Genomic DNA, 57,671 nt, shown 5'->3' on the forward strand with positions numbered 1-57,671 from the left:
GTTTATCACAATCCACAGTAATGTTAAAGAATAAATCACAGATTACCTACTTTTTTAGAATTTTTATCCACTTCAAGTAAAATTTATATTGCATAAACTCTTAATATATGATAAATTATTCTAGTGTGATTAATGTACAATTGATATATACAAAGCAAAGGAGGGATATCATGGCAAAAGAATGTTATATAACTGGGCGTAAAGCAAGATCAGGAAACAACCGCTCTCACGCAATGAACGCATCTAAACGTACTTGGGGTGCTAACTTACAAAAAGTTCGTATCTTAGTAGACGGTAAGCCAAAGAAAGTTTGGGTTTCTGCTCGTGCTTTGAAATCTGGTAAAGTTGAACGCGTTTAATAAAAAAACTGATTAAAGACACTTATATCATTCAGATGATTGGGCGTCTTTTTGTTTTCTATTAAAAAAGAGTTTAAGATAAAACCTTTAAATAGGTGATATCTTAAACTCTTTTTATTTTTTATCCTTTGATTGAATCACGCACATCAAACCACTCTCAAAAGAAAAATGGCTAACATCACCTACAAATTCATTACTTGATAATGACGTAGGATATATAAAATCAACTTGATCCAATTTATATTTAGCATCATACAAGGATAGTTTAGTGATTGGTACCAAACAAACATAAGCCAGATACTTTTTATCTGCTTCCTTAAAGATTTTGTGTTTTCCTGGATTAAAGTAAGTCACACTGTTTTGATCATCAAGGATTCGAATTTTTTCAAAATAAGGCATAAAGCGTTCTTGGAGCGGTAGCCATAGATTGGATAAATAATGATCCAATCTACCACCTGTTGCTCCAATTAATGTGTAATCAGCCTTAGGATGCTTCTCAATTGCTTTTAGAATACCTAATTGCATATCCGTGTCATCTTTTTCAGCAGGACATCGTGCAATATCATCTAGTTGGGTTGTTAACCATTGCCACTCCACTTCAGAAAGGGAATCAAAGTCTCCCACTGCCGCTTCAAGTTCGAAACCAGCTTTAATACCGTAGAGCGATCCACGATCAACGCCAATAAACGCGGTCGTTTCCAGATTGTACTGCGTCATATCCGGCCAACTACTCGGATCTGCCCCACCGATAATCACCACTTCGTTAATCATTACTTCGTTACTTCACGTAATGTTTGAATTCTCTCTCCTACATCAGGTGAGTTATAAACGTAAGATCCAGCCACTAAAACATCTGCTCCCGCATCAACACATGATTTAGCTGTTTTATCATCAACGCCACCATCAATTTCAATTTCATACGTATAGCCATGTTCTTTTCTAAGTTTATCTAATTGCTCAACTTTAACTAAGCACTCAGGTAAGAAAGCTTGGCCGCCAAAACCTGGGTTGACTGTCATAATTAAAACTAAGTCTGCTAAAGCTAAAACAGGTTCAATCACTGAAACAGGTGTTCCTGGATTAATGACCACGCCCGCTTTTTTTCCCGTTGCTTTAATCATTTGCATGGCACGGTGAACATGAACCGTACTTTCAGCATGAACGGTAATAATATCGGCACCCGCTTTCGCAAAATCTTCGATAAAGCGTTCTGGTTCCACAACCATTAAATGCACGTCTAATACTAAATCTGTTACCGGACGAATCGCAGAAATAATATTAGCTCCTAAAGTAATATTCGGTACAAATTGACCATCCATCACATCAACGTGAATATAGTCCGCGCCCTTTTCATCTACCAAACGAATATCTCTTTCTAAATTTGCAAAATCTGCGCTTAAAATTGAAGGTGCTATTTTAACCATTGTTATTGCCTCACTTTTCTTTTTTATTGTATTTTGGTTTTCTTGTTTTAATCTCTTCGTAAAACTGTAAATAATTATCATACCGTGACTGTAAAATGTTGCCTTCTTCTAAACGATGTTTCACTTCACATTTTGGCTCTTTATGATGCATACACTCTCTAAACTTACAAAATTCAGAAGCCTCTAAAAATTCAGGGAAATACTTAGGTAATTCTTCCAAACTCATTTCTAAAAATTCAATTGAACTAAATCCTGGAGTATCAGCAACAAGACCTCCGTTTAATTCAATTAATTCTACATGTCTGGTTGTGTGACGTCCTCGACCTAATGCCTCAGAAATGTCTCCTACTTCCAAATCAAGACTTGGGGCAATTTTATTGAGGAGTGTCGATTTTCCTGCTCCGGATTGTCCCATAAAAACAGTTAGTTTGTCTTTGAAATAAGCGGTCAAGTTATCAGTGTTTCCTGATTCTGAATATAAAACTGGATAACCTACTGATTCGTAATATTTTTTTACATTAGCCATCTCAGCTTTGATTTCTTCTGTCGCTAAATCTAACTTAGTAATATAAATAATCGGTTGGATTTTTTTCGACTCTAAGGTCACTAAAAAGCGGTCTAATAGATTAAAAGAGAAATTAGGTTTGACACAACTAGTCACCACAACTCCTAAATCAATGTTCGCAACAGCCGGTCTAATCAATTCGTTCTCCCGCTCAAAAACATCTAACACATAACCATCTGTTAAATTACTACTTTCAAATTCCACCCAATCACCAACAAGAGGGGTAATGTTGCGATTACGAAAATTCCCACGACCCCTTGTTTGATAGGTTTCTCCCTCATGATATATATAATAAAACCCACTTAACGCTTTTCTAATTTGTCCTTTAGGCATGCTTTCCTCCTTATCAAGATAACGGTTTATTTCTATTTGTTATTGTAACATAAATCACGGTAAAAAAAGAAGAGACTGACCATTTGAGTCAATCTCTTCAATGTTTTTAACTTTTATTTTCTTTGTCTTTTTGATCATTGTTAGGATTTTCTTCTTTGCTTGATGGCTCTCCTGTATCCGTTGTTCCAGTCGTTGGTTCTTCTTTCGAACTTGAGTGTGAGGAAGAAGAACTAGGAGGTGTTGTTGATTGTGGTGGAGCTGTCGGCTCTTTTCCTGCCGAGAACATCACAACAATCTCATCACCTTTTTTCACTTGACTCTTATCACCCACTCTTGGATACGCATAGATGACACTCCCTTGTGGAACATTGTCATCGTATTGAGTTCCGCCATCAGAAAAAACTAACCCTGAACTCTCTAAATAACTTAAGGCACGACTTCTTGAATAGTTATACATATCCTCTAGAGCAAATGTTGCGGCACCTTCACTAATAATTAGCGTCACTTTAGTGTCATCCGGGTTAACCTTACGACCTGATTTTGGCGTTTGCTTAATGACTGCATCCGTTTTAACAGAAGAAGATTTTTCTTTTTTAATCGTAATATTTTCTTCTTTAAACCCTTTATTTAACAGATCATCTTTAGCATCCGTCACATCTTCATGAGCATAATCTTTCATCGTCACATCTGATTGACCAGAACTCACGTAAAGTGTGATCGAGCCAGATTTTTTCTTCACGGAAGATCCAATTGGCGGATCAGTTTTAACAACGAGTCCTTTTTCAATTTTATCGTCACTTATTTTTTCAGTTTTCTTAACGCTAATGTGCTCTTTTTCAAGCATAGCAGTGGCTTCTGCTTCTGTCTTACCACTCACATCTGGAATAGTAACATCGCCACCTTTTTTGCCTAAAACAAACAATCCACCACCAAGCAAAATCAAGACTGCCGCAATCGCTAAAAAGATTTTTAAACCACGTTTAGATTTCTTCTTAACTTCATCTAATTCTTCATCGTCATCCTCATCTAAATTTGGATTTAACTTAGGAATTGGCTTAGTCACATGACTTGGCACGTAGACATCATCGATGGGTTCTAACATGATTGTTTCATCCGTCATCGCTGAAGGCTCAAAAACAGCCTCTCTAGCACGGTCCGGACTCAATGACGTTCTAATATCAGCATACATTTCATCCACTGTCTTATAACGATCCGTCATCTCTTTAGCTGTTGCTTTTAAGACCACGTTTTCTAAAGGTTGTGGAATTTGTAGATTACTTTCTCTCACTGAAGGCATATCTTTTTGGAAATGTTTCAATGCAATCGATACGGCGGATTCTCCTTCAAAAGGAACCCCACCTGTTAAGAGTTCATACAAAATTATCCCTAAGGCATAGATATCTGATTGACGCGTCGCCATACCACCACGAGCTTGCTCTGGTGATAAGTAATGAACCGATCCTAAGAGCGTATTCGTTTGAGTAATAGATGTTTCAGATAATGCAATCGCAATCCCGAAATCGGTAATTTTAACAGTACCGTCTTCATCTACTAAAATATTTTGTGGTTTCAAGTCACGGTGAATAATTCGGTGTTGATGAGCTAAAGAGATAGCTGACAACACTTGACCCATAATATCGACCACTGTTGTTAGCGGAATATTAGGATGATTTTTAATGTACTGCTTTAAATCTGTTCCCTTAACATATTCCATCACTATATACTGCATGCCGCTTTCTTCGCCCACATCGTACACACTCACAATGTTTGGATGTACCATCTCAGTTGCAGCAAGTGCTTCTCTTTGAAAACGTCTCAAAGAATCCTGATCGTTTTGAAAGTCAAAACGAAGGACTTTAACAGCCACTTCACGATTTAAGATTAAATCTTTCGCTAAATAAACATTGGCCATACCGCCGCTACCAATGTTACCAATCGTTTCATAGCGTTCCCCTATCTTTGTGCCAATTGTTATCATTTATCAAAGGCCTCCTTACTTGGAGTTTTAAAATCAATTAATAAAGCGGTGATATTGTCTGTTCCACCTGCTTCATTGGCCTCACTAATCAATTGTTCCACACGTTTTTTCAACGAATCTGGTTGTGAAACAATGCTCTTCATATAAGTATCAGAAAGCATATTACTTAATCCGTCAGAACATAACAAAATATGATCATTTTCAGAAATTGCCACCACTGATAAATCCACTTCAACCTCACCTGGAACACCCACAGACCTGACTAACACATTCTTTTTAGGATGTTTAGCTGCCATATCTAATGTAATTTCTCCAGTTTTTACCAGTTCATTCACTAAGGAATGGTCATCTGTCAACTGCTTAATTCCGTTATTTCTGATAATGTAAGCACGGCTATCGCCTACATGTCCTAATAAAATATTTTCACCTAAAAGAGCCACCACAACAATCGTTGTTCCCATACCGTATTTATCTGGGTTACTGCTACCTTCTGTGTAAATAACCTCATTTTCTTTTTGAATCGCTGAGACAACCCATCTTGCCACGTCATTTTGTTTATACAAATTGGTTTCTTGCCATAACTCGCCAATTCCCGTTACTGCTAAGTAACTCGCCGTGTCTCCTGCTTGATGTCCGCCCATACCATCAGCCACAATACCTAAAACAATTCCTGATTTATTCTCATAAACTCCCACTGTATCCTGATTACTTTTCCTTTTGCGTCCTACATTCGTCTGGAATTCAATATGCATGATTTCACTCCTTCAATCGGTCAACTATTGCTTTTTCTTTAAGCAACAAATAAAAAATCCATCAGTTTGATAGTGATGAGGGTAAACTTGTACCATTTGATCATGATAACTCATTGGTATATTTTCTGCCCCATCAATATCAATTTTTTCAAAGTTAGGATGTTTTTCTAAAAACTTGTTAATTACCTCTTGGTTTTCCTCTGGGGCAATTGTACAAGTACTATACGTTATTATACCGCATTGCGCTACTTTTGTAACAACACTTTCTAAAATTGCTAGTTGGATTTCTTGAAGTTCCAAGATATCTTCTAGTTTTTTACTGTATTTAATATCTGGTTTGCGGCGTAATAAACCTAAGCCAGAACAAGGTGCATCTACTAAAATATGATCAAAACTTTCATCTGGGAAAGCCGTTGCCACTTCTCTAGCATCTAAAAGATGCGTTTCAACAACATTTGAAACACCTAAACGTTCTGTGTTTTCTTCGATTAATTTCAGTTTGTGTTCATGAATATCTAAAGCCGTAATTTTACCACCTTTAGCCTCATCTAAATAAATTGCCATATGAACGGTTTTACCGCCTGGTGCCGCACAAGCATCTAATATTTTAGCGTCTGGCTTAATTTGCATACTTGGTGCCACTAACATTGAGCTTTCATCTTGAACCGTTAACAATCCTTCTTTAAAAAGAGTGCTTCCTGCTAAGAAACCTTTTTTAGCAACAATCCCCACCGGAGAAACCGTACTTTCTTCTGCAAAAATCCCCTCTTCTTCAAGGCGCGTGATAGCTTCTTCACGGCTAATCAAATGAGTATTCACTCGAGCGCTCGCTTTACTCGGCATTAAAAGTGACTGACCTAGTTTTTCCGTCTCTTCAAAACCAATCGTATCAACTAATCGTTTCGTTAACCACTTAGGAATACTAATTTCTGTCGATAGACGTTTCACTTTATTTTTAATTTCCTCAGTTGGTCTTAACCCTTCACGCTGAACACTTCTTAAAACACCATTCACGTAACGACCAATTCCTGGATTACTTTTAGCTTTCGCAATTTCAACTGCTTCACTAATCACACTGTATTCTGGAACTTTATCCAAATATTCCATTTGGTATAACGACATCAATAAGAGTTGTTTTACCCAGTTATCAATTTTAGAGGTATCTTCTACAAAATTAGTTAAGCCATATTCTAAAGTTAATTTTCGACTAATCGTACCGTAGACAATCTCTGTCATCAAACGACCATCTTTTTCAGAAAGACGGTGTTTGGTGATATACTCCTTCACTAAAAGATTTGAGTACGCGTCTTCTTCTGATACTTGAACCAATAATTCAAGAGCGGCTAACCTTGGTGATTCATATACTTTTCTTGGTAATTTTCTATTTTTATTCAAATCTCGTTCCCACTTCCATTGATCTTCCTATGCCGTTTAAATATTCAACGGCCTTTAATTTCCCTTTACCAGCTGGTTGTAATTCATTAATTTGGAGCACTGTGTTTTCACCACAAGCCACCCAAAAGTTCTTTTTGTTCAATTGAATGATTGTCCCTGGTTTTTCATCTGTCACTTCTTCAAGAGCCGTCACATCCCATAATTTCATTCGCGCATCTTGATACATACCATAAGCCACTGGCCATGGACGCATACCGCGAACTTGGCAATCAATTAATTGACTCGTCTTATTCCAATCAATTTGTTCTTCCTCACGGGTAATGTTAGGTGAGTACGTCACTTGTTCTTCGTCTTGAGGAACTGGCGTGATATTTCCAGCTAAAAACTCTGGTAACATCTCAAGTAACATTGATTTTCCTAAAAGACTTAGCTTATCAAACATACTTCCAACGTCATCTGTTTTTTCAATCGGTATCGCTTGTTGGAATAATTTATCTCCTGCGTCCATTTTTTTAACCATGTTCATGATCGTTACTCCTGTTTCACTATCTCCATTAACAATTGAATAGTGAACTGGAGCTCCCCCACGGTATTTCGGTAAAAGTGACGCATGAACATTAATCGCCCCATGCTTCGGTGCTTCTAATAATTTTTCTGGTAAAAACTGACCAAAAGCTGCGGTAACGATTAAATCTGGTGCTAAATCAATAATTTCTGCCATCTCTTCTGAACCACTGATTTTTTCTGGTTGAAGAACAGGAATATTTAATTTAACCGCTGATTCCTTAACGGGTGGCGGGGTTAGGACTTTTTTTCTTCCCACTGGACGGTCTGGTTGGGTTACTACACGAATCACATCGTACCCTTTTTCTACCAAACCTTCTAAAATCGGCACTGAAAAGCCAGGTGTTCCCATAAATACTATTTTAGTCATAACCATGTTCCTCCATATACTTATCTAAATCTTCTGGTTTGATGTAATCAATAATGTTATCCGTGAATAACTCGCCTCTTAAATGTTCCATCTCGTGTTGGAAAGCTCGTGCTAAATAACCTGTTGCGTCCACTTCCATTTCATAGCCTTCACGGTCAACATAGCGCATTGTCACTTCTTCGTATCTTTCAACGGTTCCGTAGATATCTGGGAAACTTAAACACCCTTCCACATCAATCGACTTGCCTTTTTTAGCGACAATTTCTGGATTAATCATTTCGAATAGACCTGATTCTTCATCTAGTTCAATGACAATCACACTTTTTGACACACCAATTTGATTCGCTGCTAAACCAATCGCGTCTTTAGCTTTAATCACTTGATACATGTCATCTAATAACTCAATGATTTCGTCATCAATGAATGGTACTTTTTTAGTTGGTGTTGTTAACACTTTATTTGGATACATTACTATTTTTTGCATGTGTGAATCCTCTCTTATATGAAGTGTTGGGGTTCCATGTCAATGGTAATTCGCAAGCCATTGCGCATTTCTTTTTGTGATTCTTCTAAAATCACTTTCAGTCCCTTACTTAATTCTGGTTCATTTTTATATTTAATCACTGTTTGATAATAATAGCGTTTATTCATTCTGGCAACTGATTTAGGCGTTGGACCTAACATAATCGCATTTGGGGATAAAAATCCTTTTAAAAAGTGAACGATTTCAAACATTTTTTTCGCTGCTAAATGTTCCTCTTCATGACTCACCACTAATTGAGTTGTAAAATAAAAAGGTGGATAATTTCCGCGATGACGCAATTTTAATTCATGTTGGTAAAATGGTTCATACTCTTGATTTTTAGCTAGTTGAATCGCGTAATGATCTGGATTAAAGGTTTGAATCACAACTTCTCCTGATTTATCCCCACGGCCAGCACGACCACTCACTTGAGTTAACAATTGGAAGGTTTTTTCACTAGCTCTAAAATCAGGCAAGTTAAGAGCGGTATCTGCATTTAACACTCCTACTAAGGTAACATTAGGAAAATCCAATCCTTTGGCTATCATTTGCGTTCCAAGTAAAATATCCGCATCTCCTGCGCCAAATTGTTTTAATAATTTTTCATGGGCCCCTTTTTTACGAGTGGTGTCCACATCCATCCGAATCACACGAGCATCTGGTAACAATTCTTTCAGCTCTTCTTCTATCTTTTGCGTTCCTGTGCCGTAATAACGAATTTTATCTCCATCACAGATGGGACAACGATAAGGAATTCGCTCTTCATGACCACAATAATGGCACTTCATTTGCTTCGTGTCCATATGCAGCGTCAAGGAAATGTCACAATTCGGGCAAGGTAACACATACCCGCAATCCCGACACATTACAAAGGATGAGTAGCCTCGTCTATTTAGCATTAAAACGGATTGCTCTTTTTTCTCCATACGTTCTTTTAATTTTTCCAACAACTGATTAGAAAAACTGGTAGATAACGCATTTTTCATTTCTAATTTCATATCCACAATGTTAATAATTGGTAACGTTGCTTTGGAAACTGCCCGTTCATTTAAAATAAGTAAACGATACACGCCTTTTTGAGCTCGCGCGCGAGCTTCTAAAGACGGTGTGGCACTTCCTAGAAGAACTGGACAATGATGATAATTACCGCGCCAAATCGCTAAATATTTGGCATGATATCTTGGCGTTTCATCTTGTTTATAACTACCTTCATGTTCCTCATCAATCACAATTAAGCCGATATTTTCAAGTGGAGCAAATACAGCAGAACGAGCGCCAACAACAACACTGGCTTCTTTTCTTTCGATTTTTCGCCATTCATCATATTTTTCACCTTGGGATAAGCCACTATGAAGAACCGCCACATCATCACCAAAACGTTTTTTAAAACGCGTCACCGTTTGTGGTGTTAATGAAATTTCTGGAACCAACATAATCGCTGTTTGTCCTTTAGCTAGACAGTGGGCTATCGCTTGTAAGTAAACCTCTGTTTTCCCACTACCAGTCACACCTTCCAAAAGAAAGACATCTGATTTTGAAGCGTCCATGGATTCTTTCATAGTATCAAGGGCTTCTTGTTGTTCACTATTTAAAACTAAAGGTTCATCTTTTTTAAATTGATGAAGGGCATAAGGATCACGGTACACTTCTCGTTCTTCAATAGTTAACCAACCAAGTTTTTTTCCATCATTAATCGCACTGTTGGAAATATCATGAGTCTCCATAACTTCTTTAATTCCATGCTCGGCTTCATCTATCTCAAGTAAAAATGATAATAGTCGCCATTTTTGAACTGCATTTTTCCTTAGATTTTCACGTTCAGCTTGTAATTGTTCGTTAGTCATTACTTTCTTTAAAACGCGTTTTGTTTTCACCTTATTTTTAGTCGTTACTTCATAACGAATATCCACATGTCCCGTCTTTTTTAAGCGTAACAATTCGGCAAAATGAGGGGATTCCTGAGCTTGTTCCCACTCAATCTCTGCCAAACCTAAAAAGAGTTCTTCTTCAATAATTTTAGGTAGTGCCTTATCTGTTTGTGTCACGTATTTCGTATAAGAAGACTTCATAACACTTGGTAGCATGGTTTGAAGACACGTTATTTTGTATGAATACGTTGTTTCCTTCATCTCATCTGCTAAGGCTAGTAATTCATGGGTTAAAACAGGATGTAAGTCTAAAACACCGATAATTGCTTTTAACTCAACTTCTGTTTCCAAGGTCTCTCTCAACCCCACAATAAAACCTTGAATATGCCGATTCCCATTGCCAAAAGGCACCTCAACACGCAGCCCAACTTCCACCACATCGACCAAGTGATCGGGAACTTCATAACTGAAAGGCTGATCCGTCTGCATAGCGGGCACATCCACAATAATATCTGCTATCCACGTCATAATAACCCACCCTTTCCTATCTGCTTCATTGTACTAAAAAAAACCACATTTGTCTGTTTATTATAGCGTGGTGAAAAAGGCGTTTAGCTCTGAGCAACTGGAGGAATTGATAAACAGTCCACGCTTTTAGGACTTTTTATTAATTTTGAAGTTGCCGAAAGAGCTGCCTTTTGAACCCAGACTACATAGAGTGAATAAAAAATCGTTTAGCTCCAAGTAACTGGAAGAATCCATAAATAAAGGACTATGATCATGTCTTCCATCACAGTCCTCTATTCTTAATTCATCTAATTCTTCCAATCAAAAGGAAGTAATTCTCTTAAAGTATAAACATTCCCATTAGCTAATAATATTTCCATCTCACTATTTTTTTCATCTAATTGAGATAAAAATTCACGACATCTACCACAAGGAGATAGATAATTGCCATCTTTATCCAGAGCCACCATTCTTACGACTTGAGTTTCCCCATGTTTCAACATATCAGCCGCTGCAGCATGTTCTGCACAAAAGCCCATGGAGCACGCTGTATCAATACAAATGCCGGTATAAATAGCGCCAGACACCGTTTCAAGGGCAGCTGCCACTTGCCCGCCTTCTGCAAATCTTGAATATTCTTTAGGATTAATCACTTTAGATGCCTCGCTTGTTAACTTTTCAAACATCTTCATACCTCCTAATATCTTTGATAAAAAAATAAGGCTGACACAATCGCCATCCTCATTAATTGTTATTATTTACGATCCATTTGAATACGCGCTTCTAATTCTTGGTGCTCGCGACGTTTCATGGCTTTTTTCTCTTCTTCTTGACGCTTGATTAATTCTCTTTTTAATTCCGGATTAGGATCGATAACAACATCACCACTTGCGATTTCTTCTAAACCACGTCCAACATTTTTGTAAGAAACAAATTTACTTTCTTCGATCATTGGTTGTGCCCCTTCGTCAAGCTCGTGAGCACGTTTACTTGAAAGGATTACTAATGAATATTTTGAATCTACTTGTTCTAATAATTTATCAATTGATGGATTTAACATAATTTAAAACTCCTTTAGCATTTTTTCGTAGCGACCAATCACATGTTTCACACGAAAATGTTCGCTCTCGATTATTTTTTTAATACGATCGACAGCCAAATCAACTTTATCGTTAACTACAGCATAATCGTAATGACTCATCATTTCAACTTCTTCACGAGCAATTTTCATTCTCTCATCAATCACAGACATCTCATCTGTCCCGCGACCAACGATTCTTGCTTTCAACTCGTCAAAGTCAGGTGGCGTTAAAAAGATAAACACGCCATCTGGCACTTTCTCTTTTACTTTCATAGCACCTTGGACTTCAATTTCTAAAAAGACATCTTTACCTTCATCTAATGTTTGGTTCACGTAATCAAGAGGTGTACCGTAGTAATTTCCTACGTACTCCGCATGCTCTAACATTTTACCAGTTTCAATTAATTTTTCAAATTCTTCTCTTGAGCTAAAGAAGTAATCAACGCCTTCTTTTTCTCCAGTTCTCATTTGACGGGTTGTCATTGAGATTGAGTATTCAAATTCATTACCTTCACTGTCAAATATCGCTTTTCTTACTGTCCCTTTACCTACACCGGATGGACCAGATAACACTATTAATAACCCTCGTTCTGACATGATGTCTTCCTTTCACATACTTTTTTTAGTTTTATTTACTATAATGCACTGTGAAAAGACATTTTGCAAGGTTGAATTAATTAAAAATGTCAGAAAGATGACTTTATTCGATATTTTGGACTTGTTCTCTAATTTTTTCAATCACCGTTTTAAGGAAAACAACCTGCTCTTTAATGGCAATCGTTGTTGATTTAGACCCAATTGTATTGACTTCACGGTTCATTTCTTGAATCAAGAAGTCCATTTCTTTCCCGATACTTCCTTCTTTTTCAATTAAATTTACTAATTTCTCAACATGAATCGCTAAACGATCTAATTCTTCATTAATATCGCCTCGCTCAATCAGTAAAGCCACTTCCGTTAGGATACGGTTTTCATCAACTGTCTCGCCAATTAAATCTTTCATTTTTTTCGTTAATTTTTCTTGATGTTCTTTTTCGATGATTTCCGACTGCTCTTTTATTTTATTAATTGCTGCTACGATATCTTTTTGATAGGTTTCAAAATAAGCATGAATACTAGTGCCTTCTTCTGTTCGACTAATTGCTAACTGCTTAACCGCTTCTTCAAAAACAGCTAAAACATCTGCTTCCAAAACCTCATCAGTTTCTTCTTTATCCACGACTTCAAACAATGCTGGGTGCATAATCGCACCTGTCATAATCTTAGTTGTTGAAAATTTTTGGTCTTTATAACGCTCTTTTTTAGCAGTATTTAAATCGGCCATGACTTGATCAAGTAGTCCCCATTTAATCGCCATGGTTTGATAAGCATCCGCTTCTTTTCTCACCGTCACAAAACACTCAACACGACCTCTTTCTAAATGGTCTTTAACAAGCTTTTTCATTTTCATTTCTAAAGAATTAAACTCTCTAGGCATTCTAATTTGAGTATCTAAATAGCGATGATTAACTGATTTTATCTCAATAACTACTTGATAATTTTCTTTATTGATGTGACTTTTCCCAAATCCTGTCATACTTTTCATGGTTTCACCTACATCTCTTTTATTGTTTTTCTTAAAGCTTCAAATTCTTCATTGGACAAAGTAACACCTTTACCCATTTTTTCATGCTCAGGTGCCCAGTCTCTTAAATCGAATTTAGGTGGACGACCATTCCAACTCACTAAGTTTAATTCTTTTCTCCAACCCTTGGGATTTTCTGATAATACAGCAATTTCTTCAACGATTTCATATGAAAATTCTTGTGCCATTTAATTCAACTCACTTTCTAAAAATAGTAAAAATAATCCTTCTAAACCACTTTGCCACGAGACATCCATTAATAAATAATAAGCATCCCGGTACCTTTCTTCCTCTTCTTTTTTAAAGAAATGATAATAATAAAAGACTCGCTGTAAGTCTGAAATAGGTACTTTTTGCTTCACAAATTTACTTAACCATTCCGTTACTGAGTACATCATTTCTTCCGCTTCAACTTGACTACTGCCTTGTTCTTGTTTTCTTAATTCTGACACAACAAGTAAAGATAGCTCTTCTAAACTATACAGTTTTGCTGGATCTATTTCTAGTTTTTTCGCTAAAGATTCGAGTAATAAAACACTCAGAAATTCTGGTTGGAATTTTTGCGCTTGGAGCCATTCCCACTCACTTAAATTAGTCTTTTTATGGAACCAATTTTCAAAAAAATCACTTCTCTTTAAAAATTTGAAAAATTTCTGACTTAGTACTAAACTTACCTGCTTAAATCCACCCTTAGTAAAAGTATAGTCAAAGCCTTGATATTCCCCTAATATTTTCATGGTTTCAAGGTAGCCTAATTTCATATTCCAAGATGAGCGTTTACCGTCAAACAACAAAACATTCCCTAAACCCCATTGACTAGAGATTTCTAGTTCAACAATTTCACTAGGAACCTTTGTTGATTTGGTCACTCCAGGTCCCTTAACATCCACCACTATCAGTTCAGTAGCACCCGCCTCAAGTAACACATCTTTAGGAACATTATTTCGGTAGCCACCGTCCACATAGTAAGTTTCACCTATTAGACAAGCTGCCATCGCCGGAAAGAAGGAAGAAGAAGCTAACAACCATTTAGAAAAGCTCTCCTCCGTCATGTCTTTCAAAGAGACCACAGTTTCTTCCATATTCGGTGTCGCCGTTGTCACGATAAAAAATTCTTTTTCGCTATTAAAGATATCTTCTGGAGACATTAATTCTTTGATCAAACGATAAAGAGGGTCTGTGCTAACTCCTTTTGATTGGATCGCTGTTTTAGTTAATTTTTGCAATCCTGAGAGCAATTGATTCATAGAGTAACCTTCTGAATCATCTTCAATGGAATCTGGCATCAGCAGTATTTGCTGTGTCGTTACATCTTGCCACATTTCTTCAGCTAATCTGAAATTATCTTGTAAAATTAAACCGCCATTTAACGCCCCTACAGACGTTCCGCTAATCAAGCTAAACTGAACATTACATTCTCTCAAAGCACGCCAAACACCTATTTGATATGCGCCCTTAGCGCCACCTCCACCTAAAACCAAACCTGTTCGATAAGAAAGTTCTCGAACATAACTTTCACCTGACTGATGAACAAACTCTTTTTCTTGTAACTGTGAATTTAACCCTTCACCTTGAAGAGGTAATTTTAAAATAATCTTGTCTTTGAATCTTCTTTTAGCAAGATTCACCATTCCTAATTCAAAGTCAGAGACACTAGCTCCCTCAGACATCATGATGATATTATCAATCTCCATGGCTGCTTTTTTAAATGTTACAGATATAATAAAAAGAAGTTTATTTTTCTGATACCAACCATAAAAGCTGTCGTTTTCATCTAATTTCACAATTTTTTTACTCAAACTCAAGACAGCTTGTTTATTTGATTGATAAAACGGTAGTAATTCTTTACATTTTTCAAAATTTAATAATTTTAAATCTAATGGATATAACTCTTTCATAACCTTTGCACCTCACTTTTTAGTCATACCTGCTAACATTGACAATAAAACGGTTTCTTAATTAAAATTTAAAATAAATATTACCATTATTTATTTGACTAAGGGATTTTCCCTTCGTATAATGAGTGATAGGGAAGACAAGGGGGCGAAAAGATGGTTAGTAGCAATCGATCTGTGAAATCTGATTCGGACAATGGCGTTAAAAAATTTACACGCTTTATTTCTCGTTCATCTCAACGCTTTTTTTCTTCATTTATTGATGAAGAAATGGAAAAAGAGAAACGATCAAAACAACTGTTCCAACAAATTTCGCAAGCCATTACGCAGAAAAATGTTGTTGTTATACAATATAGAGATGATCTTCAAGCAAAATCTTCTAAACGATTCGAAACGTTAGTTGGTCGTATTTACCAACACGAAACAAACCCAGAAGCCATCGTCGTGAAGCTTCAAAAAAACAATCAAGTTCGAATGATTTCTGCTAAAAACATAAAAAAAATATCTATTATTAAACAATAAAAATTAAATAAAAACATTAAAAATAAGTCGCTAATCATGAAAATAACTTTTGTGATTAGCTGCTTATTTTTTTATTTTTCTAAAATAATTTGCGCCACTGCCGTCTGATCTGTGTGAGAAATTGACACATGAACATGTCCCTCAAAAGGGGAATCTACCACAACTGGTCGACCATTTCCCTCTTTTAAAATTTCCACATCTGTTAACTTAACTTTGCCAATTCCTGTGCCAAAAGCTTTTGAAAAGGCTTCTTTACACGCAAAACGCCCACCTAAAAATTCCACTTTCCGCTTCTCTCCTAATTGATCAAAAAGCTGACGTTCTTTTTCAGTCAACACTCGGTCAATAAATTTAGGATTTTTTTCAATAACTTCTTTCATACGGTCTAATTCGACAATATCAATACCTATTCCAACGATCATTTTATCACCTTTTCTCTTAACTTATTATAAGATGCTTCAATAAAAAAAGCTAATACCAAAAGTATTAGCTTAAAAAATTATTTTGAGTTGTTGCGGATAACAAAGCCACGTGATTTGTCTTTGCCACCATTGTTATTACCTTTGTTGCCTTCGTTACTGCGTTTACGGTTTTCACCTGGTTTTGAATCATCGTGACGTTTTTTGTTGTATTGCTCTTTTTTGCGGTTGTTATCGCGGTCACGATTGCCACCACGGTTTCCATCACGATCGCGATCACGGTTTCCACCACCACGATTGCCACGGTAGTTACCTCCACGATTGCCGCCACGGTTTCCACCACGGTTATTGTTTTTACCACCGCCACCACGACGATTTGGTAAAGGTCTTTCAGGTGTGATGTTTACAGGCACTTCAGATGCATCATCTTTAGCAATTTGTTTGATTAATAATGCTGCTAAATCTTCAGCAGAATATTTTTCAAGCAATTCACTTGCTGCTCCTTGATAGCTTTCTAAACCATTATCAACCATTAACTCTTGAATAGTTTCAACAGCTGAACCAATTTGACCTTCAATCGCTTCTTTTTTAGAAGGTGGACGTAGAGTTGTCATTTTTTTCTTAGTTAAGTTTTCAATAACGTGTAAGTAGCTCATTTCATTAGGCGTTACAAATGTTACTGACATACCTTCTTTACCAGCGCGTCCTGTACGACCAATACGGTGAACATAGCTTTCTGGATCTTGAGGAATATCATAGTTATATACATGTGAAACTCCTGAAATATCTAATCCACGTGCTGCAACGTCTGTCGCAACTAAGATATCAATTTCGTCATTTTTGAAAGCTTTTAAAATACTCATACGTTTATGTTGAGGTAAATCACCATGGATACCTTCAGCTTTATAGCCACGCATTTCTAATCCACGAGCTAATTCGTCAACACGACGTTTTGTACGACCAAAGACAATTGTTAAATCTGGGTTTTGAACATCGAATAAACGAGTCATAATATCAAATTTTTCAAATTCTTTACATTGTACAAAATATTGATCAATCAAGTTAGCTGTCATTTCTTTAGCTTTGATTTTAACGTGTTCTGGCTCTTTCATAAACTTAACGCCAATGCGTTTGATGCTATCTGGCATTGTTGCTGAGAATAATAAAGTTTGTCTTGTATCAGGAACTTTAGAGATAATTGATTCAATATCTTCTAAGAATCCCATGTTTAACATTTCATCGGCTTCATCTAATACTAAAGTTTCTACTTTATCTAATTTTAAGGTACGACGATTGATGTGATCTAACATTCTACCTGGCGTTCCGACAACAATGTGTGGGTTGTTTTTCAATGATTTGATTTGACGACCAATATCAGCTCCACCATATACAGCTTGAACTTTAATACGTTTATCTTTACCTAAACGATAAATTTCTTCCTGTGTTTGGATAGCTAATTCTCTGGTTGGTGCAATAACTAAACCTTGAATTGCTGATTTTTCTGTGTCGATCTTGTCTAACATTGGTAAACCAAAGGCCGCTGTTTTACCAGTTCCTGTTTGGGCTTGTCCAATAACGTCTTTTCCTTCTAATGCTAATGGGATCGTTTCACTTTGGATTGGTGTTGCTTCCTCAAATCCGATACTCTCTACTGCTTGTAATAATCTTTTGTCTAAATTTAATTCACTAAATTTCAAATGATATCCTCCTAAATTCTTTCACTCGTCCAAGCGTCTATTTTCCTTTATGAAAATAAATGAAAATAGGCATTCGTGTAATACTATCACATTCTATAAAATTTAACAACAAAACACCTTCCCGTTAATGATTATTTAATAAATAATCAACAACTTCTTTTAATCCCATACCGTTACTCGCTTTCAGAAAAACAGTATCTTGTGGGTGTAAGCTTTGATTAACGGCTTTTTTCAAATCTTCTTTTTCTTCTTTTCCAAATAGATGGATGTTCGCAGTATCAAATTTTTCTTTTAACACATCAGATAAAGTAGAAATTTCACTTCCATATAAGAAAACTTCAGCAATTTTTTCTGGATCAAGATGCTCACTCACACTACTATGCATTGCCTTTGATTCTTTACCAAGCTCTAACATATCACCTAAAACCACCACTTTTTTTCCTTTTGTTTCAATTTTAGAAAAAGAATCTAAAACTAACTTCATAGCAGTCGGATTGGCATTATACACATCACTTAAAATATCAATACCATCCTTTGTCTTCAACCATTCTGTTCTATTTTTAGTTAAATCAAAATGAGCCAGGCCTTGTTTCATTTTTTCTACCGGCACTTCAAAATGTTTCCCAATTAATAAAGCAATCAAGGCATTCGTTACATTGTATTCACCTAGAACAGGAATCGTAAAAGTTTCTAACGTCTCTTCTAATTTTACTTGGAACGTCGTCTTTTCTCTGGTTTCTTCCACGATACTTGCTGTTAGGTCACCCTTTGTGTTTAGTCCAAACATCTGTACTTCTTGTGTGACTTCTTCTAATAAAGGTTTCAATAAAGGCTCAGCTTCTGGTACAACTAAGATACCTTTCTTATTAAGACCAGAAACAATTTCCATTTTACCTGCCGCAATCCCTGCTCGTGATCCTAAATACTCAATGTGAGATTCACCAATCATTGTAATCGCCGCAATCTCAGGTTCTGCAATGGTTGATAATAATTCAATATCACCTTTGCGATCCATTCCCATTTCAAGAACTAACATTTCTGTATTTTCTGGCATACTTAAAATGGTGTACGGCAACCCTATTTCATTGTTGTAGTTCCCTTGAGTTTTGTAAGTTTTATAAGCGGTACTAAGAACGGCTGAAGTCATATCTTTAGTCGTTGTTTTACCGTTACTTCCAGTAATCCCACACACTTTAGGATTTTCTTTTTTTAGATAAAAACGAGCTAAATCTTGCAAGGCTTTTAACGTATCTTCTACTAAAACATAAGGTGTTTTTTCGCCCAATTCATGATCAGAAAGCACTAATGACGCACCATTTTCAAGTGCTTGAGGGATAAAATCGTGTCCATCTCGGTTACCTTTTAAAGGGACATATAAACTATTTAAAGAAATTTTTCTCGTATCGAATTCTACACTGGTTATTGCTAGCTCTTCTGAGACTTTGTTTGGATTTTTACCATTCACTGCTTTCATTATCTCATTCACGGTTAATCTCATTTGTTGTCCTCTTTTCAAATTGAACCAAAAAGAGGCGGATCTAAGATCTCACCTTCTTCTTGATTATTTAATTTTTAATTACCCAATTCGATTTCTTGTTTTTTATCAAAACGTAATTTAGCTAATTGAATTAATTCTTCTAATAGATCACTGTAATTAATTCCCATGTGCTCCCATAATAATGGATACATGCTAAACGGAGTAAAACCAGGCAAGGTATTCACTTCATTCAAGAAAATCTCTTGATTGGCTGTGACAAAGAAATCACAACGGCTAAGTCCACTACCATCTAAAGCAATATACGCATCTTTTGCATAACTACGCATTTTTTGATGTAATTCTTCTGAAACATTAGCTGGTACTTGAAGGGTTACTTTATTATCAATATATTTTGATTCATAATCATAGAAAGCAACATCTTTCACGATTTCACCAGCCATAGTTGTTCTAACTTCATCATTCCCTAAGATAGCAACCTCTAACTCACGGGCTTCGATGCCTTGTTCTACTAACACACGGCGATCGTATCTAAAAGCAAACTCAATGGCTTTAATTAATTCTTCTCTAGTTTCAGCTTTACTAATCCCAACACTTGAACCTAAATTAGCCGGTTTAACAAAGACTGGATAAATCAATGAGCCTTCACATTCCGCTAAGACTGATTCTGAGTCATTTAAATACTGACGCTTAATCACTGCTACATAAGGTAATTGTGGAATGCCTGCTTGTTGGAATAATTGTTTAGCGATAATTTTATCCATAGCACATGAACTTGCTAAAACACCCGCACCAACATAAGGCATGTTTAACACTTCAAATAACCCTTGAACGGTGCCGTCTTCTCCATTTGGTCCATGTAAAACTGGGAAAATGACCGTGTTTGTTTCTTTGATGTCACTAGGTAAAATAGGTTGCGCATTTTTCAATGTTAAGTGTAACTCTGACTCTGTTTCTGGTGCTTTCTTAAATAGAGGGCCTTTTAACCAGTCGCCTTCTTTTGTTATATAGACAATTTGAACTTCATAATAGTTATAGTAAATTGCTTTTAAGACTGAAAAAGCTGACAATATTGATACATCATGTTCTGCGCTTTTTCCTCCATAGATTAACGTGATTTTCATGTTAGTCCTCCTAATTTTCATAGAATTCATTATACTTTATTTTTTTATAAAAAACCATTCTCCTTTTTCTTTCATAAAAGAATAAAAACCACCAACCTTTTCATGAAAGAAAAAATTAGTGGTTTTGCTTATTGATTCATAAAAAGTGAGTCGTATTTTTCATTAATTATTTTCCAACTTTGGCTTTCTTTAGAATAAATCAGTGTGCCGATTTGAAATTCTTGTTTAAAATAATAATTATCGACTTTTCTCAAATTATCCTCGACCACATGAATAGGGATGCTATATTTCCCATCAATTAAACCCACCTGAGAAAAATTAAAGACAATGCCTTCTTGCATCACGCTTTTTAATTCAACCACTAAATCATCGGGCAACTCAGAAATAGCTTCTGATTTCTTCTTAAAAAAAGACCGATTACTATCGATTTGTTGGTACGTTAAAAAACTGATTTTTCTTGCTAACGTTTGATAAAACTCATCAATCTTTCGGTAGTAAACTTTGATTGTTTTTTGATTCAACTCAAAAAAAGCAAAGCTATTTTGAAGTTGATAAAAGAAAGGCGAACGGAGCTGATTTTTCATATGACCAAAATAAAGCAATTCGGAAATTTCATTTGGGGTTAACCGCTTTAACGTATCATATTCTTTAAAATCAATCCATTTTAACTCTCGCTGATTTTTTGCCTCCATCATCGAGAAATATCGATCGACTTCTTTAAATCCTTTAACCACACGAAATCCTGTATGACTTTCATACTCTCCTTCATTTTCGTAAGGATTGAGTAACAAAAGATTTTCAGGTCGATTAATTGTATACCGATTAAAATCTTCATGGGTCATCCCTTTGGCTAGAATCGAATTACTGATTGCATCCAAATGAATATACAAATAATCTTGCAACACCTTTCACCTCGTTCCCATCATGTTTACGTTATTATAACTATACCATTTATTAACTCTTTTGGAATGCCTATTATACATTTGTTAAATTAAGTTTATATTACATAGCGATTGTAGAAAACGGTTCCCCGAAATACTTATGTAATATTTAAGAGATCCTTTCCTTTTTACCCATTTTTTGCTCATATATGGTATTATTATCTTAAATCCTTTAAAGGAGGTTTTACTTATCAGTAAGAAAAAAAATACAACCAATTCTAATAAACGATCTAGCAAACATAGTAAAAAACAACAGAAATCTTTTGGGACCAAATTTAAAAATGGGATTATTAATCTAATCATGGTTCTCTTGTTACTTGTCGGTTTTGCGCTGATTTTTAACAACCAAATTAAAAATTATCTCGTCAAAGATACCACACAAAAACATACGATTAGTAACGTGACCCGAGAAGATGTTAAAAAGAATGAAAAAAAGGAAGCCAACTTTGATTTTAATCAAGTAGAGTCTCTTGATTTCAACTTAGTCGCCCAAGCAACTAAAGGACGTGACACAGGACTTGATACCATCGGTGGGATTGCGATCCCTAGCGTTAAAATGAATCTACCGATTTTCAAAGGTGTTTCTAACTACGTTTTAGCCGTTGGTGCTGGAACCATGAAAGAAGAACAACGCATGGGACATGGTAACTACGCGTTAGCCAGTCATTACATGTATGACCCGGCACTTCTATTTGCGCCTCTTGTTAACGTTGAATTAGGTAGTTCTATTCTTTTAACAGACCTTGATTATATTTACGAATATAAAACAATCTCAAAAAACTACGTCGAGCCTACCCGCGTCGAGGTCATCGATGATGTGAAAGATAAACAACTAGTAACACTTGTAACCTGTGATGTGAGTGGTGAAAATCGTCTCATCGTTCAAGGTGAATTGGTTAGAAAAGTCAAAGGTAAAGATGCACCTAAAGACATGCAAGAAGCCTTTGAAATGGATCAAACGAATTATTATTAAATGAAAAAGAAGTCTCCCGATTTTAAGTATCTTAAATCGGGGGACTTCTTTTTCATTTAGTTGCTTGGAGCTAAGCGATTTTTTATTCACTCTATTGTAGTCCGGGTTCAAAAGGCAGCTCCTTCGGCAACTTCGCAAATACTAATCAATTCGAAATGCGTGAATTGTTTAGTATTCACTCCAGTTGCTCAGAGCTAAGCGCCGTTTTCACCACGCTATTTAGTCTGGATTCAAAAGGCAGCTCTTTCGGTAACTTCAAAAATTAAAATTAATTCGAAAAGCGTGAATTATTTTTAATTTCCTCCAGTTACTCAGAGCTAGGCGCCGTTTTCATCACGCTATAGTTTAGGTAAGTAAAAATTTCGGTTATCTAATCCGAAGATTCTCTCTGTGTATTCTCCTGGGTCTACTTGTTTTAGAGCACCTAGCATCATTTGCATTGAGGCGTCTAAGTTATCTAAATGATGTAAAATTTCTGCTTCCATAATCTTAGGTCGGACTGGTGAACCATATTCTAATAACCCGTGATGCGCTAAAACAACATGTTTCAAGACAAGAATTTCTTCATCATCCTCAGAAATATTCAACTCCACACAGGCTTTAGTGATTTCTTCATCCACCATCACAATGTGTCCAAGTAAATTTCCTGCCAATGTATATTCCGTACCAATCGGTCCAGATAATTCTTTGACTTTAGCAATATCATGTAAAATGACGCCTGCATATAATAGGGAAGGATTCAATTCCACATATTGATTACACACACTTTTAGCAAGTTCTAACATTGTTACCGTGTGATACGCTAACCCACCCACAAAGGCATGGTGATTTCTTTTTGCTGCTGGAAATTCAAAAAATTCTTTTTGATATTTTCCTACAATGTGTCTGACAATTCGGTGCCATTTAGCTTGGGTAATTTCAAATAAAAAGGTATTAAATGTCTCTTTTAACTCTTCGACTTGAACAGGTGGTTTCTCCATATAAAGAGCCACATCATCCGGTTCACCGTCTTGAGTTAAACGTAAACTTAAAATTTTAATTTGTGGCATGTTTTGATAAACTTCTCGTTTACCTCCTAATAAAACCACTCTACCTGCTTTGAAATTCTCAATTTCTTCTTCTGATGCGCCCCAATACTTCCCATCAATTGTTCCAGAAGTATCTTGAAAAGTGAAGGCGATGAATTTTTTACCATTTCTTGCGACTCTCACATCAGCCGTTTTTAATAATGTAAATAACTCAAAGGTTTCATCTACAGCTAATTCTCGTAACTTTTTCAATTTAAACCATCCTTTCCAATTGTCACAATTGATAAATCATGTGCTTCAAAATAAGCTTTTACTGCTTGATCTGAAGATAAACAAATTACTTGGGTATGTTTACTAAAACCACTCAATAATTTAAACAATGTCACCTTACGTTTGGTATCAAAATGAAGCCAACCGTCATCAATAATCACCGGAGCTCCGTAATCTTCTGTATGTAAGTGCACGAAAGCTAGACGAAATGCCATGTATAACTGGTCTTTTGTTCCTGTAGATAATTGAATAATCGACCATCTCCGTTGCTCATTGTCTCTCACATACAGCTGACCATTATTCACTAAAACTTTCAGATAAGTACCGTCTGTTAAGATTTTGAAGTATGAAGTGACTGTCGCAAGTAGCGCTGGTAATTGTTGATCTGATAAATATTGGAAGACATCTTGCGTTAATTCTTCCGCAATTTTATAAGTCATCCATTCATCAGATAAGTCACGAATCACAGATAATTGATTTTCTCGTTGTTGATATAACGTATCAAGAGAACCATTTTTTTCCATTTGACCCAATTCATATTTCAACGCTTGGAATTCATCTTGGTAACTACTAATTGTTTCAGCCAATTCATCTTCTTTATTTTTAATTCGAATTAAATGCTGATTAATCTCAACTAACTTATAACTTTTAGCTAGATCAAAGTAACTTTCAATGGATAACTCAATTTCTGCTTTTCGAGATTGACTTGCTTTAGATAAATCTTGTTTCTTCAACCAAATCAACGCTTCATCAATCGTTGTTACTTGTGGTAAATCAATCATCGAAAGAACTTTGGTTTTACTATCCGTTAAGTTGTTTCGCAAACTATTTAACTGAGATTGGAAGCTTTGGTGTGTATTACTAGATAAAGCTTGCTCTTTTAAATAAGTTTGTTGTTCGTCCACAAAGTGTTTCATTGCTTGATAACTTTCTTTTGGTGTTCGATTTTCTAGGGGAATCCACTGTTTAGCAAATGATAATAAATCACTATAAGAGCCTAATACTCGGTCAATTTCTGCTAAATTTTTAGTCATCTCAGCTTCTTTTTCTTGAATCGTTTGGAGCTGTAGATAAATTGGAATGCGTGACAACCATAACGTCATGGTTTCTTTCATTGAAAAACCGTACGCTTCTGACCAGTCTTGTTTTTTATTTTGTAAACTAGCTAAGTTGGTTTCAATTCCTACCAATTGATTTTCAAGCTCATAAAGAGAATGTTCCACCTCATCTGATTCACTCAATTGAAGGAGATAATCTTCCTTAACTTCTTCTGGTGTTGACGTGCTTGTTTTTGTTTTACCTAATGTTAAAAAGCCAAATACACCTAAACCAACTAAAATAATGACTGGAAGATAAATCCATGTTTTACCTAAAGCTACCGCTAAGACTAAGAAAAGTAAGGCGACTGCAATCGCTAAGCCTGAAAACATTTTTTGGGTTAACGGATCAATTTTATTGCCTTGTTTAGTAGGATGTTTAACATCCGTTGATAGTTGATTTTCGACTGTTGTTAAAGCATAGTTCATGTCTTTCTGACGAATCACTAAGCGACTTTTCTCGTTAGATAAAACGACTTTCTCACGTATCAATTCCTCTTCTTCTTTGGCAAGAGACATCATCTCTTCTTCCACATCATCTGATAAATTAATCGCAACAATTTCTTTTGATAAGCGGTACTTTTTGTAGAGCGTTTCTTTACTCTCTTGATATTCTAAAAGCTGCTCTTCTAAGAGTTGACGTCTTTCTGTCATCGACTCAACAGCTAATTGATCGTCTAGTAACTCTTCAAAAATTTGCTGGTTTTCAATATAGAAATGATAAGCAGGCGATTGTGTTTCTAATTGTTCGCCTTGGCTTTCTAACAGCTCTTTTTCCTTACCTAGTAAAAAGCGATAATTCCTAACTTCTTGATTAATTTCTTCAAGTTTTGAGGCATTCTCTTGATTATTTTCAGAGAACTCTTTTGTTAAAGATTCCCATTCAATAAACATTGGAAAACGTTTCTGCTGCTCTAAAATGGTTTTCTCTAAATCTGATTGATAGTTCTTCTCTTTTTCAGCTTCTTCCACTAACCCAGTCAACGTATTCATTCGTCTGGTTTTATCTTGATAAGTTGCCTCTTGAGATTCCACTACTTCAATTTGTTGTTCAATTTTTTTAAGCTGACGCAATTTTTGATTGATTTCAGGCACACGTCCACTTGGTTTAAATAGCTTTTGACGCTCTTTCAAGAAGGTATCATTCATTTTCGTTAAACGTTCACTGCCTGTTAAGCCGACTGTTAACAAAAGATGTTGCAAGCGGACTTCGTTTAATTGATTCAATTCAGATAACTGTTCTTGTTGGAAACTAAAGACTTGATCAAAAGCTTCTTTAGTCAGTGGCGCGATAATTTTTTCAAGAAGTAAGTCATTTCCTGTTTGACCATTTTCTAAAGTCACCAACGCTTGACCTTTATTCTTCTCTTTAAAACGCTCAACGGTCACCTTTCCATAAACCTTATCTTCAAAAATCACCTTACCTCCGTAAATGGCACCATTCACAGGTGTAAAGTCACGAAGAATTTCTCGTTTTTTAGGAAAACCAAATAAAATGGTCCGAATGAATTGATAAACCGTTGATTTACCCGCTTCATTCTCTCCAAAGAACAACTGATTCTCTGAATACACATCGAATACTTGATTATTAAATTTTCCAAACCCATCAATTTTTAGTTGTTGTAATTTCATTGATCTGCCTCATTTTTAAAAATCATTTTGTCTTTAATTAACTGACTACTTTCGTTGACCAAATCAGCCATATCTTCTTGTTCCCAAGATAAATACTTCGCAATCGTGCCCTGTAACATCAAGTCACCCACTGTTTTTTCAAAGTAGTCTTCCGCTTTATATTTTCTACCTAAATCATCAATTAATGTCGTTTCAAATCCCATAATTAATTTGTCTGATGTGCTTTGATTTAGCCCTAAATCTTTCAACCATAATTTATTGCCCGACTGTCTGAGCAACTGGTCTTGTAAGTACATCATGACTTCTTCTTTTTCTTTTAAAAGTAAGCTCGCATTTTCTGCAGTTGTGATCAAACGCGCTTCTAAAACAGTTAAAAGAAAACCATTTGCTGGGGTGAACAGTTCTTTTTCTAAAGCCACTAACAAATCTTTTTTATCTAATGTCTCTAAAATAGAAACTTCCTTCTTATGCCATTTTATGTTAGAAACATCTAACCACTGATGATTAACTGATCCTTGTTTGATTTCAACCAACAACACGCCTTTGGTCTGATTTTCTTTCTTCGTATGTCCTTGTGGCGTTCCTGAGTAAGCAACTACAGGGTTCGTCGAAAGAATCTCGCTCTTATGAATATGTCCTAATGCCCAATAATCATAGCTTGCAGGCAACTCACTTGGTGTAAATGGTGCATAATTTTTCGAATTATCCCCATGATAAAAACCAATATGATAGGTTGTTTCAAAGTTTCTTTTTGGATAAAAAGGTGCCATTGACTGATTAATCCATTGGTTTTCATAAGAAAAACCACTGATTGAAACAGACTCACCATTTTTTAGTTGAATCGTTTTGGTTTGGACTTCTTCTTTTTTAAAAAGAATCACATTATCTGGCCACTCAAACCAATAACGATTTTTTGTATAATAATCATGATTCCCAAAAGAAAGAACGACTTTAATCTCTGCTTGTTCTAATCTTTCAAATTGAGTCATGATAGCTTTTTGTGTGTGGATAGACGACTGTGCTTGATGAAATGTATCTCCTACGATTAGCAAGAAATCAACTTTTTCTTCAAGACAGCGGTCCACTATTTCTGATAAAACATCTTGATTGGACGTTTTCAGTAAAGTTTGAATGTCAGTTTTATCTGAATCAATGCCTGAAAAGGGTTGGTCAATATGTAAATCAGCCGTATGAATAAATTTCATCTGTATCACTCCTTCTATACATCATACCTATTTCTTACCTTTTTTTCTATAAAAAAACAATGGGGAAGCTAAGTTTTTTACTTAACCTCCCCTATTAGTTCTATTCACCCATTTGATATAATTCTTGAACAGGTTTCATGATGATACGGTTTAAGTCGTTAACGATCATGCTGAAAGCTTGCTCTTTTTGCATTAAATCTTGAATGACTGCAGCGTCTTGAACTTTAGCTGCCATTTCTTGTGCTTTTAAAACATCTTCTTCAGATAATTCTAAGCCTTGCATTTGTTTTTGTTGTAATTCCATTTGTAACTCTTGGAAACTTTGGAACAAGTTAAAAGATTCTTCTTCTTTTTTCATTGTAGCAAAGGCTTCTTTTAAAGCGATAAATTCGTCCATTTCACGAATTTCGCGTTCGATTTGATTGGCACTATCATAAATATTAACAGTCATGAGATAAGCTCCTTTAAATTTAAATTCTTCCCGTCTATTGTAACATTGTTAAAGGTAAAAACCTACCCATTACTGTGTCACTTTATTCCAAAAACCGTTCCACATTTCACCAGCTGTATCGACACCTTTTTTAATGCCATCGCCTATGGTATTCGCACCTTCTTTAACTTTATCGCCAATGTCATTAATCGACTCACCAATACTTGAATTTTTACCACTTTCTTTTTCGGTTTGTTGTTCTTGCGTCACATCTCCCACGGTAAATGGTGTGTTCGGTGAAGCAGCTAAAATCCGTTGGGTTTCATCTTTAAAGATACTCGATAAGTTGCTACCACTACTTCCCGTTAAGAAGTGATCTGGTCCGCTCTTATCAAAACCAATCCATGTTGAAACCACCACGTCTGGGGTATATCCGATAATCCATTGATCTTTAGACATCCCATCAGCATTAATATTTTCTGTGGTTCCTGTTTTCCCAGCAATCGTGTAGCCAGCAGGTTTAGCTTCAATCCCAGTTCCTGAACTGAAAACACCTTGCAGCATGCCAGTCATCTCATCTGCAACTTCTGGGGTTGTAACACGTTTTGATTTAGCTTTTTCATTTTCGTAAATAATAACCCCATTAGCATCCTCAATTTTAGTAATAAAATGAGGCTCCATCTTTTGACCTTGATTAGCAAACACGCCGTAAGCACTAGCCATATTAAGAGGTGTCGTTCCTTTAGTTAAACCACCTAAAGCAAGTCCAGGATATTTATCTTTTTCATCTAGCTTAATACCGAACTGCTCCGTTTTCTTAAAGCCACGATCAATACCGATTTCATTTAATAACCAAACAGCAGGCGCATTTAAACTTTGGATGATTGATTGGGTCATCGTTGCTTCACCTGAGTAAGTTCTCGAATAATTCTGAACGTCATAGTAACTTTGCGCTTCATCCTTTAAAATATCATCTGGTTTATATCCTGCTTCAAGAGCGGGTGTGTAAACTGAAATTGGTTTTAAAGTTGAGCCAGGTGAAAGATAAGATTGTGTGGCACGATTCCACCCACGGTACGTATAATCACCACGTCCACCCACAATTCCCATCACACCACCTGTTTTAGGGTTTAATGCAACCGATGCTCCTTGAACAATGGCGCCATCACTAGCTGCTTGTGGGAATAGACTATCATTCGCAAAGGTTTGATCCATGCCGATTTGATACTGTTGATCTAAGGTTGTAAAGATTTTGTACCCACCTGTCGAAAGATCTGTATCTTTTAAGCCAGATTTATCCACTGCCTCAGCAATTACCGCATCAAAGTAATACGGATATTTATATGAGTCATGTTCTGGTTGATACGCGTCATGAATTTCTAAAGGTTGCTTCATTAAATTATCTGCGGTTGCTTTGTCTAATTTACCATTATCTACCATCACTGAAAGAACTGTATCACGGCGATTAATCGCACTTTCCATATCATCAATTGGGTTATACAGATTAGGTCCCTTAAGCATCCCCACTAACACGGCAGCCTCATCAATGGTCACATCACTAGCATTTTTACCGAAGTATTTGAGTGAAGCATCTTGAATCCCAAAGACCCCATTACCAAAGTAAGCTTTGTTTAAGTACATCTCTAAAATCTCATCTTTAGTATATTCTTTCTCAATTTCAATCGCTAAAAATAACTCTCTCGCCTTTCTCGTCATGGTTTGATCTTGGGTTAAAAAGGCATTTTTAGCTAATTGTTGCGTAATGGTACTACCGCCCCCACCACTATTGTTTCGGCGAACAACTTTTCTCACCATGGCACGGGAAATCCCTTTAATACTGTAGCCTTTATGCTTGTAGAAATCACGATCCTCTGTAGAAATCAACGCATCTTTAATGTAGGGTGAAATATTATTAAACTCCACAAAACTCCCCTTAGATCCGTATTTAGCTAAGGTTCCAGCTTCGTCTCCGTCCTTATCATAAATGGTCGTTACTTGTTCTAACCCTGTTTTAAGACTTGAAACATTGGTACTTTTTGCTAAATAAAACAAATAAATACTTGTTACTAAGACAACGGTCATTGTTACCAATATCAAAATTTTATTAATATGATACTTCTTCCAAATTCGTTTTCTACCTGCTCTAAATTTTTGTAAATGAGGTTTAAACCACATCCAAAACTGTGCAGCATATTTCTTTATGCTCTCCCAAATTTTCTTAATATTATCCATTTTAACTCCTCATTGTTCGTTTTATTATCCTCATTCTAACATATACTACTTATTAGATGATGCGGCTAAAGCCTTAACTTCTTAATGCTAGCCTATCTTAACATGAAGTTGTTAACAAAATATGTTACAATTTTAAAAAATATATAAAGTTTTATAAATATGTCGGACAGGAGTTTTACATGAAGTTCACATTTACGCTATCTAAAGAGCTTACCCCCATGCCATTAACCGAAGTTTTAGAAAAAGAATGGCTGATACCTAGAAAAGTTAGACATTTTTTAAGAGTCAGAAAAAACGTTGAGGTTAATCAAATGCCTGCCATGTTTCATCAAATCATCCAGCCAGGTGATTCAGTTACCCTGACTTTTGAAGAGACAGATTATCCAACACCTACAATACTCTTAGGAAATGCTAAAAATATTAACCCGATTTGGGAAGACGAGCACTTGATTATTCTTAATAAAAAACACGGGCAAAAAACACATCCTAATCAACCGGAGGAAACAGATACCCTACTCAACGATTTAGCAGCCTACTTAAAACCTAAAAATCAACTACCTTACGTGGTTCACCGTTTAGATAAAGAAACCAGTGGAGCAATTGTTTTTGCTAAAAACCCGGTTATCCTTCCAGTTCTTGGTCGAATGCTAGAGAAAAAAGAAATCCACCGCGTTTACGAAGCTGAGATTGAGGGGCGTTTACCTAAAGATACTCTTTGTATTAATAAAAAAATTGGACGTGATCGTCACGACAGGCGAAAACGAGTCATTGATGAAAGAGGTGGTCAAGTCGCCATCACCCACGTCTCAACTCAACAAAATACGGGAAAAACAAGCTGGGTTTCTTGTTGGCTTGATACTGGACGAACGCACCAAATCCGAGTTCATCTCGCCTCACTGGGTAAACCAATTTTAGGCGATCCTTTGTATCATCCAAGACCTAATACAAGAGCACGACTACAACTCCACGCTAGAGAATTACGCTTAATACATCCCTTTACAAGAGAAGAGATCCATGTGAAGGCAGAACCTTTTCTTTCTGAGGAGAAATATCGAGTAGGAGAATAACCATGTTTGATTATTCGTCCTCTCACACCACCGTACGTACGGATCCGTATACGGCGGTTCAATTTTAAATTAACTATGTACTTTACTATAATGTTCTACACAAGAGATTAGTCCTAATTCGGCTACTCTCTTATTTGTCATCGTGGTAGTCATGACCCATGAATAAGCTATCCTCACTACGCCTTTACTTGTATGACTGTATTTATAAGCAGTATATTTATCCATACCTAGTTTTATTAAATTCTTTCTTCTATTTTGAGCGGTTTTCCATTGTTTCCATAAACACATTCTCACTCGGAAACGTAGATGAGATTCTATCTTCGATAGATTTTTCTTCATTTTTCCAATCTTAAAATAGTTAATCCAACCTAATATCACTTGATTCAATCGTTTAATTTTATCCTCGATACTGACACTCCAATTTTTACGTGTCAGCCTTTTTAATTTAAACTTAAAGCTTTCAACTGATGCTTGATGTGGTCTAGCTTGATAGCCATCCTTTCCTTTATAAAAAGAAAAACCTAAATACTTCAACTCTGAGTCTCCAGCTTTAATTATTTTGGATTTTGTGACGTTCACAATTAGTCCTAATTTCTCTTCGATAAATTTTGTTACTGAGCGCATGACTCTTCTCGCTGACATTTCACTTTTCACCATAATTAAACAGTCATCTGCATATCTGACAAAATGAAGCTGTCTTGCTTCAAGTTCTTTATCCAATTCATTTAACATAATATTACTTAGTAGAGGAGATAAATTACCGCCCTGTGGTGTACCTATATCCGTTGGCTTAACTTGTCCGTTGACTTGTACACCACTAACTAAAAATTTTCTAATCAGAGAAATGACATCACCATCTTTTATCACTCGTGAGATTAAATTCATTAATCTATCATGATTCACAGTATCAAAGAATCTCTCCAAATCAATATCTACAACCCATTCATAGCCTTCGTTAAAGTAATCCAACGATTGTTGGATGGCCATTTCAGCTTGTTTGTTAGGCCTAAATCCATAGCTATATGGACTGAACTCCTTATCAAACTTGGGGGAAATCACTTGAGATATAGCTTGCTGTATCACACGATCTTTTACTGTTGGTATACCTAAAAGTCGGACACCACCAGTTGGCTTCGGTATTTCTACTCTTAAAACGGGGGATGGTTTATACTTTCTGTTTCTGATTTGGGTGACTATTTCTTTTCTATTAGACGTTATATAACTCGCCGTTTCTTCAATAGTCATACCATCCACACCTTCGGCACCTTTATTTCGTCTGACTTGCTTAAATGCTTGATTCAGATTCTTTCTATCCACGATTTGTTCTAAAACTGTTTCTGTGTACATAGTTGTTATTTCCTTTCAATTCTGTAAAGTCGGTATCTACTTTAAAACTTTTCGTCAGTAGTCTATTTCCTCTTCCAGTGATTAATTTTTGATAACATTAAAATTGTTCAGCCCTTCGCTCTAGTTAACTTTCACTAACCGTCTTCACTACTACGGCTTCTGCTGACTTCTCATATCTCAGCCTTATGTTGCCATAAGATTTTGGGATAAGATGATGAGACCTCCCCAGTTAAGGTGCGAACTCTTTCACTCCATCTATCTGCCACATATACTCCATACGATTATTTCAATAGTTATCGGACTTTAACTTCTTTTGCAGTTTTATCCTCGTATGTAGCCTCCTATGTGATTTCTATTCGTCAGACCAGAGTTTTACCTAGAGCTTCCTTCAGATTCCACGTCACCATGGACACCCTTGCTTTCGGCTATACACTTACCACTATTAGGTCGTGTTAGGGACTTTCACCCGTTAGAGTTCGCCCATGCTGGGCGAACAAAAAGAAGCGGACCTTTAAAGTCTGCTTCATTCTTATTTATTTCCTCCAGCCGCTTGGGAGCTAAACCCTATTTTCACCAATCTTGTTTTATTTAAGCATAAAACTCTTTCATCATCACATCTAGTTTTCTTAAATTAGCTTTCATGATAACTTCTTTTTCTAAAAGTGCCGTACCTTCTATCCTTAATATCTCAACACTTTTAAATCCCATTATTTCTTGAAAAATACCTTTCAGATATAGCGTACTAATATCTAAATCTTTGTATCTATCTTCTTTTGTATAAATCGAACCACTCGCCTGAATCACCAGTAACTTATAATCTTCCGTCATTAATCCCACTGAACCTGTTTCCGTATACTTAAAGGTCTCTCTAGCAATTAAGATATTATCGATGTAATCTTTCATTCTTGAAGTCACATTGAAATTATGCAGAGGTGTCACCAAAACAATTCGTCGGTGTGCTTTAAACTCGCTCAACAATTTTTCTGACACTCTTTTTAATCTCGCTTCTTCATCACTTAACAACTCTTTTGAAGCTTCTTTATTCCAAATACTCAATAACTGCCCCTCTTCAATTCTAGGAATATCACTTTCATACAAGTTCAGGACTGTTAAATCATCAGTTGAGAAATCTTCCTTAAATTTTTTTATAAATTCTTTTTGAAACAAAATAGAGTAGTGATCTTCATTCTTATAATCAGGATGGGCATTTATTATTAGTGTTTTCATATGCAATTACCTCTTTCTTTTGATATATTGATTGTATAAGAAAAAGGTGACAACTCGTGGCACCTTAAAACAGAAAGGCAGAATGCCCTATGAATAAATCAGAAAGACTCAACCAAGAACTAATATTTCTCAAAGATAAAACATCCTTCCAACTGAGTGATCTCATGAATGAATTTGGCATTTCCAAAAGAACAGCCATTAGAGATGTTCAAGCCTTAGAAAACCTAGGCTTGGCGTTATACGTTGAAGCTGGTAGAGGTGGCAAATATCAGTTAATTCAACAAAATCTATTAACACCTATCTATTTTAATGAAACAGAAATCCAAGCTATTTTCTTTGCTATTAAGGCGCTAGACCTTGTTTCTTCCACACCTTTTGAAAAATCATACTCACAGATAAGAAATAAACTATTAGAAACACTACCTAGTGGTCAAAAAATAAATATCCAAAAAATACTCGATGTGGTCAGCTATCATCACGTCTCTCCCGTAAATAAAGTTGATAATTTAGCTGATTTACTTGAAGCTATTTTAAATAATCGAGTAATTTCTCTTCATTACACACAATATGAACCAAAAGATATGACCCTTCAACTGTTTGATTTGTTTTATCGAAGCGGACTTTGGTTTTGTAATGCCTTTGATATGGATGAAAAAAAATGGGGCGTCTTTCGTTGTGACTATATGCTAAACATTAGCCTAGCTGACACTTCTTATATCCCTTATTCTAAAGAGGAAATGACTGAATTTTTGACTATTTATGAGACTAAATTTCCTGATATTGAGTTTAAATGCCAACTCACCTCTTATGGTAAAGAACTATTTTTAAAAAGACACTACCCTAATATGGAACTCCATTACAAAGACGATGCCTTTTATCTTGTGGGTAAATACAACAACGAGCATTTAGACTATCTGGTGCAGTATTTAATCTCACTAGGAAAACACGTCACGATTCTATCTCCTAATAACTTAAAAGAGGTTTATTTAAACGAACTTCATCAGATTATTAACTCCTATGAATAAATAAAAACAGCGGAAAAGAGTTTTCTCCACCGCTGTTTCGACTTATTCACTTTACTTATTTACCCTTTTATATCGCCATTCTTTCATAAAATGCTCGACGGACATCACTGGATGATAAATCAGCATTCTTGGTCCTGAATAGCGCATAATTTGTTGCATTTTATCTTTATAACTCTTTTTATAGCAGTGCACTGGACAGACTTTACAAGTTGGTTTATCTTCACCAAAACGGCAATAATTCAGACGAGCCATAGCATAATTTGCTACATCTTCTTCCTCAAGTTGATGGGCTTCATCTGAAAATTGCTTATAATAAATCTCAATCATTGCTGAGACTGTTTTTTTCTCAAAGGAAATTTTAGGTCCTTCATTGATTGCTCTCACCATACTTGTTTCTTTCCTCTCTTATTCTGCTAAAACGGCTGCCAATTTTTCTGTGTTTAATCGTTCTTTCAGATTAAAGTAGTCTGCTAATTTTGTAAAGACTAACTTGTTTTTAGCTGTTTCATCGTTCTCAACTTGAAGAACTAATAGCGGCTCGTGAAGACTCATACGTAATAAGAACCAACCAGATCCGTACATCTCTGAAACATTCACACGAATACCTTCTTCATTTTCAGGGTCAATCTCAAAACCTGCTGTCTGCTTAACAAATTCGGCTAATGTTTCAATCACATCGTTTCCGTAATCACGATAAGCTTCTCCTGAAATTTTGAAGCGAACTTCTTGTGCTTCTGCCGGTTGTTTCAGTGTAGCAATCAAGTCACCAATTGTTTTATTCTCTTTTTTAAGTTTAGGTAATAACATCAAAATCTTCGCGATCACATACGCCCCATCATCTAAGAAATAGTTTTCTTTAAAGGCAGCATGACCACTTGTTTCAATGGCAAGAGGCGTTTCAATCCCTTGATTATTTAGTTCAATGGCTTTGTTAATCACGTTACGGTAACCACATAAATAACGGACTTGTTTACCGCCTAATTCTTCAATAAAGGCTTTTAAATGACTTGATGTGGGTGAGTTTGTGACAATGGTTTGGCCTGTTTCTTCTTCTAGCACGATTTGAGCTAAAACAGCAATCAAACTATTACGATTAATCACTTCACCTGTCGTATCGACAACTGCCGCACGGTCTACATCTGTATCAAAAATAACGCCTAAGTCTGCTTTATTTTTAAGAACAGCTTGTTGGATGCTTTCCATGGCTTCTTTATTGTCCGGGTTTGGCATATGATTGGGGAAATGACCGTCTGGCTCTAAAAATTGACTACCAGAAGTGTCCGCTCCTAATGCAGCTAACACTTTATCTGCAAAGAAACCTCCCGCACCGTTTCCAGCATCTAAAACAATTTTAAATCCTGCTAAAGGTTTGTCTTCCCCTGTTCCTTGTTGAATTTTATTAACTAAATCAGCTGAATATAAAGACAGAATTTCTTTTTTAACCACATTGCCTTGATTCTCTATTTCTGGGTTAAATGGCTTCACATGTTCCAAGATATAATCAATATCCTCGTGTTCTGCGCCACCTTCTTTAGAGAAAATTTTAATCCCGTTATAGTAAAAAGGTAAATGGCTCGCTGTAATCATAATCCCACAATCTGCGTCAAACTCTTCAAATTGAGTCGCCATAAACATAGCTGGCGTTGTTGCCAACTCGGCATCAAGAATCTCAACCTCTTCTTTTAAAAAGCCTTCGATTAGACCTTCCTTAATGTCTGATGCTGATAAACGGCTATCATGACCAATCGCAATTCTCATGGGTGTTCTCGTTACTTTTTTTTCAGATTTTAACCACTCAATAATCCCACTGGCGATGATTTGAGCTTCTTGCTTCGTTAAATTAGCTGTAAATTCCTCGTGAGAAATCGCAATTCCTCGAATATCTGATCCATTTTGTAGCGCTAACAATTCTGTCATTTTATTTCCTCCATAAAATATTATTCAAGATAGGATAAAAACTTTTCATTCAATCTTTTGGCATCTTCTTCTGATCTAGAAATTAAAACAATCGTGTCTGTCCCTGCAAGTGTCCCAACAATCTCTGGAATCGCTAATTCGTCTAAGTCTGCTGCGACGATATTCGCTGTTCCGAGCGTTGTGTTGATGACATTCATCACTTGAACATGCGTTACTTGAGTCACATAATCTTTAAAAACCTCTTTAAGGTGATCAATTGGTTCAATTTTTTTCTCAGGTAACACGCCATATTTTATTTTACCATTTGTATCATGGGTTTTCACAATTTTTAATTCTCTAATGTCTCTTGATATCGTTGCTTGTGTCGCTTCGATACCAGCTTCGATTAATTTATCTAATAATTGTTGTTGACTCTCAATTTGGCATTGAGAAATAATTTGTTTGATTTGTAGTTGTCGTTTCTTTTTTCCCATGCTTTCACACATCCTTGTCTGTTTTACTAGATTGATTATACCAAAAAACTCAAATTATAAATGACAAGGATTTAACAATTTTGAATTTATTATTTTTTTGAGACCTCTATTAATTTTTCGCATAAATCTGCATAGTCTAATCCTGAGGCTTTTGCTTCTTGTGGCAATAAACTCGTTGGTGTCATCCCAGGTAAAGTATTCGCTTCAATACAATAAATCTCGTCTTGATCATTCATCATAAAGTCAATGCGAGAATAACCAGACAAACCTAAAACCTCGTGAGTTTTCAAGGTCATTTTTTGCATTTCTTCTGTAATTTTTGAACTAACGTTAGCCGGTGTGACTTCTTCCGCGCTTCCCGCTTGGTATTTATTTTTATAATCATAAAAACCAACTTTAGGAATAATCTCAATAATCGGTAACGCTGTGTCACCTAAAACACCTACAGCAAATTCTCGTCCTGCCACTTTTTCTTCTAATAAAATGGCTGTTTTGAACTTTTTAGCGGCTTCAATAGCAACATTAAATTCTTGCATAGTTTCCACAATGGCAACGCCAATACTTGAACCGTTGTTATTCGGTTTTACCACACAAGGCAAGTTCGGTGTGATACCTTCTTCATAAATTTGCCATTTAGGTGTGTTGATTCCATGAAACGCCATTAATTCTTTGGCTAGTAATTTATCCATCGCAAGAGCACTTCCTTTATGAGAAGAACCTGTGTAATTAATATTATAAATATCAAATAAAGCTTGGAGTTTTCCATTCTCTCCAATCCCTCCGTGAAGCGCTAGAAAAACCATATCTGCTGATTGGCATAACGGAATAATATTCTCCCCAATCTCACTCGTTAACTTGTAGTCAGCTTTTATTTTATCTAAATCAGGGGCTGTTTCAGGAACTACGAAGCTATAATCTGCTTTTTTTAGTTCCTTATATGCCTCATCAAAAGTAGTAAAGTCGGGAGTTCCTTCAATTAAATCCACTAACAATACTTGGTGATTTTTACTCATTAAAGCGTTTGCGATTTGTGAGCCAGAAGACAATGACACATCTCTTTCATCACTTAATCCACCTGCTAATACAACTATTTTCATCTCTTTTCCCTCCACATGTTTAAATGTTAGGCTTTAGTATAGCAAAAAAAATATTGGGATTTCAGGGGTGGGGATTAATTTTAATGAAAGTTAAGGAAATTAGCAGATCAAAACATCTTTTTTTTTTCATGTAAAACCCCATTACAACAATAATGGTTCCTACAATAGATATCCCTACAGAATTTAACACCACTGTTTGAATGGACTCCCCTTTAATTAAGAACCAAATACAAGAACTGATTAATACTACAAAGAACGAATATAAAGTTAAAACCACTTCTCTATTTTTCATTAAATCTACACCCACCTTTCAAAGATTTTCTAAATACTTTCAATTCCATCTTATCGCGAACTATTCAATAGTTAATTTTAGAACAATTATACGATAACATACCTCATATTTTGATCTAAGTAATAAACAAAGTGATCGTCTATTTTTTTGTAAACTCTAGTTTTTCATTTGAAATTGAAACAATATTGTATAAACTTGATTTATCAATTTAACGAAAAAGAGTAATATAAAATAGTAATGAGAAAGAAGCGATACTTATGTTTAAAAATCATCATGAACAAATTATATGCCCAGTCTGCGGACTGTATGGTGCTATGGAGAAGTTTGAATCTAAAATGAACGGGGGAATACATCTATAGATGTTATGAATGTTTAGCTATTTCTGAATCAGTTAGTGACTTAATGAATAATATTTTAGTAGGAGATCAGAAAAAAGGGACTCAGAAAAATTCTGACTCCCTTTTTATTTAGTTATTTACATAACAATTTATACACAACAAATTATTAAATTTCAGAATAGCTACTTTTAATCGTATTTTCAATATTTTTGAACATAGTTAACACATACTTATTAGATAAATCATTTTAATATGGATAAAGGAGAATTAAAAAATAGTTTTAACAATTATTCATCTTTTCTCCTTAATTACGATTGACTACAATGCCAAATAGCTCAAAAAATTCTCATACATATTCTGACTATTTGGAATATTGTTTTTTTAAAAATTTATAAATTACTAGGCACACTCCCACTACTAAAAATAAAGAGCATATAGTAAATACAATCCCTGTCCATCCCATTATAATTCCTCCTCTTATAATTTATTTGACGGTTGTGACTAGTTTATTAGAACCATTAATAGTAGCTCTCAACCACCCATTCCAACCTCCAAAATCCCAAACAGGTGATCCAAATTCAAAATAGTACGTTGCCCTCTTATTACTCTCTCTTCTTAGACTTGATGATTTAACTGATACACCCCAATGACTATATGTACCATCATATGCGGAAGTAATATTATTCCCTGAAACTCTTATTCTAAATGAACAATTAAAAATACCAGCATAATAATAAATCTTATATGTTCCATTAGATACTCGTGACATTGGATTAAATTCAGGTTCTATGGTTATTATAGCTTCAGTTCCATCTTCAGCTATAATTTTTTTAGTTTGAATACCTGTTTCTTTTAGATCAAACTCAACTTCCTTTAATATATGAAATTCGTCTATTGCATCTAATTGTTGAGAATCCGAATATTCTGATTCAGAAGAACTCAATTCGTTTGCAAATACAGTAGCGGTTGACAATACAGTTGTCCCTAAAGTAATACCACTCATTAATACTAAGCATGTTTTAAATAACTTATTTTTCATCATAATCCCTCTTTTCTTTTTTTAACGATAGTATCCAATCCATAAACCTTGATGATTTCTAACATGATGTACTTTAGTACCACCTCTATATTTGTATGGAGGTACATTTTTGAAAACAGCCGTAAATCGATAGTATTTTCCGTTAATGGTTCCTCTAGTTTGTTCTATATTAACTGATTGTAACGCCTCGATAGCAATATCAGGTTTAAGTGTTACCTCCTCAGCATGTGCGATTGAGCTACCCAATGTACTTAATAAAACCGTACTGCAAAACATACTTACAATAATCTTTTTCATTATCGATACCTTCCTTCTTTTATTTGATATACATATGATAAAATATAAACATAAAGAAAAACCATTTCCACCCTAAACTCTACAAACTTGCACTGGAACGTTCAAAAATTAAAAAGAAAAAACGTTCAGGATTACCGGAACGTTTTGGAGGTGATAGTTATCGTCCTATATACATTATTTTCCCATTTATTAAATATCGCTTTTTCTTACTTAATTATTAATAAATCTATTTTGAAGAATACAAAAGTTATCTTTTTACTATTCCTGATGATTAGCTCCGCTGGACTTATCTCTGATATATATCCTTTTGTGAATGATTTATTTTTATTTTTATTCCTTTTTTTATTAACTACAAAAGCACAAAAAAAACAAGATATTTTTTTATCTACTTTAATTGTAGTGTCGCCTTTCTTAATAATTAATGTCCTATCATTTATGAATTCTAAATTTATACTATTGCTACTAAATTTTAATATAAATATGACTTCAATAATTATTATATCAGAGCTAATAATGTACATAGCTATTTTTATTATTAGTTCCATTGTCCGTAAGCAACTTATTCCATTTATTCAAGGAAAAAAATATGAAAAAATAGCATCAACTATTCTTATCGGATGTTATATATTGCTTCAATCACTAGAAATTTATCTTAACTACTTCGGAGATGAATGGTTAAGCGTTGTAAGTATTGTCATTATATTAGCCTTCTCAATCTTAATTTATTATGTCATTCATTCGATTTCGACCAGTCAAGAACTAAAATTAGAAGTTGAAAAACAAAAAATTGAATTGAATTATATGAATGAATACGCTAAAGAAACAACTAAGCAATACAATGAAATAAGGAAGTTTAGACATGACTATATTAATATCCTGTCATCTTTAGATTATTTTATTCAATTAAATGATTTAGAAAAATTATCCGCTTATTATGAAAAAACTATTAAACCAACCCAGAAATATTTATCTGAAGGAATTTTTAATTTTCAGGAGTTAAAAAATATTGAAGCAGATGATATTAAAAGTATTATTGCTATCAAATTATTATCTGCTAAGGAAAAAGAAGTTGAAGTACAAATAGAAGTTCCAGACATTATTCCCAAAATTCTACCTGTTAACTCAGTTGTATTAATCAGAATGCTCGGAATTATTTTAGATAATAGTATTGAAGAAGTTGCGGATATAAAAAAAGGAAAAATTGAAGTAGGTCTATTCGATATGGAAAATCATTATTTATTTATTATTAAAAATCCAATAAAAAAAGATATCCTTCCATTACATCAATTAGAAATCCAAGGATATTCAACCAAAGGAACTAACAGAGGACTAGGTCTTTCAAATCTTAATGAATTAAGTAACAGAGAAAAACAGTTAATGCTTGAAACAGAAATTACATCAACAGCCTTTATTCAAAAAATAACCCTAACAAAGGAGGTCAATTAAATGTTACCAATATTTATTTGCGAGAATGATCCCGTTCAAAAGAAACGTTTTGAAGATATTATAAAAAAATTCATTATGATTGAAGATTATGATATGAAAATTGAATTATCTACTAATAATCCATATGAGATTTTATCTTATTTGGATAACCATGAAAATATCAGAGGAGCTTATTTTTTAGACATTGACCTAGGAAAAGAAATAAATGGCATTCAACTTGGATCTAAAATCAGAAAAAAAGATGTATTTGGTCGGATTATTTTTGTGACTACTCATAGTGAATTAATGTCCCTAACTTTTACTTACAAAGTAGAGGCCATGGATTATATTGTAAAAGACAATCCAGAAAAAATACAACGAAAAATTCAGGACTGTTTAAAGCGAATAAATGACCACTATACATCAGAAACAATTCAAGAAAAAGACCGGATTAAATTGAAAATAAATAATCAAATCAGAGTTTTTCCTTTAGAAGAGGTTCTGTTTTTTGAAACAACAGAACTATCTCATAAAATAAAATTACATCTAATCAATAATAGAATAGAATTTTACGGAAACTTAGGCGAATTAGAGACTTTATCTAATAAATTCGTTCGTATTCATAAATCGTATTTAATTAATGAGGATAATATCATGACAGTCGATCCAAAAAAGAGAGAAGTCATTATGGTCAATGGAGAATCCTGCCTCGTCTCTGTTAGAAAAATGAAATTACTGAAATAAACGTTAAGGGATAATTTTATGTCGTTTAGGGAATTTTTAATAAATAATTGATTTTTCTGTTACTCTGTATATAACATTAATTGAGGAGGTTTTTACATGAAAAAATTCATTATTTATTTAGGTTTACTTGCACTAGCTTTTTCACTGAGAGGAACACTTGTTACTGCAGAAACAACAGTACATGAACACTTATTAGATTTAACAACAAGAGCACAAGTAAGAGCTTATAAATTTAGTTCAAGACCTCCTAAAGTTTATAAAGGGTGGAATTTAGTGCAAGAGAAAAAAGTAAAAGATGGATACATTGGATATTATGTCTAAGCTCTTTACTGATAAAATTTTAAGTTTCTTGTTAACTATTGGTTGTTTCTTGTTAACTATTGGTTGTATCTTGTTGTTGTGGCTTTCTTTTCTTATGTAGACATTTTCCCAAAAATTTCTCCTGTTTTCTTTTTTATCATAACGTTTATTGTGATTACCTGTTTAATATTTGTTTTGTTTAAAGAAGAAAACTAAACATCATTATATTTAATTCACAGTAAAAAAGCTTTCATAATCGAATTGAAAGTTTTTTTACTGTGAATCTATGTAACTCTCGTTAAAATAAATTGGATTTCTTCAAAAAATTAAAACATGATAAAATTTTACTAACTCTTCTTAATATAGGAAAAACATTACTATAATCATCTTTTCTTACTTAATAAAAAATACATTTATCAGTGACTTTACCCCAACTAGTATATAGACAATAAATGCTATTGGAGAAAACAAAAGTGGATATACTGGTAAAAACAGCACTTTTCTGTGGACATCAAAATTTCCAAGTACCTTTTGTTGGTGTGATGCAGTTGGAACCACTAAAAGTAAGCACCAAATAGAATATAGTAAACTTAGTCCCCCTTCATAATTTTCTAGTATATATATATCTCTAAGGCAAAAAATCAAGATAGAAATAGCTATATTAATTAAGGAAACAATCATAAAACTTTTATAGGATACACTTTCTTTTGTTTTAAAGTCAGTCCAAAATTTTCTATATGATTTCATATTTTAACTCCTAAAAATTATAAATTGTTAGAAAAATAATAGCTATTCCACACACAATAGCAGACCCATAAGCGACATCATATAAAGTAAACACATAACCTTTCCCCTGATATTCTTCCTTTTTCTGATAACTTTCTTGTACTCTTTTTAAGAAAGGTAATCCTCTCACTCCGAAGAATCCAACAAAAACTGTCAACATAATTAAAAGAATCATCGTTACTTTTATCGGTAACTCACTTCCTTGAAAAGCAACAAATAGAGCAAACACATTACAAAACAAACTTGAAAAAACAAACCAATTTTCCGCTTCTTTTGTGTCAACACTTAACTTCTTAATCATTTTTTTATCCTCCTTTATTAAGGCATCCAAAGAAATATCATAGATATCACTAATCAAAACTAAACTATTAATATCAGGTAATGTTCTTCCAGTTTCCCAGTTCGAGATTGTCTGTCGTGAAACATGGATTTTTTCTGCTACTTCCTCTTGCGTTAACTTTAAATCCTTACGTCTATTTTGTAATTTCTGTGATAATTCCATAGCGCCCTCCTTATAAATAACTGTAACGGAATAGATAATTTTTTTCAGTCAAAACACTTTATTATTCACGTATTTAAGACTATAAAGGCCTTTTACATGCCTATTTTAACAACATTTCAAATACAACATCCATCAATCCACTCTCTTTTCAAAAAAATAATCGTCATATTTTCTTGAATTGATTCTACTTTCCCAGTCTGTTTGTATCCTAATTTTGAATAAAAATGAGTTAATTTTGTTTCTTGTAAAATTGTATCCAGGAACCACTCTTTAACTGCCGGAAATTCTTTTTCAATCAACTTCATAGCTTCCGTTCCATAACCACATTCTTCATATTGAGGCAGAATCCCGATTGGACCGATTTTGGCTTGTGTTCCTTCTTCATTCGTAACAATACACGCATAGCCTATTATTTCTTCCTTTAATTTAATAAAAATAGAAATAATTTTTCTTTTTACTTTTTGCGATTAATGATGTTTCTAATTCATTAAAAGGGGAGCCCTCATCTTGGTACTTAGCATATAGTTTTTCAAAAGTTAATTTTTGAATCCGATGAATCTGAGACATTTCTTGCTCTTTGGCACTTTCTAAAAAGATCATAAACTATCACACCTATCTATTTTTATTTCATTATATCACCTTATATGTCTATCAACTCTTTTATATATAAAGAAAAAGCTCTCAGAAACATTCTGAGAACCTTACTTATTTATCTCTACACTCCTTCTTGCAGATATAGATCATTATAATTTTTAGAATTTTTTCAGAAGTTATCTTATACTCATAATATCCATCATAAAATCACCGATGTCTTTTTTATCTTTACCGAAAGTCGATGGTACATATGCTCTTTTATCATTAGATGTTATTTTGTAATTCACATCATAACTGGTATAAATTCCTACGGAGCCATGATGATCGTATAAATAGGTTATTGCTAGATCTAAATCATTGATATCATTAGTTCTATAATATTTATCGAAATTTTCTTTAGCCAGTTTTAAAAAGTAATATTGATAAGAATTATCTACAACCTCATCTCCATAAATTTCTCTCATAAAATCTTGGACTTCAAAATAATCTGGAATCATATCGTAAAAATAATAAGAACGTTGTTTCATATCACTAAAAGTACTAACATTTAAATCATTGCTATTTGTTAATGCTTTTGTTTCTACCTCCAAATCGGTTGAAGCTAATACTGTACCTGGTAAATTGAAAATAAAAATTACACATAAAACCGTTAACATTTTTCGTTTCATTTAATCTCCTACTTTCTTTAAAAGTATCTTTTTATCCTACAAATAAAAAGTACCATATTTGAAATTAAATAAAAAACCATAACTTTAGTTGTTGGCATATTTTTCACATTAAAAAGGTAACAACAGAATCAAAGAGCTAAAAAAAGCAGCCACAGGATTTTTTCCTTTTTCTCGTTGCTGTTTATAAATACTCAATCCTGAAACTAAAAATGTTAGGAATAATAAAAACAACACGACACTGAATAATAACATCTCAACCCCTCTTTCCAAAACAATCTAACTGTGTCAATTATATCATGAATAACGTAAAATTAACGTTGCTACATATTGTATCAGTGCTAAAATAGTAATGATACGTACGCTAGCTAGCATTTTTGTCTATCTAGATCGATAATGAAATCAAGGAGGTCGTAGTTATGAATATTTCGGAGGAAGTCAAAAATCAGAGATTGAAAAATAACTGGACGCAGGAACAATTGGCTGAAATGTTAAACGTTTCAAGATCCACCATTTCAAGTTGGGAGGTTGGGCGAAATTATCCTGACTTAGAAACAATCGTTGCCATCAGCGATTTATTTGGAATATCTCTAGACGAATTATTGAGAGGAGATAAGAAAATGTTAGGACAAATTACAGAAGATACCCAAGTTAGAAAAGGGCAATCAAAAAAAATTAAATATTTAATTGTTGGTCTCAGTCTTTTATTCATCAGCGTCATTATTTTAGGGTACAAAAGCATTTATAGCCAAGAGGTCACTAACTCTAGCCAAATAGAATCAATTAAGATGACAGACCGAGGAGAAATTTTAATTCAAACCAACTTGCCTTTCTATCGCAGTGTGGAAGGAACTTCTTCCTCAGTTAACGTGATGGACCCAGATATTATGGATGTTAGAATTGATAGCAAAATCGATTTAACCATGAAGAACAATGAAAATTTAGAAGTCCACCCCTATACATTCCCTAATTTGAAACAAGTTAATATCGTTAATAAATATGGGGAGACTATCAAAACGTTGGTGATTAAATAGTGATAACTAAAAGCCCTCAGTAGATTTCTGAGAGCTTTTAGTCGCTTATGAAATCAATTAGGCTTTCTAAAATCGTTAGAACCACAGATATAATAAGCATCGTGATAAATTTTATATTAACACCATCATACAACAGATTAGTTATATACAGAGAAATAAGTAATTCAAAAAAATTCATCAAAAGATGACTATCCCATGTGAGCAATAATTTAACAATATTCCCTACACATAGCTCGATGACAAATAACAGGAGTACAAATAGTAATAGAGATAAATTACTTTCGTAGGTTACCCCAACAAATTTTAAACCGCCCAACAAAGCCAAGATAATAAAAGAAAAAGGAATAAATACGAGCATAAATAATAAAACATATTTTATTATAAGAGCACCTCTTTCTTTAACGTCTTACTATTAAATCACTTTTTCCCTGTCACTAGGTACCTTCCTAGAACATATACAACAATAAACAATATTGTAAATATTTTTTGATACATATTAAATTCAAATAAGTTCGTACTAAAAATTAATGAAAATAATGTGTATATCCAAAATACAAAACCCAGTATTGCAAATCATTCACTCGTTAATTTTTTTATTCGTTCTAAATCTCCCATTGTATCTCTCCTTTTTATTTTATCCACTAACATTTATAAAACTACGTACACTCTTTATATAAATAGTACAAACTTAGGAAAAAAAATAATAAAATAAATGGCAATATTATTTGTAAACTCCCACCTTGATGTTTAACTATAAATACTAATAAAAAAGTATTTATTAACATCAACCACGATCTGTTAGCGTACATATACTTAAAAACCGCTAGATTTTGATATTTTTTACCACAGTAAAACAAAACAACTGTCAAAAATAATACACTTAAAAACATCTTCCCCACTTCACCTCATTAATAACGATTCACTTGGTCTTTTCATTTAAAAAATATAACTTTTGTGATAGTATACGACATAAGCACAAGTAAATTCAGCACTTTCTCACAAACTCAACGAATCGTTGAATTTCAGAAAGTAAGGAGTTATTCTATGAACTTTGGAAAATCAATCAAAAAGCACCGCTTAAAATTGAATAAAAGTCAAAAAGAAATTGCCTCGGAACTTCATATCACGCCTCAAACCCTCTCTAAATGGGAAACCAATAAAAGTCAGCCCAGTATCGAAGACTTGGTTGCATTAAAAGAACTTTACAATCTATCACTTGATGAAATATTGACGGAATAAAAAAGCCATCTTAGTAGAATGGCTTTTTTCGTAGTATCATAATTTTATTTTAACTAAATTTTTTTAATTATCTTTCCTGACCCCAACCATATCTCTCAAATTTTAGCCGCATCTCTTCCTCAGAACAACTACCACCTACAAAACTATCTTCAATCAAATCACTATCATGCTCTTTATCCGCACTCTTAGTATCTAAAATTAATTTCTTATCTTCCTTTATTTTCCCCATGAAATCACCTCTTTAAAATAGATTATAACAATCAAACACCCCTTCACTTTATTTTTCCTTTACCGATTTTTCACTAAAACGAATAATTCCATTCAAATAATCTTCACATTTTCAGACTAATATATAAGCATACCAACAAAACAACCCTAACAAACTTTTTCATTTTATTTACTCCTCCAAAGTAAATAAACAACTCCTTTTTTGCCTCTAGCTACTTGCTAGGGGCTTTTTTTATGCAATCCTCTCAATCAGTTGTTTCAAAACGCCTATGATATAATTACCTTAACAAATAAATGGTTTTAGAAAGGAATTTTACAATGACTATCTATGATTATTCAGCAACTTTAGACAACGGCGAAACCTACTCACTTGAAAAATATCGGGGAAAAATCGTGATTATTGTTAATACAGCAACAAAATGTGGCTTTGCTCCTCAATTTAAAGAATTAGAAGAAATCTATGCTACTTATAAGGATAAAGATGTCATTGTCCTCGGATTTCCTTCCAATCAATTCAAGCAAGAAATGACAACTGCCAGTGACGCAGCCCAAGCTTGCCAACTAAAATACGGCGTGACATTTCCTATGCATGATCTTTGTCTCGTTAACGGAGATTCCGCCCTACCACTATTTAAATACTTAGAAAAAAATAGCAAAGGCGTTCTTGGTAATAGTATCAAATGGAACTTCACTAAATTTTTGATTAACCAACAAGGAGAAGTTTTTAAACGATACGCACCTAAAGATAGCCCTAAAAATATGGTGAAAGATATTGAGACATTGTTGAACCAATAAGCAATTTCACAAAATCAAACACTCCTTTTCAAATAATCTTCACATTTTGAGGCTAATATATAAGCATACCAACAAAACAACCCTAATAAATAAACTTTTTCATTTTATTTACTCCTCCAAAGTAAATAAACAACTCCTTTTTGCTCCTAGTTTTAGCTAGGAGCTTTTTTTATTGCCAAAAACAGGTAGACAAAAAATAAGAGATCCCTTTGGTATTCCATTTAGGAATAACCAAACAGTCTCTTATTCTTAATATCATTGATTTCATCTTAAAAAAATTAATTTTAATCAAAAAATTTTTCTAACACTGTCCACCTTCATACCTAAAATTGATCAAAAACTTCTTGAAGTCTAGCTAAAAACTGACTCACATGAAACCCATCACAGGTTGCATGGTGCACTTGTACCGCTAAAGGAAGTAATCTTCGTCCATTCTCTTCCATCATTTTGCCTCCAGTAATAATCGGGGCTAAAAAGTTATCATTGTATTTAATCGATAAATCAAACCCATCAAAAGCCGTCCAAGGAATCATAGAAATGGGTAACATATTTTCTGGGTAATCTTGTTGTGGACTCATTTTAGTGGTCATTTCATACTCGCTCACCGTTTCTAGGTAGGCTCGTTGAAAGCTCTCAACACTTGTTTCCCATTTCATCCAAACACTAATAAAATTCTCACTCACTTTACTAGAAATTGTGTAGTTTGGCTCTAATTGATCCCACAAAATAAGCTCACCATTTTCAATGATTGCCACTTTGAAGCACTCAAACTCATTCACCACTTCCGTCACTTGATGAATGAATGCCGGATAAAACTTCATCTCACGTTCCTTAACTCTTTGATAAAAGTTAGTCACATCTAACTTCGTCGTTAAGCTAAAACGAGTTCCTTGAGTCATAAAAGCTTCAAAATGTTCTTTCCTATGCCACGTTTCTTGATTAATTTTTTGATACTTCATTATTTTTCCTCCTAATATTAAAACTTTGTGATATTAAGAGGCTAACTTAACTGACTTGATCATTTTTTGTCACTCCTTTAAAAATAGTTTAGCATATTTTTCTTTTTTTTCGCAAAGAATTAACTGTTCTTCCTATCTTTAATTAAAGGACCAAAAATAATTATATGAGTTATATTTCACAGTTTACTAATTTAATAACTTAAATAAGCATTTTTTTATTGACATTTTACTCATTTCCCTTTAATCTTTTATTTATAATTTTCTGACAATTTAGATAATTAAACAAATAACCTTCATTAAAAAGGAGAGATTACTATTCGTATCTTTAAAAAAGAATCTGTACAAACATTTTTAAATGCTGACGCTAACTTAACCAGAAGCTTACGAGCCAGAGACTTACTTGCTTTGGGAATCGGTGCCGTTATCGGAACCGGAATTTTCATTTTACCAGGGCATGAAGCGGCTCAACATGCTGGACCTGCCGTTGCGATTGCCTTTCTAGTCGCCGCTCTACTATCTGGACTTGTGGGTATGGCTTATGCTGAATTTTCATCTGCCATGCCTGTTGCGGGATCTGCTTATTCATTTGGTTCTGTGGTTTTCGGGGAAGTCATTGGTTGGCTACTTGGATGGGGCTTGATTTTAGAGTATTTCTTAGCCGTTTCCGCAGAAGCCACAGGATTTGCTGCTTATTTCAACAACAACGTCCTCTCTGCCTTTAACATCACCTTACCAAAAGCGCTCCAATCAGGACCTTTAGAAGGTGGAATGGTCAATATCACAGCCGTCTTAATCGTCTTTGTGGTCGCATTCATCGTGAGTAAAGGAGCAACACTTTCAAAAAACATTGAAAATGTTGCCGTAATTGTTAAGATTGCTATTATTATTTTGTTTATTGTGGTTGGTTTCTTCTATATCAACACGGACAACTATGTCCCATTTTATCCAGAAGAGTTTCACAGTGCTCCTCTTGGATTTGGTGGTATCTCAACTGCTGCTGCTACAGTTTTCTTTGCTTTTATTGGTTTTGATGCTTTAGCTTCTAACTCTGCTGAGACGATTAATCCTAAGAAAAATATGATTCGCGGAATTTTAGGCACAGTTATTGTTTCTGTTATTCTTTACGTTAGTTTCTCACTTGTTTTAACAGGTGTGGTTCACTATACAGAGTTAAACGTAGATGATCCAGCTGCCTATGCTTTAAAAGCCGTTGATTTATCTGCCTGGAATAAACTGATTTCAATCGGTGCTTTGGTTGGGATTTTCACTGCTATGATTACGATGTTTATGGGTGGATCAAGACTTGTTTACGCTCTAGGTCGTGATGGATTACTGCCTAAATCATTAGGAACGGTTGATAAAAAATACAGTGTCCCTAAAAAAGCAATTATCTTAGCAACAGTGGTTCAAGCCTTCTTTGCTGGGATGGTTCCTTTAACTGACTTAGCTTCATTGATTAATGCAGGAACACTTCTTGCCTTTGTCTTCATCTCATTTGGGATTATTCCTTTAAGAAAAAGAAAAGACATTCCAAACGATGGCTTCAAAATGCCGCTTTATCCAGTTCTACCAATCGTTGCCAGTCTCTTTAGTATTTACTTCATCATCATGTTACCAAGCTTTACTAAAGTAGCCGTAACCATTTGGATGATTATCGGCTTAGTCTTTTACCTAAGTTATGGATTAAGACATTCTAAGTTACAGAAAAGATAAAGGTGGATAAAAAGTCGTTTTGCTCCGAGCAACTGGAGGTAATAAAGAACAATTGGCTTTTTCAATTGATCGTTATTAGTGAAGTTGTTGAAGGAGCAGACTTTTTATCCCCGACTATAAAAAGAGGATGACCAAAAATTTTGGTCATCCTCTTTTCTATTTTAATTATTTAAAAGTTTTAAAACGATCTGCATCGTTCATGTATTCTTTTTCGCCAGCAGGTGTTTCGATTGAACCAAATGGCATTTGTGCTCTTAATTTCCAAGAAGCTGGGATTTCCCATTCTTTAGCAACAGCATCGTCGATTAATGGGTTGTAATGTTGTAAGCTTGCTCCAATATTTTCTTCAGCTAATGCAGTCCAAACGTTGGCTTGAGTTAAACCACTTGCTTGTTCTGACCAGATTGGGAAGTTATCTGCATATAAAGCGAATTGTTCTTGTAATGATTTCACAACATCCATGTCTTCAAAGAAAAGAATTGATCCTTTACCTGCTGCAAAGCTTTTTAATTTAGCTTGAGTTCCTTCAAATGCTTCTGCTGGAGTAACTACTTTTAATGCATCTTCAGTGATGCTCCATAATTTTTGGTTAGATTCTCCAAAAAGAATAACCACACGTTGTGTTTGAGAGTTGAATGATGATGGTGATTCTCTAACAACTTCTTTAATTAAGTTTTCTACTTCTGTTTCAGATAAAGAGATATTTTCTCCTAAATGGTAAATTGAACGACGATTTTTTAATGCTGTAATAAAGTTAGACATATATTTCACTTTCCTTTTCGTTTTTAAGTTTTATTGTTTTGTTAATAAAGCAATAATAACAGCTAACTTTTAGTTAGTAAAATAATATGCTCACTTTTTGTAAGTTTTTTAATTTGCTTGATATTTCTTTAAGCCAGGAATATTTAACATGATGCATAAACTAATAATGTAGATAACTGAAAGGAACATCACAACCACTGTTAGTGAATAATTATCCATTAAGAAACCAATCACGACTGACGAAAAACCACCAATGGCACGTCCCACATTCATAATAAAGTTATTAGCTGTGGCTCTAATTTCTGTTGGGTATAAGAAACTAATGATTGCACCGTATCCACCGTACATTCCGTTAATAAAGTAACCTACCACAACCGCTGCTAAAAGTAATGACCATTGTCCTTTAGCTAGAGTTAATAAGTACACTGACAAGGCTGAAGCGATTAAGAATAAACCAAATGACAAACGAGGTCCTAATTTATCCATAATTGTTCCAAAAGTTAACATCCCTAGTGACATTCCGAAAATTGTACTAATCATCCATAATGATGAACCTGATACTGATAATCCTAATTGTTTTTGCATAATCGACGGTAACCAGTTCATCAAACCAAAGTAGCCTGCGATTTGAACTGTTACCATTAAAGAAAGCCCAACTGTTTGCCAAGTCGTTTTAACATCTTTAAACAATAAACCAAACTTCGCTTTGTCCCCGTCTTCTTTTAATTCTGAAAAATCTTCTGGCTCTTTTAAATCTTTTCTAATTACTAACACTAGTAAAACGGGTAACACACCAATCACATAAAGCATTTTCCAACCAAACACTGGAATGATTAATGAGGCCAAAATCGCTGCCATGATTGCACCAACCTGTCCTCCAATGGCTACAACTGACGTGGCACGAGCCAAGTGTTTCTTATTAAATGTTTCAGAAACAAGAGACATACACGCCCCGTACTCACCACCAGCACCAATCCCTGCGATAAAGCGGAATAAGTAAATCCAGTAAATATTGCTAGCAAACATCATCAAGAGTGATGCCACTGAGAATGTGATAACAGTGTAAGAAAAAATCTTCACACGACCAAACTTATCGGCTAAAAGCCCAAAAAAAATACCACCCACAAGCATACCTAAATTGGTGATAGTTGATATAAAACCAGCTTGAACGCTAGTAACATTTAATGATGTAATAATTGATGATAAAGAAAAAGCTAAAAACATGATATCCATATTTTCCAAACCAATTCCTGCTGCTGTTGAGACTAAAACTTTACGTTGATATTTCGACACAATCCATCTTCCCCTTTTTTTCCATTTTTACTATTAAAGCACAGTTCAAATTAGAATAAAAGACAAAAATAATATGATAGTCTATTTTCTTTTAAATGTTAAATTAGGAGTATTAGGCAAAAAAGAAAGTTTCGGTTATTTTATCCTCTATCTTTTTTACAATCAAACGAATAAAAAAGTTAAATCTATTTATTTTGTTATTTTTACCCAAAGATCTAAAACAAAACACTCATTAATATTTAATATAAGCGTGATGAAAAAGGCGCTTAACTCCAAGCAACTGGAGGAAAAAAATTTGGCGTATGTCTACGAATAAACGGTGCCACAGACGTAACTTCAACAGGAATAAAAAGGAACTCTCAAAAATTTTAAAAGCAATTTCCGTGAGTTCCTTCTTTTTTTATATACTCTCTCTCCATCTCAACAATCGTCTTTCAAGTAAGTCAATTCCTAAAAACAACAGAAAAGCGACTGCACTTAACACTAAAATACCACTATACATATCTAAATAATCCAATCGACCCCAAGCATCCATTACAAAATATCCCAAACCAAATTGCGTCCCATAAACCTCTGTAAAGAAAAGAATTGCAATCGCCGTTCCTAAAGCAATTCGAATCGCACTTAAAATCGACGCCACACCAGCTGGTAATGTAATCTCTACAAATTGCTGCCATGAACTGGCTCCAAGGACTTGCAGATTTTTATAATAACTCTCAGGAATCGCCTTAATTCCATCTCGCACAGATAAAATTACCTGAAACACCACAATCAAGGTAATCAAAATAATTTTAGATAGATTCCCTAAACCAAACAACAACATGATAATCGGCAGTAGCGCAATCTTAGGAATCGGATAAGTCAGGTAAACAATCGGATCAAGCAAACGATTCATGATTTCCACACGTCCCATTAAAAGACCAATACCAAAACCAAGAACCACAGCAATCAACATGCCCCAAAATAGGCGAACCAAGCTATTATAAACGTGTAATCCTAAGTTACCCATATCCATTTGAAAAAGATGCTGATAGACAGCCACAGGACTCGGAAGCATCTCTTGCTTCAAGCTCCAACTAGCTAAAGCCCACAAACCATTTAAGATTAAGAAAGCAAGTAGCGCGTGAAGTCCTCTATTTTTCTTTGTCATGCTCGGTCAACACCTCTCTTATCTCTTGAATGGTTTGATAGAAGGAGTCACTCAAACGTTTCTCCTCGAGAGGTAATGAAAAACTTGGATTATCCCATATCTTAACTATCTCCCCAGGTTTTCCTGATAATAAAGCAATTTTACTTCCTAAGAAAACCGCCTCTTCCACATCATGAGTAATCACAATCGTTGGTGCTTGGCGTTTCTGCCATTCACTTAAAAACAACGTCTGCATCTTTTCACGTGTAATAGCATCGAGAGCTGAAAATGGCTCATCCAGTAAATATAAATCTGAATTCATGACCATCGCCCTGGCAATCGACACCCGTTGTTGTTGCCCTCCACTAAGTTGGTGTGGGTATTTTTTTAGCAACTCGCCTAGACCAAGCTCCGAAACTAATTTTTCAAAAGTTTCTTTCTCCGTTGCTACTTTTCCTCTAATCTTCAATCCCATATTAATATTATCTGCCACCGTTTTCCAGGGTAATAATCCGTAGTTTTGAGGAATCCAACCAATCGTTTGTTTCTTCGTATCCACTTTTTGACCATTCAGTAAAATATCTCCTGAAACAATCGGATGTAAATTGGTAATACTATTAATCAACGTTGATTTTCCCGTCCCACTCGGACCAATCAATGCCAAAATATCTGTTTCTCTAACGCCTAAATCAATGTTTTTTAAGACCACTTGCTCATGGTAAGCAGTGGTCATTTTTTTAATTTCTAACATGAGTTAATCCTTTAATAATGGACTTAAAATATCTGATGACTTAAATTCTTTTTTATAAATCCCTTGCTCTTTAGACCAATTAAACGCATTGGTTAATTGCTCTTCCTCAATTTGTTTAGCATGAGTATACTCAGGTAATTTCACTTGGTCTTTAATTTCATCTGTAAAACCAATTTTTTCTTTCAAGACATCATAGTAATCATCTAATTTGTGCTCATTAATGTAGTCCACACCTTTGTTATAACCACGATAGAAAGCTTCGACTGCCTCTTTATTATCTTTTAAACTCTCAGCTGTAAAGCCAAAAATAGTGGCATGAATTCCCATCTCATTACTATTTCCTAATTCTCTCAACCCATTAGCAAGACCAATCGTTCTAAAAGGCTCAGGAACAACCGTGGCATCAAGCTTTTGATTTTTAACTAACTCAATTCTAACCGGAATTTGAGGCACTTCTTCGTAGCCCACTTTGCTTGGGTCGATGTTTTCCTTTTTCAGGGCTTCATTTAAAAAGTAGTAAGGTGCTTGATTTTTCAAATGACCCACTTTTTTACCTTCTAAATCTGCTAAACTTTTAATCTCGTCATTTCCAGTTAAAATCGAAAAATTACCAGTCGATTGACTCACCACTTTGACATCCAATCCACCTTGTAGATATGTGCTTAAAGCGATTAAATCCGTATTCGCACCATCTAAATTACCACTTGATAGCGCCGCATCACGATCTTTAGGTGATTTGAAACTTTGTAAATCCAAATCCAATCCTTCTTCTTTAAAGAAACCTTTTTTATCCGCAATATAAACAGGTAAACTATCCACTGCTGGCATAGTTCCTACACTAAGAGATAAGTTTTTTTCCTCTTTTTTATCTTTTGTAGACTCTTTTGCTGGTTTTTCAGTTCCACAACTTACTAACACGACTGACATAGCAGCCAAAAGACCTAACAACACTGTACTTTTCTTCATTTATTCCAATCTCCTTATACATTTTTTTAATGAATCACTTTGTTTAAAATACCACAAACTAGACTTTTTTTCTAGGAAGGCTTTATTTAAGAACTTATAAAAAACAATTTATTCCCTCTATTTTGACACTATCTTTACTTTCAATTCATAAAGTAATAAAATAAATATAAGACTCATGCTTTATTATAAGCAAATAAATTAAAATTTCCCCACATTGAGGTGACAAAATGGATTTTATTAAACAATATAAATTTGAAGTAGCAGGACTTGTGGCGGGGCTCATTATGCTCATCGTCGGCTTAGTTTCTGGAACAGAGATTGTCCTATTCAAGATGGATGGCTTCTACTTTTTCATGTTCGGCATCCTTTTTATTATTGGCTGTGCCGGCTCAATTATTTCAAAACAAAAAGAAGCAAAAAAAGAACAGGCAGACTAACATTCATTAGTCGACCTGTTTTTTTCTTACTCTTTTGAAACATTTTTATAGTACGGACTACCTAAAGCTCGGTACACTAACCCTTTCACATCTGGCTTCACTAAGAAGCTCTCACTACTTTGGTAAAGCGGTGTGTAAGGTAATTCTTTCATCATTTCCTTATGAGCTTCAATCAATGTTTCCCAACGTTTCTCATTGTCATTAGAATAAGTTGTTGATGACTCTTCTAATAACTTCGCGTAAGTTGGATTTTCCCACTTACCATAATTCTGAACCGTTCCAGTGTTAGCAAGTTGTAAGAAATCATAAGGATCGCCAAACGTCGCTGCCCAACCAGCAAGCACCACATCGAAATCTCCTTTTGACATCTTATCTAAACGATTGGCAAAAGGAACCGTTGTGACATTCACTTTCAAGCCCTTAAGTTCCGTTTCAAGTGTCCCTTGTAAATATTCCGCTGTCTTCTTCGCCAAATCCGTATCAGAAGCCAACAAATTAAACTCTAGCTTTTCATTGCCTAATTCTTTCTTAGCTTTTTCCCAAGCAGCTTTCGCCTCTTTTTCATCACTCTTAAAGAGTTGACCTGATTCTTTCGCAAAATCTTTTCCTGTTTTCGGATTAACAATTCCAGTTGGAACAAATCCATCGATTTTCTTAGAACCATCCCCTAAGATGCTTGTTACTAGTTGTTCCGAATCAATAGCATACGTAATGGCTTCACGCACATTTTTATTTGCCACTAATTTATTTTTGAGATTATATTGCAAGTAATAAGTTGACGGATACTCACGTAACACTAAATCTTTGTTATCTGCTTGCTGCTGCGCAAATTCACCCTTCACTTGAATAATATCCACTTCGTTGGCTTGGAACATGTTTAAACTCGTGCCATTTTCCTTCACTACTTGAACGTCGATTTCATCTAGC

Annotated in this window: 59 protein-coding genes (1 of these 59 running past the window's edge); 13 read left to right on the forward strand and 46 right to left on the reverse strand. The window is 34.6% G+C overall.

What is annotated here, in order from left to right:
* Nucleotides 1-170: 170 nt before the first annotated feature.
* Nucleotides 171-359 (forward strand): 50S ribosomal protein L28, encoded by a 189-nt coding sequence (gene rpmB / locus G7082_RS04195; RefSeq protein ID WP_086951260.1) that lies wholly within the window; start codon nt 171-173, stop codon nt 357-359.
* A 114-nt stretch (nt 360-473) separates the two neighbouring features.
* Here rpmB and G7082_RS04200 read toward each other — a convergent pair whose 3' ends face one another.
* The 15 genes from G7082_RS04200 to G7082_RS04270 all read right to left on the reverse strand — a co-directional run bounded on the left by G7082_RS04200 (nt 474) and on the right by G7082_RS04270 (nt 15,241).
* Nucleotides 474-1,130, reverse strand: coding sequence for a thiamine diphosphokinase (locus G7082_RS04200; protein WP_166033970.1), 657 nt, complete (start codon nt 1,128-1,130; stop codon nt 474-476).
* Complete coding sequence (gene rpe / locus G7082_RS04205; protein WP_166033971.1) at nt 1,130-1,783, reverse strand: ribulose-phosphate 3-epimerase; 654 nt, start codon at nt 1,781-1,783, stop codon at nt 1,130-1,132. The genes G7082_RS04200 and rpe overlap by 1 nt, the downstream gene beginning before the upstream one ends.
* A gap of 10 nt (nt 1,784-1,793) precedes the next feature.
* Nucleotides 1,794-2,681 carry a ribosome small subunit-dependent GTPase A gene (rsgA, locus tag G7082_RS04210; RefSeq protein WP_166033972.1) on the reverse strand — a complete coding sequence of 296 codons (888 nt, stop codon included), beginning with the start codon at nt 2,679-2,681 and terminating at the stop codon, nt 1,794-1,796.
* Nucleotides 2,682-2,787: 106 nt separating this feature from the next.
* Complete coding sequence (gene pknB / locus G7082_RS04215) at nt 2,788-4,659, reverse strand: Stk1 family PASTA domain-containing Ser/Thr kinase (RefSeq protein WP_166033973.1); 1,872 nt, start codon at nt 4,657-4,659, stop codon at nt 2,788-2,790.
* Nucleotides 4,656-5,411, reverse strand: a complete 756-nt coding sequence (locus G7082_RS04220; protein ID WP_166033974.1) for a Stp1/IreP family PP2C-type Ser/Thr phosphatase — start codon at nt 5,409-5,411, stop codon at nt 4,656-4,658. The genes pknB and G7082_RS04220 overlap by 4 nt, the downstream gene beginning before the upstream one ends.
* Before the next feature lie 24 nt (nt 5,412-5,435).
* Complete coding sequence (gene rsmB / locus G7082_RS04225) at nt 5,436-6,806, reverse strand: 16S rRNA (cytosine(967)-C(5))-methyltransferase RsmB (protein WP_166033975.1); 1,371 nt, start codon at nt 6,804-6,806, stop codon at nt 5,436-5,438.
* Complete coding sequence (gene fmt / locus G7082_RS04230) at nt 6,799-7,740, reverse strand: methionyl-tRNA formyltransferase (RefSeq protein WP_166033976.1); 942 nt, start codon at nt 7,738-7,740, stop codon at nt 6,799-6,801. The genes rsmB and fmt overlap by 8 nt, the downstream gene beginning before the upstream one ends.
* A complete protein-coding gene (gene def / locus G7082_RS04235; RefSeq protein ID WP_166033977.1) occupies nt 7,733-8,224 on the reverse strand; it encodes a peptide deformylase in 492 nt (163 codons plus the stop codon). Before def ends, fmt begins: the two co-directional genes overlap by 8 nt.
* 14 nt (nt 8,225-8,238) lie before the next feature.
* Nucleotides 8,239-10,659, reverse strand: a complete 2,421-nt coding sequence (priA, locus tag G7082_RS04240; protein WP_166033978.1) for a primosomal protein N' — start codon at nt 10,657-10,659, stop codon at nt 8,239-8,241.
* 287 nt (nt 10,660-10,946) lie between these two features.
* A complete protein-coding gene (locus G7082_RS04245) occupies nt 10,947-11,324 on the reverse strand; it encodes a cytidine deaminase family protein (RefSeq protein ID WP_166033979.1) in 378 nt (125 codons plus the stop codon).
* Nucleotides 11,325-11,392: 68 nt separating this feature from the next.
* The gene (gene rpoZ / locus G7082_RS04250; RefSeq protein ID WP_166036015.1) at nt 11,393-11,701 is read right to left on the reverse strand and encodes a DNA-directed RNA polymerase subunit omega; all 309 of its coding nucleotides are present in this window, start codon (nt 11,699-11,701) and stop codon (nt 11,393-11,395) included.
* The gene (gmk, locus tag G7082_RS04255) at nt 11,702-12,316 is read right to left on the reverse strand and encodes a guanylate kinase (protein ID WP_166033980.1); all 615 of its coding nucleotides are present in this window, start codon (nt 12,314-12,316) and stop codon (nt 11,702-11,704) included.
* Between the two features lie 103 nt (nt 12,317-12,419).
* Nucleotides 12,420-13,304, reverse strand: a complete 885-nt coding sequence (locus G7082_RS04260; protein ID WP_166033981.1) for a YicC/YloC family endoribonuclease — start codon at nt 13,302-13,304, stop codon at nt 12,420-12,422.
* A gap of 8 nt (nt 13,305-13,312) precedes the next feature.
* Nucleotides 13,313-13,531, reverse strand: coding sequence for a YdbC family protein (locus G7082_RS04265; protein WP_166033982.1), 219 nt, complete (start codon nt 13,529-13,531; stop codon nt 13,313-13,315).
* Nucleotides 13,532-15,241 carry a patatin-like phospholipase family protein gene (locus G7082_RS04270; RefSeq protein ID WP_166033983.1) on the reverse strand — a complete coding sequence of 570 codons (1,710 nt, stop codon included), beginning with the start codon at nt 15,239-15,241 and terminating at the stop codon, nt 13,532-13,534. It abuts the gene before it with no gap.
* A gap of 153 nt (nt 15,242-15,394) precedes the next feature.
* On the opposite strand from G7082_RS04270, the gene G7082_RS04275 reads away from it, so the two are divergent.
* Nucleotides 15,395-15,760: a hypothetical protein gene (locus G7082_RS04275; protein ID WP_166033984.1), complete on the forward strand. Its 366-nt coding sequence runs from the start codon at nt 15,395-15,397 to the stop codon at nt 15,758-15,760.
* A gap of 71 nt (nt 15,761-15,831) precedes the next feature.
* On the opposite strand, the gene acpS is transcribed toward G7082_RS04275, so the two are convergent.
* From acpS to G7082_RS04300, 5 genes are all read right to left on the reverse strand, one after another.
* Entirely contained in the window at nt 15,832-16,182 is a 351-nt protein-coding gene (gene acpS / locus G7082_RS04280) for a holo-ACP synthase (protein ID WP_166033985.1), read from the reverse strand.
* Between the two features lie 77 nt (nt 16,183-16,259).
* On the reverse strand, nt 16,260-17,876 hold the full coding sequence (gene cshA / locus G7082_RS04285; protein ID WP_166033986.1) for a degradosome RNA helicase CshA: 1,617 nt from the start codon (nt 17,874-17,876) through the stop codon (nt 16,260-16,262).
* 124 nt (nt 17,877-18,000) lie between these two features.
* Nucleotides 18,001-19,374 (reverse strand): UDP-N-acetylmuramoyl-tripeptide--D-alanyl-D-alanine ligase, encoded by a 1,374-nt coding sequence (locus G7082_RS04290; protein ID WP_166033987.1) that lies wholly within the window; start codon nt 19,372-19,374, stop codon nt 18,001-18,003.
* Nucleotides 19,375-19,448: 74 nt separating this feature from the next.
* Nucleotides 19,449-20,495 carry a D-alanine--D-alanine ligase gene (locus G7082_RS04295; RefSeq protein ID WP_166033988.1) on the reverse strand — a complete coding sequence of 349 codons (1,047 nt, stop codon included), beginning with the start codon at nt 20,493-20,495 and terminating at the stop codon, nt 19,449-19,451.
* Nucleotides 20,496-20,623: 128 nt separating this feature from the next.
* On the reverse strand, nt 20,624-21,400 hold the full coding sequence (locus G7082_RS04300; RefSeq protein WP_166033989.1) for a hypothetical protein: 777 nt from the start codon (nt 21,398-21,400) through the stop codon (nt 20,624-20,626).
* A 337-nt stretch (nt 21,401-21,737) separates the two neighbouring features.
* Here G7082_RS04300 and G7082_RS04305 point away from each other — a divergent pair, with 337 nt between their 5' ends.
* On the forward strand, nt 21,738-22,409 hold the full coding sequence (locus G7082_RS04305; protein ID WP_166033990.1) for a class A sortase: 672 nt from the start codon (nt 21,738-21,740) through the stop codon (nt 22,407-22,409).
* A gap of 338 nt (nt 22,410-22,747) precedes the next feature.
* Here G7082_RS04305 and G7082_RS04310 read toward each other — a convergent pair whose 3' ends face one another.
* The 5 genes from G7082_RS04310 to G7082_RS04330 form a co-directional block, all read right to left on the reverse strand.
* A complete protein-coding gene (locus G7082_RS04310; protein ID WP_166033991.1) occupies nt 22,748-23,689 on the reverse strand; it encodes a 3'-5' exoribonuclease YhaM family protein in 942 nt (313 codons plus the stop codon).
* Nucleotides 23,686-26,436: an ATP-binding protein gene (locus G7082_RS04315; RefSeq protein WP_166033992.1), complete on the reverse strand. Its 2,751-nt coding sequence runs from the start codon at nt 26,434-26,436 to the stop codon at nt 23,686-23,688. Before G7082_RS04315 ends, G7082_RS04310 begins: the two co-directional genes overlap by 4 nt.
* A complete protein-coding gene (locus tag G7082_RS04320; protein ID WP_166033993.1) occupies nt 26,433-27,641 on the reverse strand; it encodes a metallophosphoesterase family protein in 1,209 nt (402 codons plus the stop codon). Before G7082_RS04320 ends, G7082_RS04315 begins: the two co-directional genes overlap by 4 nt.
* Nucleotides 27,642-27,741: 100 nt before the next feature.
* Nucleotides 27,742-28,092, reverse strand: a complete 351-nt coding sequence (locus G7082_RS04325; protein ID WP_166033994.1) for a YlbF/YmcA family competence regulator — start codon at nt 28,090-28,092, stop codon at nt 27,742-27,744.
* Nucleotides 28,093-28,161: 69 nt separating this feature from the next.
* Nucleotides 28,162-30,303, reverse strand: a complete 2,142-nt coding sequence (locus tag G7082_RS04330) for a transglycosylase domain-containing protein (protein WP_166033995.1) — start codon at nt 30,301-30,303, stop codon at nt 28,162-28,164.
* Between the two features lie 179 nt (nt 30,304-30,482).
* Between G7082_RS04330 and G7082_RS04335 the strand changes: the two genes are divergently transcribed.
* Nucleotides 30,483-31,370 (forward strand): RluA family pseudouridine synthase, encoded by an 888-nt coding sequence (locus G7082_RS04335; protein ID WP_166033996.1) that lies wholly within the window; start codon nt 30,483-30,485, stop codon nt 31,368-31,370.
* Between the two features lie 69 nt (nt 31,371-31,439).
* On the opposite strand, the gene ltrA is transcribed toward G7082_RS04335, so the two are convergent.
* Together ltrA and G7082_RS04345 are read right to left on the reverse strand one after the other, a co-directional pair.
* Nucleotides 31,440-32,717, reverse strand: coding sequence for a group II intron reverse transcriptase/maturase (ltrA, locus tag G7082_RS04340; RefSeq protein WP_166033354.1), 1,278 nt, complete (start codon nt 32,715-32,717; stop codon nt 31,440-31,442).
* Nucleotides 32,718-33,305: 588 nt separating this feature from the next.
* Nucleotides 33,306-33,944, reverse strand: coding sequence for an FMN-dependent NADH-azoreductase (locus G7082_RS04345; RefSeq protein WP_166033997.1), 639 nt, complete (start codon nt 33,942-33,944; stop codon nt 33,306-33,308).
* 89 nt (nt 33,945-34,033) lie between these two features.
* On the opposite strand from G7082_RS04345, the gene G7082_RS04350 reads away from it, so the two are divergent.
* Entirely contained in the window at nt 34,034-34,969 is a 936-nt protein-coding gene (locus tag G7082_RS04350) for a helix-turn-helix transcriptional regulator (protein WP_166033998.1), read from the forward strand.
* A gap of 51 nt (nt 34,970-35,020) precedes the next feature.
* Here the strand turns inward: G7082_RS04350 and G7082_RS04355 are convergent, their stop codons facing one another.
* The 6 genes from G7082_RS04355 to G7082_RS04380 form a co-directional block, all read right to left on the reverse strand.
* Entirely contained in the window at nt 35,021-35,356 is a 336-nt protein-coding gene (locus G7082_RS04355; protein WP_166033999.1) for a nitrous oxide-stimulated promoter family protein, read from the reverse strand.
* An 18-nt stretch (nt 35,357-35,374) separates the two neighbouring features.
* Complete coding sequence (locus tag G7082_RS04360) at nt 35,375-36,886, reverse strand: phosphohexomutase domain-containing protein (RefSeq protein ID WP_166034000.1); 1,512 nt, start codon at nt 36,884-36,886, stop codon at nt 35,375-35,377.
* A gap of 20 nt (nt 36,887-36,906) precedes the next feature.
* A complete protein-coding gene (argR, locus tag G7082_RS04365) occupies nt 36,907-37,359 on the reverse strand; it encodes an arginine repressor (RefSeq protein ID WP_166034001.1) in 453 nt (150 codons plus the stop codon).
* 89 nt (nt 37,360-37,448) lie between these two features.
* Nucleotides 37,449-38,456, reverse strand: a complete 1,008-nt coding sequence (locus G7082_RS04370) for a D-alanine--D-alanine ligase family protein (RefSeq protein ID WP_166034002.1) — start codon at nt 38,454-38,456, stop codon at nt 37,449-37,451.
* Between the two features lie 1,114 nt (nt 38,457-39,570).
* Nucleotides 39,571-40,125, reverse strand: coding sequence for a DUF5626 family protein (locus G7082_RS04375; protein ID WP_166034003.1), 555 nt, complete (start codon nt 40,123-40,125; stop codon nt 39,571-39,573).
* Nucleotides 40,126-40,146: 21 nt separating this feature from the next.
* Nucleotides 40,147-40,422, reverse strand: a complete 276-nt coding sequence (locus G7082_RS04380) for a hypothetical protein (RefSeq protein ID WP_166034004.1) — start codon at nt 40,420-40,422, stop codon at nt 40,147-40,149.
* Nucleotides 40,423-40,935: 513 nt separating this feature from the next.
* On the opposite strand from G7082_RS04380, the gene G7082_RS04385 reads away from it, so the two are divergent.
* The 3 genes from G7082_RS04385 (at nt 40,936) to G7082_RS04395 (ending at nt 42,912) form a co-directional block, all read left to right on the forward strand.
* Complete coding sequence (locus G7082_RS04385; RefSeq protein WP_166034005.1) at nt 40,936-41,868, forward strand: GHKL domain-containing protein; 933 nt, start codon at nt 40,936-40,938, stop codon at nt 41,866-41,868.
* Nucleotides 41,869-42,591 carry a LytR/AlgR family response regulator transcription factor gene (locus G7082_RS04390; RefSeq protein WP_166034006.1) on the forward strand — a complete coding sequence of 241 codons (723 nt, stop codon included), beginning with the start codon at nt 41,869-41,871 and terminating at the stop codon, nt 42,589-42,591.
* Between the two features lie 96 nt (nt 42,592-42,687).
* On the forward strand, nt 42,688-42,912 hold the full coding sequence (locus G7082_RS04395) for a hypothetical protein (RefSeq protein ID WP_166034007.1): 225 nt from the start codon (nt 42,688-42,690) through the stop codon (nt 42,910-42,912).
* A 372-nt stretch (nt 42,913-43,284) separates the two neighbouring features.
* Here G7082_RS04395 and G7082_RS04400 read toward each other — a convergent pair whose 3' ends face one another.
* The 5 genes from G7082_RS04400 to G7082_RS04420 form a co-directional block, all read right to left on the reverse strand.
* Nucleotides 43,285-43,638 (reverse strand): hypothetical protein, encoded by a 354-nt coding sequence (locus G7082_RS04400; protein WP_166034008.1) that lies wholly within the window; start codon nt 43,636-43,638, stop codon nt 43,285-43,287.
* A gap of 10 nt (nt 43,639-43,648) precedes the next feature.
* A complete protein-coding gene (locus tag G7082_RS04405) occupies nt 43,649-44,179 on the reverse strand; it encodes a helix-turn-helix domain-containing protein (RefSeq protein WP_166034009.1) in 531 nt (176 codons plus the stop codon).
* 116 nt (nt 44,180-44,295) lie between these two features.
* The gene (locus tag G7082_RS04410; protein ID WP_166036016.1) at nt 44,296-44,625 is read right to left on the reverse strand and encodes a GNAT family N-acetyltransferase; all 330 of its coding nucleotides are present in this window, start codon (nt 44,623-44,625) and stop codon (nt 44,296-44,298) included.
* Nucleotides 44,606-44,779, reverse strand: coding sequence for a hypothetical protein (locus tag G7082_RS04415; protein WP_166034010.1), 174 nt, complete (start codon nt 44,777-44,779; stop codon nt 44,606-44,608). The genes G7082_RS04410 and G7082_RS04415 overlap by 20 nt, the downstream gene beginning before the upstream one ends.
* A gap of 170 nt (nt 44,780-44,949) precedes the next feature.
* Nucleotides 44,950-45,441 carry a hypothetical protein gene (locus G7082_RS04420; RefSeq protein WP_166034011.1) on the reverse strand — a complete coding sequence of 164 codons (492 nt, stop codon included), beginning with the start codon at nt 45,439-45,441 and terminating at the stop codon, nt 44,950-44,952.
* Nucleotides 45,442-45,857: 416 nt separating this feature from the next.
* Between G7082_RS04420 and G7082_RS04425 the strand changes: the two genes are divergently transcribed.
* Nucleotides 45,858-46,472, forward strand: a complete 615-nt coding sequence (locus G7082_RS04425; RefSeq protein ID WP_166034012.1) for a helix-turn-helix domain-containing protein — start codon at nt 45,858-45,860, stop codon at nt 46,470-46,472.
* 1,044 nt (nt 46,473-47,516) lie between these two features.
* Nucleotides 47,517-47,711, forward strand: coding sequence for a helix-turn-helix domain-containing protein (locus G7082_RS04435; protein ID WP_166034014.1), 195 nt, complete (start codon nt 47,517-47,519; stop codon nt 47,709-47,711).
* Nucleotides 47,712-47,778: 67 nt separating this feature from the next.
* On the opposite strand, the gene G7082_RS04440 is transcribed toward G7082_RS04435, so the two are convergent.
* Nucleotides 47,779-47,940, reverse strand: a complete 162-nt coding sequence (locus G7082_RS04440; protein WP_166034015.1) for a hypothetical protein — start codon at nt 47,938-47,940, stop codon at nt 47,779-47,781.
* A gap of 317 nt (nt 47,941-48,257) precedes the next feature.
* Here G7082_RS04440 and G7082_RS04445 point away from each other — a divergent pair, with 317 nt between their 5' ends.
* Nucleotides 48,258-48,734 (forward strand): glutathione peroxidase, encoded by a 477-nt coding sequence (locus G7082_RS04445; RefSeq protein ID WP_166034016.1) that lies wholly within the window; start codon nt 48,258-48,260, stop codon nt 48,732-48,734.
* A 323-nt stretch (nt 48,735-49,057) separates the two neighbouring features.
* On the opposite strand, the gene G7082_RS04450 is transcribed toward G7082_RS04445, so the two are convergent.
* Nucleotides 49,058-49,693, reverse strand: coding sequence for a CatA-like O-acetyltransferase (locus G7082_RS04450; RefSeq protein ID WP_166034017.1), 636 nt, complete (start codon nt 49,691-49,693; stop codon nt 49,058-49,060).
* A gap of 315 nt (nt 49,694-50,008) precedes the next feature.
* On the opposite strand from G7082_RS04450, the gene G7082_RS04455 reads away from it, so the two are divergent.
* Nucleotides 50,009-51,406, forward strand: a complete 1,398-nt coding sequence (locus G7082_RS04455; RefSeq protein ID WP_238842712.1) for an APC family permease — start codon at nt 50,009-50,011, stop codon at nt 51,404-51,406.
* 165 nt (nt 51,407-51,571) lie between these two features.
* Here G7082_RS04455 and G7082_RS04460 read toward each other — a convergent pair whose 3' ends face one another.
* The 5 genes from G7082_RS04460 to G7082_RS04480 form a co-directional block, all read right to left on the reverse strand.
* Nucleotides 51,572-52,168, reverse strand: coding sequence for a nitroreductase family protein (locus G7082_RS04460; protein WP_166034018.1), 597 nt, complete (start codon nt 52,166-52,168; stop codon nt 51,572-51,574).
* 108 nt (nt 52,169-52,276) lie between these two features.
* Nucleotides 52,277-53,461, reverse strand: coding sequence for an MFS transporter (locus G7082_RS04465; protein ID WP_166034019.1), 1,185 nt, complete (start codon nt 53,459-53,461; stop codon nt 52,277-52,279).
* A gap of 400 nt (nt 53,462-53,861) precedes the next feature.
* Nucleotides 53,862-54,611: an ABC transporter permease gene (locus G7082_RS04470; RefSeq protein WP_166034020.1), complete on the reverse strand. Its 750-nt coding sequence runs from the start codon at nt 54,609-54,611 to the stop codon at nt 53,862-53,864.
* Nucleotides 54,595-55,341, reverse strand: coding sequence for an ABC transporter ATP-binding protein (locus G7082_RS04475; RefSeq protein WP_166034021.1), 747 nt, complete (start codon nt 55,339-55,341; stop codon nt 54,595-54,597). Before G7082_RS04475 ends, G7082_RS04470 begins: the two co-directional genes overlap by 17 nt.
* Before the next feature lie 3 nt (nt 55,342-55,344).
* Entirely contained in the window at nt 55,345-56,307 is a 963-nt protein-coding gene (locus G7082_RS04480) for an ABC transporter substrate-binding protein (RefSeq protein WP_166034022.1), read from the reverse strand.
* 227 nt (nt 56,308-56,534) lie between these two features.
* Here G7082_RS04480 and G7082_RS04485 point away from each other — a divergent pair, with 227 nt between their 5' ends.
* Nucleotides 56,535-56,744, forward strand: a complete 210-nt coding sequence (locus tag G7082_RS04485) for a hypothetical protein (protein WP_166034023.1) — start codon at nt 56,535-56,537, stop codon at nt 56,742-56,744.
* A 26-nt stretch (nt 56,745-56,770) separates the two neighbouring features.
* On the opposite strand, the gene G7082_RS04490 is transcribed toward G7082_RS04485, so the two are convergent.
* Nucleotides 56,771-57,671, reverse strand: the 3' portion of a protein-coding gene (locus tag G7082_RS04490; protein WP_238842693.1) for a peptide ABC transporter substrate-binding protein. 743 nt of this gene lie beyond the right edge of the window; 901 of the gene's 1,644 nt are visible here — the last part of the coding sequence; its start codon lies off the right edge, out of view; its stop codon occupies nt 56,771-56,773.

Origin of the sequence: Vagococcus hydrophili, from assembly GCF_011304195.1 — a bacterium.
Classification (GTDB): Bacteria; Bacillota; Bacilli; order Lactobacillales; family Vagococcaceae; genus Vagococcus; species Vagococcus hydrophili.

Coding starts and splice junctions, on each gene's coding strand:
- G7082_RS04335 (WP_166033996.1), top strand. CDS start 30,483: ATGAAGTTCACATTTACGCTATCTAAAGAGCTTACCCCCATGCCATTA.
- rpe (WP_166033971.1), bottom strand. CDS start 1,783: ATGGTTAAAATAGCACCTTCAATTTTAAGCGCAGATTTTGCAAATTTA.
- rsgA (WP_166033972.1), bottom strand. CDS start 2,681: ATGCCTAAAGGACAAATTAGAAAAGCGTTAAGTGGGTTTTATTATATA.
- G7082_RS04360 (WP_166034000.1), bottom strand. CDS start 36,886: ATGACAGAATTGTTAGCGCTACAAAATGGATCAGATATTCGAGGAATT.
- G7082_RS04245 (WP_166033979.1), bottom strand. CDS start 11,324: ATGTTTGAAAAGTTAACAAGCGAGGCATCTAAAGTGATTAATCCTAAA.
- G7082_RS04420 (WP_166034011.1), bottom strand. CDS start 45,441: ATGAAACGAAAAATGTTAACGGTTTTATGTGTAATTTTTATTTTCAAT.
- G7082_RS04275 (WP_166033984.1), top strand. CDS start 15,395: ATGGTTAGTAGCAATCGATCTGTGAAATCTGATTCGGACAATGGCGTT.
- pknB (WP_166033973.1), bottom strand. CDS start 4,659: ATGATAACAATTGGCACAAAGATAGGGGAACGCTATGAAACGATTGGT.
- G7082_RS04325 (WP_166033994.1), bottom strand. CDS start 28,092: ATGACTGTTAATATTTATGATAGTGCCAATCAAATCGAACGCGAAATT.
- G7082_RS04290 (WP_166033987.1), bottom strand. CDS start 19,374: ATGAGATTAACCGTGAATGAGATAATGAAAGCAGTGAATGGTAAAAAT.
- G7082_RS04425 (WP_166034012.1), top strand. CDS start 45,858: ATGAATATTTCGGAGGAAGTCAAAAATCAGAGATTGAAAAATAACTGG.
- G7082_RS04405 (WP_166034009.1), bottom strand. CDS start 44,179: ATGGAATTATCACAGAAATTACAAAATAGACGTAAGGATTTAAAGTTA.
- G7082_RS04450 (WP_166034017.1), bottom strand. CDS start 49,693: ATGAAGTATCAAAAAATTAATCAAGAAACGTGGCATAGGAAAGAACAT.
- G7082_RS04395 (WP_166034007.1), top strand. CDS start 42,688: ATGAAAAAATTCATTATTTATTTAGGTTTACTTGCACTAGCTTTTTCA.
- fmt (WP_166033976.1), bottom strand. CDS start 7,740: ATGACTAAAATAGTATTTATGGGAACACCTGGCTTTTCAGTGCCGATT.
- G7082_RS04435 (WP_166034014.1), top strand. CDS start 47,517: ATGAACTTTGGAAAATCAATCAAAAAGCACCGCTTAAAATTGAATAAA.
- G7082_RS04415 (WP_166034010.1), bottom strand. CDS start 44,779: ATGATCTTTTTAGAAAGTGCCAAAGAGCAAGAAATGTCTCAGATTCAT.
- G7082_RS04475 (WP_166034021.1), bottom strand. CDS start 55,341: ATGTTAGAAATTAAAAAAATGACCACTGCTTACCATGAGCAAGTGGTC.
- priA (WP_166033978.1), bottom strand. CDS start 10,659: ATGACGTGGATAGCAGATATTATTGTGGATGTGCCCGCTATGCAGACG.
- rpmB (WP_086951260.1), top strand. CDS start 171: ATGGCAAAAGAATGTTATATAACTGGGCGTAAAGCAAGATCAGGAAAC.
- G7082_RS04375 (WP_166034003.1), bottom strand. CDS start 40,125: ATGAAAAATAAGTTATTTAAAACATGCTTAGTATTAATGAGTGGTATT.
- G7082_RS04270 (WP_166033983.1), bottom strand. CDS start 15,241: ATGAAAGAGTTATATCCATTAGATTTAAAATTATTAAATTTTGAAAAA.
- G7082_RS04440 (WP_166034015.1), bottom strand. CDS start 47,940: ATGGGGAAAATAAAGGAAGATAAGAAATTAATTTTAGATACTAAGAGT.
- G7082_RS04315 (WP_166033992.1), bottom strand. CDS start 26,436: ATGAAATTACAACAACTAAAAATTGATGGGTTTGGAAAATTTAATAAT.
- G7082_RS04320 (WP_166033993.1), bottom strand. CDS start 27,641: ATGAAATTTATTCATACGGCTGATTTACATATTGACCAACCCTTTTCA.
- G7082_RS04350 (WP_166033998.1), top strand. CDS start 34,034: ATGAATAAATCAGAAAGACTCAACCAAGAACTAATATTTCTCAAAGAT.
- G7082_RS04400 (WP_166034008.1), bottom strand. CDS start 43,638: ATGAAATCATATAGAAAATTTTGGACTGACTTTAAAACAAAAGAAAGT.
- G7082_RS04480 (WP_166034022.1), bottom strand. CDS start 56,307: ATGAAGAAAAGTACAGTGTTGTTAGGTCTTTTGGCTGCTATGTCAGTC.
- G7082_RS04355 (WP_166033999.1), bottom strand. CDS start 35,356: ATGGTGAGAGCAATCAATGAAGGACCTAAAATTTCCTTTGAGAAAAAA.
- G7082_RS04445 (WP_166034016.1), top strand. CDS start 48,258: ATGACTATCTATGATTATTCAGCAACTTTAGACAACGGCGAAACCTAC.
- gmk (WP_166033980.1), bottom strand. CDS start 12,316: ATGTCAGAACGAGGGTTATTAATAGTGTTATCTGGTCCATCCGGTGTA.
- G7082_RS04330 (WP_166033995.1), bottom strand. CDS start 30,303: ATGGATAATATTAAGAAAATTTGGGAGAGCATAAAGAAATATGCTGCA.
- G7082_RS04460 (WP_166034018.1), bottom strand. CDS start 52,168: ATGTCTAACTTTATTACAGCATTAAAAAATCGTCGTTCAATTTACCAT.
- G7082_RS04295 (WP_166033988.1), bottom strand. CDS start 20,495: ATGAAAATCACGTTAATCTATGGAGGAAAAAGCGCAGAACATGATGTA.
- acpS (WP_166033985.1), bottom strand. CDS start 16,182: ATGATCGTTGGAATAGGTATTGATATTGTCGAATTAGACCGTATGAAA.
- G7082_RS04345 (WP_166033997.1), bottom strand. CDS start 33,944: ATGAAAACACTAATAATAAATGCCCATCCTGATTATAAGAATGAAGAT.
- ltrA (WP_166033354.1), bottom strand. CDS start 32,717: ATGTACACAGAAACAGTTTTAGAACAAATCGTGGATAGAAAGAATCTG.
- def (WP_166033977.1), bottom strand. CDS start 8,224: ATGCAAAAAATAGTAATGTATCCAAATAAAGTGTTAACAACACCAACT.
- G7082_RS04380 (WP_166034004.1), bottom strand. CDS start 40,422: ATGAAAAAGATTATTGTAAGTATGTTTTGCAGTACGGTTTTATTAAGT.
- G7082_RS04305 (WP_166033990.1), top strand. CDS start 21,738: ATGGTTCTCTTGTTACTTGTCGGTTTTGCGCTGATTTTTAACAACCAA.
- G7082_RS04470 (WP_166034020.1), bottom strand. CDS start 54,611: ATGACAAAGAAAAATAGAGGACTTCACGCGCTACTTGCTTTCTTAATC.
- G7082_RS04485 (WP_166034023.1), top strand. CDS start 56,535: ATGGATTTTATTAAACAATATAAATTTGAAGTAGCAGGACTTGTGGCG.
- G7082_RS04265 (WP_166033982.1), bottom strand. CDS start 13,531: ATGGCACAAGAATTTTCATATGAAATCGTTGAAGAAATTGCTGTATTA.
- G7082_RS04390 (WP_166034006.1), top strand. CDS start 41,869: ATGTTACCAATATTTATTTGCGAGAATGATCCCGTTCAAAAGAAACGT.
- G7082_RS04220 (WP_166033974.1), bottom strand. CDS start 5,411: ATGCATATTGAATTCCAGACGAATGTAGGACGCAAAAGGAAAAGTAAT.
- G7082_RS04385 (WP_166034005.1), top strand. CDS start 40,936: ATGTACATAGCTATTTTTATTATTAGTTCCATTGTCCGTAAGCAACTT.
- argR (WP_166034001.1), bottom strand. CDS start 37,359: ATGGGAAAAAAGAAACGACAACTACAAATCAAACAAATTATTTCTCAA.
- G7082_RS04370 (WP_166034002.1), bottom strand. CDS start 38,456: ATGAAAATAGTTGTATTAGCAGGTGGATTAAGTGATGAAAGAGATGTG.
- G7082_RS04200 (WP_166033970.1), bottom strand. CDS start 1,130: ATGATTAACGAAGTGGTGATTATCGGTGGGGCAGATCCGAGTAGTTGG.
- G7082_RS04260 (WP_166033981.1), bottom strand. CDS start 13,304: ATGAAAAGTATGACAGGATTTGGGAAAAGTCACATCAATAAAGAAAAT.